The following is a 55,971-nucleotide window of genomic DNA, read 5'->3' on the forward strand; positions in this document are numbered from 1 at the left end:
CGGCTCTGGGCCTGGCGGGCCTTGGTGGCCTGGGCCTTGAACCGGGCGATGTAGCTTTCCATGTGCGCACGCTGCGCCTGCTGCTTCTCGAACGCCTGCTGCTGCTGGGCCAGGCGCTCGGCACGCGCACGTTCGAACGCGGTGTAGCCGCCACGGTAGAGGGTGATTTTCTTCTGTTCGACGTGGGCGATGTTGTCGACCACGGCGTCAAGGAAATCCCGGTCGTGGGAAATCAGCAGCAAGGTGCCCTGATAGCTCTTGAGGAAGTCTTCCAGCCACAGGATCGCATCGAGGTCCAAGTGGTTGGTCGGTTCGTCGAGCAGCAACAGGTCCGAGGGGCACATCAGCGCCTGGGCCAAATTAAGGCGCATGCGCCAGCCACCGGAGAAGTCGGCGACCGGGCGGTCCATCTGTTCGTTGGTGAAGCCAAGGCCGGCGAGCATCTTGCGGGCGCGGGCGTCGGCGGTGTAGCCGTCGGCACTGTCGAGTTCCGCATGCAGGCGGGCCTGGGCGGCGCCGTCCTGGGCTTTCTCGGCTTCGGCCAGGTCGTGTTGCACCTGGCGCAGACGCAGGTCGCCATCGAGGACGTAGTCGATCGCGATGCGGTCCAGGGTGTCGATCTCCTGGCGCATATGGGCGATGCGCCAGTCGGCCGGCAGCAAGCAGTCCCCGGAATCAGGGGTCAGCTCACCCAGCAGCAGGGCGAACAACGTGGATTTGCCGGCGCCGTTGGCACCGATCAGGCCGGCTTTGTGACCGGCGTGCAGGGTCAGCTCGGCGTCTTCGAGAAGACGTTGCGGGCCACGCTGTAATGTTAGGCTTTGAAGTCGGATCATAATGGCGGCGGAGTCTACCAGCTTCGTTGGCCGCTGGCTTGGGTGTGAATATGTGCGCTGACCTGTGGAGCTTTGCCCTCTCGACTTACGCCCGGCCGGGCGTCGAAACCGTCTGCCTGCGCTTGCAAGAGCAAGGGGCGGACGTGTGCCTGTTGCTTTGCGGCGCGTGGCTGGAACAGCGGGGTGCGGCATTTGAGCCTGAACGTATGCGAACGCTTCAACAGCTGGCCCGTCCGTGGCAGGCACAGGTGATCGAACCGTTGCGGCAGTTGCGTGTGCAATGGCGCGCCATGGCGCAACAGGATGAGCCCCTGGCGGCGTTACGCGAGCGGGTCAAAGCCCTGGAACTGGATGCCGAACGGCAATTGCTGACGCGCCTGGAAGCGTTGGCGCAGGCATGGCCGAAAGGGGAGACGACTCAACAGAGGTGGTTGGAAGGACTGGCGGCTGAGGATGCCGCCAACCTTGACCATGACGCACTGCAGCAGCTGCGCGTCATGATCACCGGCACTTAGGAAGCGCTGGTTGGGGTGGTGCCTGGCGCTACCGGTGCAGGAGTGCTGCTGGCCGATGCGGTTGGAGCGGTGGACGCTGCGGGGGTTGCAGCAGGTGCAGCTGGCTTGGCCGGTGCTGGTTTTGCAGCAGCAGGCTTTGCAACTGGCTTGGCGGCTGGCTTGACAGCAGCAGGTTTGGCAGCCGGCTTGGCGGCTGGTTTTGCAGCAGCGGTTTTGGCAGCTGGCTTCGCGGCTGGTTTTGCAGCGGCGGTTTTGGCAACTGGCTTCGCGGCCGGTTTTGCAGCAGCAGTTTTGGCAGCTGGCTTCGCGGCTGGTTTTGCTGCAGCGGTTTTAGCAACTGGCTTCGCGGCTGGTTTTGCAGCAGCAGTTTTGGCAGCTGGCTTCGCGGCTGGTTTTGCAGCAGCAGTTTTGGCAGCTGGCTTCGCGGCTGGTTTTGCAGCAGCGGTTTTAGCAACTGGCTTCGCGGCTGGTTTTGCAGCAGCGGTTTTAGCAACTGGCTTCGCGGCTGGTTTTGCAGCAGCGGTTTTGGCAACTGGCTTCGCGGCTGGTTTTGCAGCAGCAGTTTTGGCAGCTGGCTTGGCGGCTGGTTTTGCAGCAGCGGTTTTGGCAGTTGGCTTGGCGGCTGTTTTTGCAGCAGCAGTTTTGGCAACTGGCTTGGCGGCAGCTTTAGCCGGTGCACGAGCACCCAGCACTTTCGCTACGGCTTCCTTCACACGACCAACGCCCTGGGCCAATTTCAGGCTTTCTTGAGCATCTTTTTTGAGTTGGGAAATGTAGGTGCGGGTTTCAGCTTGACGATCCTTGAGAGCATCCAGCAGGTCTTCGAGTTCTTTTACCGCGTCTTTGGCTTTGGCTTGTGCCTTGGCCTTGCCGGCAGTAGCAGCGTCTTGCAGTTTGGTGCGGGATTTATGCAGCTTTTCTTGCGCTTTACCGCGTTGTTTTTCCAGCTTGGCGAGCAGTTTTTCTGCATCGGCCAACGCTTGGGAACATGCGCTTTCCAGATGTTCGAGCAAGCTGCCCGAAAGTTGTTGGAGTAAATGCAACGGGGTATTTACAGGCTTCTGTTTGGCCGACATGGTTTACCTCCTGGCTGACGTGGGTGCGGCTCATACTAGCCCTCTGCTCTTACCGCCGCTAGGGCATGTTGACAGTATCGTTTGCGTTGCGTTGCAACGTGCGAAAATTCTTATCGATATAACGAAAACAAGCGGCACTTTTTACGCACCGGCACTGGCATAATCCGTCGCACTTTCGGCAGGAGAATGCCCATGTCGCGTTACCTTTTTCTTGTGCTGGGCCTGGCGATTTCTGCGGCCAATGCGAGCGAGCAATCACCGTCAAAAACCACGCCCCAAGACCAGCACGACCTCGCCTACAGCCTGGGCGCCAGCCTCGGTGAGCGTCTGCGCCAGGAAGTCCCGGGCCTGCAGATCCAGGCCTTGATCGACGGCCTCAAACAAGCCTATCAAGGCAAGCCGCTGGTGTTGGATAACGCGCGCATCGAACAGATTCTTGCCCAGCATGAGGCACAGGCCGAAGCCGACGTCCAAACCCCAAAAAGTGAACAGGCGCTCGCCGCCGAGCAGCAGTTTTTAACCAAGGAAAAAGCCGCGAAAGGGGTACGCGAGTTGGCCGATGGAATCCTGCTCACGGAACTGACACCCGGCAGTGGTAACAAGCCTGGCGCGAATGATCAGGTTCAAGTGAACTACGTTGGGCGATTGCCCGATGGCACGGTCTTCGATCAGAGCACACAACCCCAGTGGTTTCGCCTGGACAGTGTGATCAGTGGTTGGAGCAGCGCGTTGCAGCAGATGCCGGTCGGGGCCAAATGGCGCCTGGTGATCCCATCGACCCAAGCCTATGGTGCCGACGGTGCCGGTGAGTTGATCCCGCCCTATACGCCTCTGATATTCGAGATCGAATTGCTCGACACCCGTCACTGACCCAATAAAAAAACGGCGCGCCATGCGCACCGTTTTTTATCTCGCCAGCAATGATCAAGCCTGAGTGGCAGCTTCTTCCTTATGAGCGTTGTGGAGCACTTCGATCAGGCAATCTTCCAGTTCGAAACGCTCATGGAGCAGGCCACCCAACTCCTTGAATTTCTCAGCAACGCACTGGCCGGCATCACACAGGTCGGTGAACGCCAGCAGTTTCTCGGTAATGACATCGATGCGCGGATAAATAGTCTCGGCCAAGTCAAGACCACGCTTATCATCGAAGGCTTCCGCCTCTTTGGTCAGCTGCTCGTAGACACCGAAATGGCCAGCAGACACATAGTCCACCAACACTTCACAGAACTCCTGCAACGGCTTGCGATTCTCAGCCAGCGCCTCGGGCTTGGCGCCAAGAGCATCAAAGGCCCGAACCAGTTCGTGACGTGCCTTCAACCAGCTGTCGATCAGCTTGTGCACCCCACCCCAGCGTTCCTGAGCATTCTGACAACTTTCCAGCATGATGATCTCTCTTCCCTATAGGGGCGCTGCCGCCTGATGCCCACGCAACACTTCAAGGATAAAACAGCAGCGGGACAAGGCCGCGTCTGACAAACGGTTTCGATAACGCGTGCGGGCCAGATTATGCCCCCACGACTATGGCTTCAAGGTACGCAGGAGAGAAAGTTCATACAAGTGTTTAATCCCTTCCTACAAACTGCGGCCTCCGCTCAGCGCCTTGCTGAGCGCAACGGACGACTCAAAAACAGTCGGGAAAACTGCATGACACCGAGGATCAACATGCCCAGGAAGAACAGCAGGCTCCACTCGGGAAGACTCAGGTCAAACAGCGTCCAGCTTATTTCCATGCAATCGACAGTGCCTTTGACCGTCAATTGCAACGCCTGCCACAGCGACAGGTTTTCGATCATGTGACTGAGACTGGGCCAACAATCGGCGGCTTGATCCGGTGCGGCATTTTGCAGCAGCACCTGCCGTACGGCGGTGATGGCACCCAACAACGCACATGCCATGCTCGTAAACCCATACAGGTAAAAAGTGGAGCGCCTGGGGTTGTGGAGGGCGGCGACCAGATTGATCAGCGTGAAGGCAGCCAGAAAGGCCCGCTGCATCTGACACAGGAAACAAGGGCGTAACGAGGCACCGAACTCAAGATAGAAGGACGCACCCAACGTCAGCGCACCCGCCATGAACGCAAGGAAAAACAAGGAGCGTGAAGGGGCCAAAGACATGCTTTATCCGCATCGCGAGAGGTAGGTCGTTACGTTAGAGGAAAGGCCTGACCCCTTTCAATACGCGCCAGAGCAGACGATTCCGTGAGAACGTAGGGACATCCCGTCAGAGGATGGAAGACTTGAAGCGCATTAGCGTAGGAGTATGCTTCAAAGCCTCTCAGGGCCGGCATATGCGCAGCATTGAAGGGCTGGCTGTCAGACGGATCTGAGCCAGCCCTCGACTTCTTTCCTACATCAAACTCGGGCAGGAGCTGGCAGCGGAGACGCCAACAAGCGGTTATCCAATAAGCCCAGGCCTTCCTGGAACAGTTGGTTACTGCGCTCAGTGTCGCCCAACTGGGCCAACAGCCGCGCCAATTCGGCACAGGCCTCGGGATTACGCTGTACCTGCAGGCTGCTTTCCAGGTAATCCCGCGCCTTGCCCCACAGGCTGTTTTGCAGGCACAGACGACCCAACGTCAACAGCAGGCTGGCATCGCCCGGATGGTCCTTGAGCCAGCCTTCGGCAAATTTCAATTGCCGGGCCGGGTCACTGCCGCGCAGCAGGCCGTAGAGACGAATCAGGTGGCTGTCGTAGCCGCGCTTGATAGCACCGCGCAACGCCTCCTCCGCCTTGGTATCGGCGCCCAATTGACGCAGTTGTTCGGCATAGGCCAAGACCAGTTGCGGCTCCTGGCGCTGGGCGGAAGTGAGTTGTTGCCAAGCCCGCTCAAGAGATTGCAAGCCGGCTTCGCCCTGCTCTTCGCGCTGGGCCGCCAGGCTCAGGTTCTCCCCCCAGGCACGACGCTCCAGTTCGGCCAATTCGCCGGCAGGCAACACCTTGTCCTTGCGCAGCTCCGGCAACAGGCGGATCACCGACGACCAGTCGCCACGCTGCTGGTGCAGGCGCTGCAATTGGCGCAGCACTTGGCCGTTGTGGGGATGACGCTCGTGCATGGCCTGCAAGGTGGTGAGCGCGCCGTCAGTGTCGCCACGGTCCAACTGCAACTGCGCATGGCTCAAGGCAACCGCCAGCTCGGCTTGGGGCTGACGCTCCAGAGCGCGCTCAAGCAAACCGTCCGACTCTTCATAACGGCCCTGCTCATTCGCCGCCCGGGCCGCGCCCAGGTAGTACAGCAATGGCTGGCGCTCGGCTTCGGCGGCACGGTGCAGGTGACGTTCCGCACTGGCCCAACGGCCTTCGGCGAGGTCCATCTGGCCCTGTTCGATGGCAATCTGCACGCGGCGACTGCGGTTACGTCGCGACCACGGGTTAACCACGCCACCCGAGGTGGTGACCAGGCTCAACAATACGCGGATCAAGTAGATGGCCAGGCCGAAGACAAACACAGCAACCACGGTAGCCCACAGGCTCGACTCGTAGTGCAGCACATGAGGGTAGGTAATCAGCACGTAGCCGGTGTGTTTCGAAATGCCCACAGCCAGTGCCAGGGCGATTGCAATCGCCAGCACCAGGATCACATAGAAACGCTTCATCGGTTCTACTCCTGCTTCGCCGACGTGGCCGCCGGCGTGGACGCTGCCTTGGCTTCGTCAGCAGACAAATGACGACGCTCGAGGTACGCCTGCACTGCGGCCAGGCTCGCCGCCAAATCGGGTGTCACTACCGAGACAGCTTTGGGCTCAAGCTCGGCGATACGCGCCAGCATCGCCTTGCTCTGCGGGTTGTCCTGGTTGAAGTTGTCCTGCAACACGCTGCGTGCTTCACCCAGCGAACGGCTGTACACCGCCGACTCACCATTGAGCGCCGCCCATTGCGCTTGTTCCAGGGCCAGGCTCAGGGCCAGGCGCACTTGGTTCAAGCCCTGGCCGGCAAGCAGCGGCCGGATGTTGTCATCAGGGTTGAAGTCGATGCGGAAGTAGCGGGAGATCTGTTCCCACCACTGGCTCCATCGGTTGTCGGTATCGGTGCTCGGGCGCCCCTGGGATGCGGGCTCGGTCAGTTGATACTCGGGGGCAATGGCCGCCAGTTGCACGACCTGATCACGCAAGGCCGCCAATTGCAGATACAGCCCGGTGCGGTCCGGCTGCTCAGTACTGCGCAACGCGGCAAGGCTCTTGGCCAACTGTTCGCGGGCAGCGTAGGAGCCTGGATCGCTTTGCTCGCGAAGAATCTCGTCGGCACCCTGGACCAGCGCCTGGGCGCTGTTGATGTCCTGCAAGGCAGACAAGCGCAAACTCGCCAGGCGAATCAAGTGTTCGGCCTCAGCCAAGCGCCAATCCTTGCGGCTGGCACCCAGCACGGTTTCCAGGCGCTGGCTCAAGCGCTGCTGGTCACCCTGCAACTGGGCCACCAGGCGACGGCGCTCCTCCAGCTCATCCGCGCCCGGCAACTGCGCCAAGCGCGCCGCCAACTGCTGCTGACTCTGCTTGAGGGACTGGGATTGGTCATCGAGGGTCTGTACCTGGCCCAACTGCTGCTGGCTGCTGGCTTGCAGGGCACGGACCTGCCAGATCCCCCAACCGCCGGCGGCAACACCCGCAGCGCCAAGCAGCAGGGCGACAACTGCCAGGCCATTGCCGCGGCGCGGCGCGGTGACCGGTGACTCAACCGGCGCATCAAGTGCGGGTTGGGTTTCATCTTTAGGCAAGGCTGTTTCGCTCACGTATCCGTCCTTTGCGTATCAGAGAGTGGGAACGGCATGACTCCGTAACGCCACTAACAAAGCCGCGGCGCTCGCGCCGCGACAATCCACAACTTTTTCTGCGCCAGCGGCCCGCGCCATCTCGGCGACTCGGGGGCTGGGCACGAACAACGGCAGCTGTGCCACCTGTGGCCAATCGGGTCCGGCCAAGGCTTGCAGGTGCAAAAAACCCTGCCCACTGCTGACCACCAGGCCGTTCAAGCGTTCCAACTGGATGCGCCGGGTCAGTACACCCGTGTCGTAAGTCGGCAGGAAACGGCGATACAACTCCAGGTAGTCGACACTAGCACCTTGCTCGCGCAAACGCTCAGCCAGCAGCTCCCGCCCCCCCTCGCCGCGCAGGATCAAAACCCGCGCACCGGGCCGTGCGATAGCCTCGCGCAACGCAGGCAATTGAAGCAAGGCCTCGCTGTCGTCGCCGGTTTGGGGATAGTGAACGCAGAGGCCGTGATCAGCCAGGACCTGCGCGGTGGCCGCACCGACGCTGAACCACGACAGTTGCGGCCAGGCTTGATCCAACTGTTGCACGGCAAGCCGCGCGGCCGGTTTGCTCACCACGATCACCGCACAATAGCGGCCAAGATCGCCGAAGATGGCCTGTTGTTCGGGGGTAACGGGTAACGGCTCGATGTCCAGCAAAGGCAGGCTGCTGCTGAAGATACCGGCTTCGGACAACGCCGCCGCCAGGGCCGCCGATTCCTCGGCAGGCCGTGTCAGCAGCACTCGCCAGTCGGTCACTGCGGGCCGGCCTCGCCGTAGACCTTTTGCAGAATGGCGCCAGCCCCCTTGTCCAACAGCTCTTCAGCCACCTGGACACCCAGGGCGACGGCATCACGTTGCGGACCACGGACTTCGGCAGTCAGCAGAGTGCCCCCTTCCGGATCCCCAACCAGGCCACGCAGCCACAGGTTTTCACCTTCGAGCACGGCGTAACAGGCGATCGGCACCTGACAGCCACCGTTGAGGTGCTTGTTCAGGGCGCGTTCGGCCGTGACGCGCACTTCAGTATCGTGGTGATCCAGGGGTTTGAGCAGAGCGTGGATTTCACTGTCGGCGGTGCGGCATTCAATGCCCACGGCGCCTTGCCCACCAGCAGGCAGACTGTCTTCGACGCTGATGGCCGAGGTGATGCGGTCTTCGAAGCCCAAACGGATCAGGCCGGCGGCAGCGAGGATGATCGCGTCATACTCACCGGCATCGAGCTTGGCCAGGCGGGTGTTGACGTTGCCACGCAGGAAGCGAATCTGCAGGTCCGGACGACGGGTCAACAATTGTGCCTGGCGACGCAGGCTGGAGGTGCCGACAATGCTGCCCAGAGGCAAGTCATCCAAGGACGCGAAGGTGTTGGAAACGAAGGCATCACGCGGGTCTTCACGTTCACAGATGCAAAACAGGCCCAGGCCTTCGGGGAAGTCCATGGGCACGTCTTTCATTGAATGCACAGCGATGTCGGCTTCGTTTTCCAGCAGCGCTGTTTCCAGTTCCTTGACGAACAGGCCCTTGCCGCCGATCTTCGACAGCGGCGAGTCCAGCAGCTTGTCGCCGCGACTGACCATGGGCACCAGGGTCACCTTGAGGCCGGGATGGGCCTGCTCAAGGCGTGCTTTGACGTATTCGGCCTGCCACAAGGCCAGGGCGCTTTTACGGGTGGCGATGCGGATTTCGCGAGAGGACATGGATCAATCCGTACTGAATAGATACGGCAGATAATAACAGCTCAGGCAAATACGCTTTGATTTGAATCAGCAAGTGCGGGGCCTCCCTGGCCACGTCGCACCGGGATAATGAATACAGTCTCGCCAAAACCCCCGGGCTAAAGCTGCTGCATCATCTTGCGCACGCCGGCGACATGGCGTCGGCTGACAATTAACGCATCCCCGTTAAGCCCTTTGAGGAACAACTGAAAGTGCCCGAGGGGCGTGCGCTGCAGGCGCTCGATCCGCTCGCGGGCCACTAGCGCGTTACGGTGAATACGCACGAAGCGGTCACCGAACTCATCCTCAAGGGCCTTGAGCGGCTCATCTAGCAACACTTCACCGGCCTCATGTCGCAAGGTCACGTACTTGTGATCGGCAATGAAGTAGACCACCTGGTTCAAAGGGATCAGCTCGATGCCTTTGCGTGTGCGGGCACTGATATGGCTGCGCGGCCCGTTACCACTTTGGGCGGCCGGCTGGGTCAGGGCAGCAAGCTGGGTGCGGTTGGGGCGTTCAGCTTTCTTCAGGGCCCTGAGCAAGGCTTCGGCAGTCACCGGCTTGACCACGAAGCTGACACCACTGGCCTCCAGTGTCTGCGCGGCAAACTCTTCCTGCGCCGCAAATAACACCACGGCGGGTGGCGATTCGCGCTCACTCAGTCGGGCGGCAACTTGCAGGCCATCAAGGCCCGGCATGCGGATATCGAGCAACACCACGTCCGGCTTGAGGCTGTCGATCAACGTCAACGCCTCCTCTCCGCTGGTGGCACTCGGTTCAAGGACTGTATAACCCTCGAGATCACTGACCAAACGGCTCAGTCGCTCGCGGGCTTGGGGTTCGTCATCAACGATCAGGACATTCATATAGCGCTGGATTCCTGCGTGAGTCTCGCACAAGGATAGCGTAGACAGGTGCGGTGACTTGCGTCACAGCGATCCACGCTAAGACTAGCGCGAGCGGCAAAAAGTGCCCTGACAGCGGCACCCATATTTACCCGGACCTGTTCAATAGCGCCCAAGACCTGCTGCCTTCGGGCATCGTCGTAGGGTTTGCTGATGCACAATCCGAATACCCCCCTTTTAAATGGATAGTCAGGCTCTGACCGCATTACCCGACTTTGGTGCATTCACACACTATCAGTCCAACTGTAGACGCTCGCCGAGACGATATTGCTCAATCGTCAAATATCGTATCAATAAGCAGCTGCCTCCAGTCTCGTCCTGGACGCGGTCGGCGGCAAGGCACTTAGCCATCCTTTGCACAAATAAAAATGCCGACGACCCGCAGCACCGCCTCCAAGGGCAACCCTGTTATTATCGCCGCCACACTTTCATGCCTCTTAATAAGCAGACCACGAGCGAATCCATGAGCACCGACAAGACCAACCAGTCCTGGGGCGGCCGCTTCAGTGAACCCGTCGACGCCTTCGTCGCCCGCTTCACCGCCTCCGTCACCTTTGACCAGCGCCTGTACCGCCACGACATCATGGGCTCCATCGCCCATGCGACGATGCTGGCCAAGGTCGGCGTGCTGACCGACGCCGAGCGCGACAGCATCATCGATGGCCTGACCACCATCCGCGGTGAGATCGAAGCCGGTACGTTCGACTGGCGTGTCGACCTGGAAGACGTGCACATGAACATCGAGGCCCGCCTCACCGACCGTATCGGTGTGACCGGCAAGAAACTGCACACCGGTCGTAGCCGTAACGATCAGGTGGCCACCGACATCCGCCTGTGGCTGCGCGACGAAATCGACCTGATCCTGGCCGAAATCACCCGCTTGCAGAAAGGTTTGCTGGAGCAGGCTGAGCGTGAGGCGGACACCATCATGCCCGGCTTCACCCACCTGCAAACCGCACAACCGGTGACCTTCGGTCACCACCTGCTGGCCTGGTTCGAAATGCTCAGCCGCGACTACGAGCGCCTGGTGGATTGCCGCAAGCGCGCCAATCGCATGCCGCTCGGCAGCGCCGCCCTGGCCGGCACCACGTACCCGATCGACCGTGAGTACACCGCACAACTGCTGGGCTTCGACGCCGTCGGCGGCAACTCTCTGGACGGCGTATCGGACCGCGATTTCGCCATCGAATTCTGCGCCGCCGCCAGCATTGCGATGATGCATCTGTCGCGTTTCTCCGAAGAGCTGGTGCTGTGGACCAGTGCGCAATTCCAGTTCATCGACCTGCCGGACCGCTTCTGCACCGGCAGCTCGATCATGCCGCAAAAGAAAAACCCCGACGTGCCCGAGCTGGTGCGTGGCAAGAGCGGCCGTGTATTCGGCGCACTGATGGGCCTGCTGACCCTGATGAAAGGCCAGCCTTTGGCCTACAACAAGGACAACCAGGAAGACAAGGAACCGCTGTTCGACGCCGCCGACACCCTGCGCGATTCGCTGCGCGCGTTTGCCGACATGATCCCGGCGATCAAGCCCAAGCATGCGATCATGCGTGAAGCGGCCCTGCGCGGTTTCTCCACGGCGACTGACCTGGCGGACTACCTGGTACGCCGTGGCCTGCCGTTCCGCGACTGCCACGAGATCGTTGGCCATGCGGTGAAGTACGGCGTGGACACCGGCAAGGACCTGGCGGAAATGAGCCTGGAAGAACTGCGCCAGTTCAGTGACCAGATCGAACAGGACGTGTTTGCCGTGTTGACCCTGGAAGGCTCGGTGAATGCCCGTAACCACGTGGGCGGTACCGCGCCGGCGCAGGTGAAGGCAGCCGTCTTGCGCGGCCAGGCCCTGCTCGCCAGTCGCTAAAAAAATGTGTGAGGGGGGCAAGCCCCCCTCACACACTTGATCACTTTTTGGCCGCATTCATCGCCATGAACGCCGGCATCGCTGCTTCCCTGTCCGCCGCCACCTTCTGCGCATTGGGCATGGCAGGCAGCCTCTCCAGAAACAGCTTCTCGCCCACCGCACAGGCGAGGTTCACGCTGAACATGAAGCCGCTGCAAGCGTTATAGCCCGCCTGGCCAGCAGCATCACCTGCCTGAATGGGGGTAGACTGGCGCCCTTTCCTTGAGGAGCCTGCCATGAGCGAGCCGACCGATATCGACAGCGACGAAGAAGAGTTCACCGAAAACACCTTGATCGAAGCGATCGAAAACCAGATCGAAAGCGACAACCCACCTGCCGCCAAGGCCACTTTCAACAAACTGACTCTGGTGGGTTATGAGCGTGAGGAGATCCTGAATCTCATGGCTCATGTGTTGGCTTTCGAGATCGACGCGATGCTGGATGATGACCGCGCATTCAATACCGAATGGTATGAAACAGCGCTGCGGGCACTGCCTGAGCTGCCTCCCGAAAAGGAATAATCCCGGCACACCGCAACACGCTGGACAGTTCGGCAAAGTGCGTTCACCTTATGGTCTGCTAGCCTCTAATAAATTTTAGAAAGTCTGGAGTCCTTATGTCGTATACCCCTGAGTTGGTTGCCGAACTGGAAATCCTTGCACTCTTCAACCTGGGTAGCTCCCAGGAAGGTCTGAAAGTCCACCAGACCGCCGCTCCCACTGCCATCGCTGCTGCCCGGCGCCTGTATGACAAAGACTTGATCGACCAGCCAGATGGCGGTTATCTGACCAGCCTTGGCCGGGATGCTGCCGAGCACGCACAAAGCCTGCTGACTATTCTGACGACCGCCGCGACCAAAGAAGCCGCCTGATACTTGATACCGCCCATGGAGTCCGCCCCGTGCGGATTCCGAGGGCGTTGCTGTGGGAACGAGAAAATTCTGACGTCAAAAACCATTTCCCTCTAAACCTCCTGCACTACTGAATGTAAACTCCTACATGGCCGCCCATGTCGGGCCCTGCGAGCCACCGAGTTCGACATGACCCGCACCCATGAAATCCGCCCTGACCTGGACGAAGGCATCGACCGCAAGGTGCTGGCCCAATTGCGCGCGCGCTTCATGGCCCTCAATGAAGGTCGCATGGCTCGTGCCGTCGAAGGGCTGACGCCGCGCCAGCAAAGCGTGCTGACCCTGCTGCCGCTGTTTTTTCACGTCAATCATCCGCTGTTGCCAGGTTACGTATCGGGCAGCACGCCAGCCGGGCTGTCGAACTTCGAGCCCGACGCCCAGGCCCTGACCGAAGCCCAGCGCTTGACCCGCTCGTTCTCTTACAAGCCGCGTCCGGTTAATCAACCCAAACCGATCCATGGCCTGTTCCTGATGGGCAGCCTCGGCACCCTGGCCCAGGCCGATCAGAGTGACATGGATGTGTGGGTGTGCCACGCCCCCGACCTGGGTGAAAACGAGCTCGCGGAGCTGCGCAAAAAATGCCAACTGCTGGAAGCCTGGGCCCTCACGATGGGCGCCGAGGCACACTTCTTCCTGATCGAGCCGACGCGCTTCGTACTCGGCGAGCGCGATACGCAGCTGAGCTCCGACGACTGCGGCACGACCCAGCACTACCTGTTGTTGGACGAGTTCTACCGCACAGCCATCTGGCTGGCCGGGCGCACGCCGATCTGGTGGCTGGTGCCGGTGTATGAAGAAACCCGCTATGCGGAATTCACCCACACACTGATCTCAAAACGTTTTATCCGCGCCGATGAAACCCTCGACCTCGGCCACCTGGCGCGCATCCCTCCCGGTGAATTCATTGGTGCCGGGCTGTGGCAACTATTCAAGGGCATCGAGTCGCCGTACAAATCGGTACTCAAGCTGCTGCTGACCGAGGTCTACGCCAGCGAGCACCCGAACGTGCATTGCCTGAGCCTGCGCTTCAAGCGCGCGGTGTTCGCCAACCAGATGGACCTGGATGAGCTGGACCCGTACATCGTGGTGTACCGCCGTATCGAGGAATACCTCAGGGCACGCAACGAGCCCGAGCGCCTGGAACTGGTGCGCCGCGCCTTGTACCTGAAGGTCAACCGCAAACTCAGCGCCGGCCAGCGCAATGCCAGCTGGCAACGGCTGTTGCTGGAACGCCTGGCCCATGAGTGGGGCTGGGACCAGCGCCAACTGGCGCTGCTGGACAGCCGCAGCCAGTGGAAAGTACGCCAGGTGGCCTCCGAGCGTCGGGCCCTGGTCAGCGAGCTGAACTACAGCTATCGCTTCCTGACCCAATTCGCCCGTACCGAACAGACCGTCAGCCTGATCAACAAGCGTGACCTCAATGTGCTCGGTCGGCGCCTGTACGCTGCCTTTGAACGCAAGGCGGGCAAAGTCGAATTCATCAACCCCGGCATCGCCCCGGACCTGGCCGAAGACACCCTGACCCTGGTGCAATCGCCCAACCGCAAGGAGCCCGGCCAGCACCACTGGGGCCTGTACAACGGCAACCTCACGGCCCTGGAGTGGGAGCACTTCGCGCCGATCAAGCGCAGCCGCGACCTGCTGGAAATGCTCACCTGGTGCCACCGCAACGGCGTCATCGACAGCAGCACCCGCCTGGCGCTGCACCCCGGCACCAGCGACATGACCGAATTCGAGCTGTTCAACCTGCTGGGCAGCCTGCAACAGACGATCGCCCTCCCCCTGGCCAGCGTTGATGAAGCGCGCCTGCTGCGCTCGGCGGTGCCCGAGGAAGTGTTGCTGCTGATCAACGTCGGCGTCGACCCACTCAAGCATCATCGCGACCTCAATATCCTGATGACGACGGAGCGCACCGACTCCCTGAGTTATGCCGGTGTGCGCGACAACCTCGTACTGACCCTGGACCAGGTCACCCTCAACAGTTGGAACGAGGTGATGGTCAGCCGCTACGACGGCCCGCACGCCCTGCTCGATTGCCTGCGCGACTACCTCAATCAACTGCCGTCAGATCACTTGCCACGCCTGCGGGTACGCTGTTTTTGCCATAACCGTGCGCAATTCATTGCCCAGCGCGTGGAAGAAGTCTTCGATACCGCGCAAAACCTGCTGCTGGGTCAAGGCAATCACCGCTACTTGCTCCAAGTGCAGCAGCACTATCACGTGATGGAGTTGATGCCGGGCCAGGCCACCCACGTATCGCTGGCGACCCAGGATGCACTGGTCGCCTATCTCAGTGAGGAGCTGGCCAGCTACAGCCCGCTGCATCTGGATGCCATGGCCCTGGAAGACCACGACCTGGCGCTGTTGCTGCCCATGGGCATGGCCGATTGCGTGCAGGTGTTCTACCGGGTCAATGAAGGCTTCGCCGAGCTGTATGTGCTGGATGAGTTCAACGCGCTCTGGCAGCAGAGCTTGCCGTTTCATGATGAGCAGAGCCTGTTGGCACCGCTGCAGCGCTTTTTGCAGTCGATCATCTATCGCCGGGAAGCGCTGTCGCCTTTGGATACGCAACAACCGTTGGGCGAGGTGCAAACCTTGTACTACCAACTGTTGCCGTCGGGAGGCACGCGCGCGCGCGGCGTCGAGCCGCGGCCGGCCCCGCAAAATCCCGCCAACAAACCGTTTTATGACGTGCAGGCGATTATCGGCAAGGCGGCGCAGGGCCAGGTGGGCATTACCCTGTACTGCAATCAGCGGGAGTTTTCAGAACTGGAATTCGGCGACCAGCTCTTTGCCGTGGTCGCCCAGGAGATCGTCGGTCAACGCCGGGAAGCCGAGCGCTACCGCTGCTACATCACCGACCTCGACCTGTCGGGGCTGCTCGGTGATGTGCAAAGCCCAAGCAATTTGTATCTGCGCTACAAGGCCGAGCTGGAGCTCGCGCTGAATGAAGCGCTGAGCCAGATTTAGAGAGGGAAGGCACCGCCATCTTTCGGCTGGCCTTCAACGCTGAGCAGTTCAAGCTTGAGGGTCTTGCCACCCGGTGCCGGCCAATCGATGTGCTGCCCTACCTGCAAGCCAAGCAAGGCACTGCCCACCGGGGCCAGGACCGAAATCTTGCCCTCATCTGCATTCGCATCTTTCGGGTAGACCAGGGTCAGGTGGTAGTCCTTGCCGCTGCCTTGCTCACGGCAATGCACGCTGGAGTTCATGGTCACGACCGTTGCAGGCACTTCATCGTGGCCAACCACTTCTTCGGCGCGGTCGAGTTCGGCTTGCAGCGCAATAACGCCCGGCTGCGTCTCGTCCATACGGTCGATCAATTGCTCAAGACGCTGCACATCAAGACGGGTGAGGATGATGGAAGGTGCGGTCATGATTCAGGCAGACTCCTTTTTTCTGCACAAAAAAGCAAAACCCCGCCAGGAAAAGGCGGGGTTCTCACGGGCCTCGATGAGTTGAGGCGTACCCGGACACTATCACAGCAGCGCAAATAAACAAGACGGGCTCAAGACGCCGCCTTGCGTTGCTCGGCCTGGGCCACGATCACTCGGCGCCGCTGATCATCGGCGGAGCGCCATTCACGGATGTCTTCCACATGGCGGAAGCAGCCGAGGCAGACTTTTTGCTCGTCCAGGCGACACAAACTGATACAAGGTGACGGCACCGCCGGGCTGACGTTACTGAACAGCGGCTTGGGCGGGCGTACGAGTGCAGGCTGGCTCACGATCAGATCTCGTCAAAGTCCAGCTCGGCGCCGGTATATTCGTGGACCAGGCGCGTGAGCATCTCGCCCAACAACTCTTCACTCTTGTCGCACTGCCATTTGCCGCTTTCTTCGTCGTAGTCGAAGTGAACGCCACCGGAGCGCGCCGCCAGCCACAGCTGACGCAGCGGTTCCTGGCGACTGAAGATCAGTTGCTGGCCACTCTCGAACTTGACGGTCAGCACGCCGGCCGAGTTTTCCAGGTCCACATCCAGGCCGCTATCGTCAAAAATATCTTCCAGCGCCTGCTGGGTCGCATCCACCAGGTCGTGAAAACGGGCTTCGGTCAAACTCATTGTGGCAACCTCAAAAGTGTCTGGTTTTGCTCAAGCGCCGCACGATACGGGCGAGCCTCCCCGATTGCAAAGGATACCGATTTCAGCACGATTGACGGCGTGAAATATCCTCAACCAGCGTAGTCCGCTTCCCGACCATCTCGGCAAACCCCCGCCGGACGGGTATTTCAGCGCATAGGCAAGCTGGCGGGTGGTCGGTATACTCGGGCGCAATTAATGCATATTCAAGGATTTCGCCATGAAGCGCCTGATCTCTTCCCTTGCTGCGCTCGTCGCGGTCGCTTGCCTCGTTAGTGCCTGTGGTCAAAAAGGCCCGCTGTACCTGCCCGATGACAGCAAAGACCCGAATGAACAGGCGCAATCGTCGCAAAAGCCATCCAAAGCGCATAAGCACGACACCTACGAATAAGGGAACTCCATGGACGCTTTTAACTACCGGGACGGCGAGCTGTTCGCGGAAGGCGTGGCGTTGTCCGCGATTGCCCAGCGCTTTGGTACCCCGACCTACGTGTACTCCCGTGCGCATATCGAAGCCCAATACCGCTCGTTCGCCGACCCTCTCGAGGGCGTACCGCACCTGGTGTGCTACGCAGTCAAGGCCAACTCCAACCTGGGTGTACTGAATGTCCTGGCGCGTCTGGGCGCCGGTTTCGACATCGTCTCCCGTGGCGAGCTGGAACGGGTCCTGGCCGCCGGCGGCCAGCCCGACAAGATCGTGTTCTCCGGCGTCGGCAAGAGCCGCGAGGACATGCGCCGGGCCCTGGAAGTCGGCGTGCATTGCTTCAATGTCGAATCCACCGACGAGCTGGAGCGCCTGCAAGTCGTCGCGGCCGAGATGGGCGTTCGTGCGCCGATCTCCCTGCGCGTCAACCCGGACGTCGATGCCGGCACCCACCCGTACATTTCCACCGGTCTCAAAGAGAACAAATTCGGCATCGCCATTGCCGACGCCGAAGACGTGTACATCCGCGCCGCCCAGCTGCCGAACCTGGAGGTGCTGGGTGTCGACTGCCATATCGGCTCGCAACTGACCACACTGCCACCGTTCCTGGATGCCCTCGACCGCCTGCTGGCATTGATCGACCGCCTGGGCGAATGCGGCATCTACCTGCACCACATCGACCTCGGCGGTGGCGTGGGCGTGCGTTATCGCGATGAAGAGCCCCCGGCGATCGCCGACTATATCCAGGCCGTGCGTGAGCGCATCGAAGGCCGCGACCTGACGCTGATGTTCGAGCCGGGCCGCTATATCGTCGCCAACGCCGGCGTGTTGCTGACCCAGGTCGAGTACCTCAAGCACACCGAGCACAAGGACTTTGCCATCGTCGACGCGGCGATGAACGACCTGATCCGCCCTGCGCTGTACCAGGCCTGGATGAATGTCACCGCGGTGACGCCTCGCAACAGCGAAGTGCGCGCCTATGACATCGTCGGCCCGATCTGCGAGACCGGTGACTTCCTGGCGAAGGATCGTCAACTGGCCCTGGAAGAAGGCGACCTGCTGGTCGTGCATTCGGCCGGTGCCTACGGGTTTGTCATGAGTTCCAACTACAACACCCGCGGGCGTACCGCCGAGGTGCTGGTGGACGGTGATCAAGCGTTTGAAGTGCGTCGCCGCGAGACGGTAGCCGAGTTGTATGCTGGCGAAAGCCTGCTGCCGGAGTAAGCCATGCTGCTGCGTTTTACCAAGATGCACGGGCTGGGCAACGATTTCATGGTCCTCGACCTGGTCAGCCAGCACGCGCACATCCTGCCCAAGCACGCTAAACAGTGGGGCGACCGGCATACCGGGATTGGTTTCGACCAATTGTTGATCGTCGAGGCGCCAAGCAACCCGGAGGTGGATTTCCGTTATCGGATCTTCAACTCCGACGGCTCCGAAGTGGAACAGTGCGGCAACGGTGCGCGCTGCTTTGCACGCTTTGTGCTGGACAAGCGCCTGACCGCCAAGCGGCAGATTCGCGTCGAGACCAAGAGCGGTGTGATCGAGCTGGATATCCGCAGCGACGGCCAGATCAGCGTTAACATGGGCGCGCCACGCCTGGTGCCGGCGGATATTCCGTTCCAGGCCAGCGAGCAGGCCACCAGCTATGCAGTGGATGTCGACGGCAAGATCGTCGACCTGGCGGCCGTCTCCATGGGCAACCCCCATGCCGTGCTGCGGGTCAACGACATCAACACTGCGCCCGTGCATGAACTGGGGCCGAAGATCGAACACCACCCGCGCTTTCCGGCGCGGGTCAATGTGGGCTTCCTGCAGGTGATCGACCGTTCCCGCGCGCAATTGCGTGTGTGGGAACGCGGCGCCGGCGAAACCCAGGCCTGCGGTACAGGTGCTTGCGCCGCTGCCGTGGCCGCGATCAGCCAGGGGTGGATGGATTCGCCGCTGTTGATCGACCTGCCCGGTGGACGCTTGTCCATCGAATGGGCAGGCCCTGGCCACCCGGTGATGATGACCGGGCCGGCCTCGCGCGTATACGAAGGACAGGTCCGTCTATGAGTGAGCCAAGCCAATGACCGATAAGCCTCAAGTGCCCGCACAAGCAACCCCGAGCGAAAGTCTGGAGGCCGCTGCCGTCGCGGCGTACCTTGAGGCTAATCCGGACTTCTTCGTCGAACACGAAGAACTGCTGCCGGCCCTGCGCATCCCCCACCAGCGTGGCGATACCGTATCGCTGGTGGAGCGACAGATGAAGATCCTGCGCGAGCGCAATATCGAAATGCGCCACAAGCTCTCGCACCTGATGGATGTCGCCCGCGACAACGACCGTCTGTTCGAGAAAACCCGCCGCCTGATTCTTACCCTGATGGACGCCGGCAGCCTGGAAGAAACGGTGATTGCCGTGGAAGACAGCCTGCGCCAGGACTTCCAGGTGCCTTTTGTCAGCCTGATCCTGTTCAGCGACAACCCGATGCCGGTAGGTCGCTGGGTCAGCGGCAACGACGCACAAACCGCGATCGGCGGCCTGCTTTCCGAAGGCAAGACCATCAGCGGCACCTTGCGCGAGCATGAACTGGACTTCCTGTTCGGCGCCGAACAGCGCAAGCAGATCGGCTCTACCGCTGTAGTCGCCCTCAGCCATCAAGGCCTGCACGGCGTACTGGCCATTGCCAGCCGCGATCCCGCGCACTACAAAAGCTCGGTGGGCACGCTGTTCCTGACCTACATCGCCGAAGTGCTGGGCCGCGTATTGCCGCGCTTCACCACCGCCCTTCGCGCGGTGCGCTAGCATGGAACGGCAACTGGACGCTTATTGCGCTCACCTGCGCAACGAGCGCCAGGTGTCGCCCCATACGCTGGAAGCTTACCGACGGGACTTGAACAAGGTCCTGGCCTACTGCGAAAAACAGCAGATCGCCAGTTGGAAGGCCCTGGATATCCAGAGCCTGCGCAGCCTGATCGCAAGGTTGCACCAGGCGGGCCAGTCCTCACGCAGCCTGTCGCGCCTGCTGTCGGCGGTGCGTGGCCTCTATCACTACCTCAATCGCGAAGGCCTCTGCGACCACGACCCGGCCAATGGCCTGGCTCCGCCGAAAGGCGAGCGACGCCTGCCCAAGACCCTGGATACCGACCGCGCCTTGCAATTGCTCGATGGCGCCGTGGAGGACAACTTCCTCGCCCACCGCGACCAGGCGATCCTCGAACTGTTCTACTCTTCAGGCCTGCGCCTGTCGGAGCTGACGGGGCTGAACCTCGATCAACTGGACCTGGCCGACGGCCTGGTGCAGGTGCTCGGCAAGGGCAGCAAGACCCGGGTGCTGCCGGTGGGCAGGAAAGCCCGCGAAGCCCTGCAAACCTGGCTGCCGCTGCGCGCCCTGGCCAACCCGGTGGACGACGCGGTGTTTATCAGCCAGCAAGGCCGGCGCCTGGGGCCACGGGCCATCCAGGTTCGGGTCAAGGCCGCGGGCGAGCGCGAGCTGGGGCAGAACCTGCACCCGCATATGCTGCGGCACTCCTTTGCCAGCCATATGCTGGAATCGTCCCAGGATCTGCGCGCCGTGCAGGAACTGCTCGGCCATTCCGACATCAAGACCACGCAGATCTACACCCATCTGGACTTCCAACACCTGGCAACGGTCTACGACAGCGCCCATCCACGGGCCAAACGCATCAAGGGCGGCGACTCATGAGTATCAAGCTGATCACCTTCGACCTGGACGACACGCTCTGGGACAACGTACCCGTCATCATCGGTGCCGAAGCGTCGATGCGCGAATGGCTGGCCACCCACGCCGCCAAAGTTGGCGACCTGCCCCTGGAGCATTTTGCCAGCCTTCGCCAGCAGGTACTGCAACGTCATCCCGAACTCAAACACCGCATCAGCGTCCTGCGCCACCGAGTCTTGATGCATGCGTTTGAAGAGGCCGGTTACCCACAGCCTGAGGCCACGGAAATGGCCGATGTGTGTTTCGAAGCGTTCATTCACGCCCGCCATCAGCTCACGCCATTCCCAGAAGCCGAGCCGATGCTGCAAGCACTGCGCCAGCACTTTCTGCTGGGTGTGATCACCAATGGCAATGCCGATGTGCAGCGTGTTGGCCTGGCGGACTATTTTCACTTTGCGCTGCGCGCTGAAGATATTGGCATCGCCAAGCCGGATGCGCGGCTGTTCCAGGAAGCGCTGCAGCGCGGCGGAGTAGATGCCAGTGCGGCGGTGCATGTTGGCGACCACCCCGGGGACGACATTGCTGGGGCGCAGCAGGCGGGGCTGCGGGCGGTGTGGTTTAACCCGTCGGACAAGGTGTGGGAAGGGGATAAACTCCCGGACGCACAGATTCGCAGCCTGACGGAGTTGCCGGCGTTACTTCGTAGCTGGCAGTAATACGGGTGAGAAAAATGTGGGAGGGGGCTTGCTCCCGATAGCGGTGTATCAGTCTCCCGATGTATTGACTGACCTACTGTAATCGGGAGCAAGCCCCCTCCCACACTTGATTGGGGGGTGACCTGTAGCCGGTTATTACAGGCATGAAAAAACCCGCAGCGACGGCGGGCTTTTTCTTGCAAGCAGGTGGCTGACCTTAGATAGGTCGGCTGCCGTACTTGTTATCCGGCTTCTTGGGCGGGTCTGCAACCACATTGGGCTCGACTTCAACCACTTTGCCGCCTTTGGCAAGAAACTCTTCCATCGCACGGGCCAGCGCATCGCGCTCTTTATTCTTGGCTTCAACGCTCGGCAATTCATCTACCGAAACAGCAGCCTTGGCTTTGCCCTTGGCTTTGGGAGCCGCGTCATCGCCACCACCGTCATCGGCCTCGTCAGCAACGTCGTCAACTGCTGCCGCATCAAGACTATCTTCGGCCTCGTCGTCGTCACCTACTTCGAGGTCGTCGTTTTCCAGATCATCGTCGCTCATGTTCTACCTCATGACTTGCGAAAAGCAGATTAGTTATAGCCCAGCTTCATCCTCTGTCGAGGTCACCGGGGAAAAATCAACATCCACCGGATAACCAGTGGCTTATGCCCCATCACCGTGCAAGGTGGCGAGGACTTTACGAGCACCGCCATGATCACGGTGCTCGCCCAGATAAACACCTTGCCAGGTCCCTATCGCCAAGCGGCCGGCCTTGACCGGCAAACTCAGCTGGCAGCCCAGGAGACTGGCCTTGAAGTGCGCCGGCAGGTCATCCGGACCTTCGTCGTTGTGTTCGAACCCGGCGCGGCCCTGCGGCACCAGCGAGTTGAAAAAACGCTCGAAGTCACGACGAACCGCCGGATCGGCATTCTCGTTGACGGTCAACGAGGCCGAGGTGTGCTGCAGCCACAGGTGCAACAGGCCCACGCGGCAGGCCTTCAGTTCAGGCAAACCGGCAAGCAACTCGTCAGTCACCAGGTGAAAGCCCCGGGGCTTGGCCCGCAGGGTAATCAGGGTCTGTTGCCACATACAGTTCTCCGCCCATCGGCGCGCATTCTAGCGCGCTCTGGGAAAAAACAAAGTGCCGAATACGCCTACATGCCTGTAAGACATTCGCACGGTGGAAAGTGCATGACAAACTCTGCGCAAAAACCGGCACAGCTTGTTATGACTGACAAACGCCAGGCAAAAAAATGCCCGGCAAGCCGGGCATCTTTTTTTCGCGTACTTACAGGTTGTAGCCGCGTTCGTTGTGTTGCGCCAGGTCGAGGCCGACAGCCTCTTCCTCTTCGGTGACACGCAGGCCCATGACCATGTCCAGCACCTTGAGGATGACGTAGGTGACGATGGCCGTGTAGATCACGGTGAAGCCGACACCTTTGCACTGGATCCAGACTTGAGCTGCAATGTCAGTCACGGTGCCGAAGCCGCCCAATGCAGGGGCTGCAAACACACCGGTGAGGATCGCACCGACGATACCGCCGATACCGTGCACGCCGAATGCGTCCAGGGAGTCGTCATAGCCCAGTTTGCGCTTGAGGCTGGTGGCGCAGAAGAAGCAGATCACACCGGCCACCAGGCCGATCACCAGAGCGCCCATCGGGCCAACAGTGCCCGCGGCCGGCGTAACGGCTACCAGACCAGCCACGACACCCGAGGCGATGCCCAGTGCGCTTGGCTTACCGTGAGTGATCCACTCGGCGAACATCCAGCCCAGTGCTGCAGCAGCGGTAGCAATCTGAGTCACCAGCATCGCCATACCGGCGGTGCCGTTGGCCGCAGCCGCAGAGCCGGCGTTGAAGCCGAACCAGCCAACCCACAGCATGGCAGCACCCACCAGGGTGTAGCCCAGGTTGTGAGGCGCCATTGGTGTGGTCGGGAAGCCTTTACGCTTGCCGAGCACGATGCACGCCACCAGGCCAGCAACACCGGCATTGATGTGCACCACGGTGCCGCCGGCGAAGTCCAGCACGCCCCAGTCCCATAGCAGGCCACCGTTGCCGCTCCACACCATGTGGGCGATTGGCGCATAGACCAGAGTGAACCAGATAGCCATGAAGATCAGCATGGCGGAGAACTTCATGCGTTCGGCGAACGCACCGACGATCAGTGCCGGTGTGATGATGGCGAAGGTCATCTGGAAGGTGATGAACACTGCTTCCGGGAACAGCGCAGCCGGCCCGGTGATGCTGGCCGGGGTCACACCCGCCAGGAACGCCTTGCCCATGCCGCCGAAGAAGGAGTTGAAGTTGACCACACCCTGTTCCATACCCGTGGTATCGAACGCGATGCTATAGCCGTAGACGACCCAAAGGATGCTGATCAGGCCCGTGATGGCGAAGCACTGCATCATTACCGAAAGAATGTTTTTGGAGCGCACCATGCCGCCGTAGAACAGCGCCAGGCCTGGAATGGTCATGAACAGCACCAGCGCAGTGGATGTGAGCATCCAGGCGGTGTCGCCGGAATTGAGGACTGGAGCAGCCACTTCGTCTGCCGCCATGGCCAGGCTTGGCATTACGATGGACAACAGGGCTCCGAGCCCTGCGAATTTACGCAGAGTCATATTGTTTTCTCCTGGGGCGTTGGGGTTTGGCGGCTTAGATTGCGTCGGTATCGGTTTCGCCGGTACGGATGCGAATAGCCTGTTCCAGATTGACCACGAAGATCTTGCCGTCACCGATCTTGCCGGTGTTGGCGGCCTTGGTTATCGCCTCGATAACCCGGTCAAGATCCTTGTCGTCAATAGCGACATCAATCTTCACCTTCGGCAGGAAATCGACTACATATTCCGCGCCGCGATACAGCTCGGTGTGACCCTTCTGCCGACCGAAGCCCTTGACCTCAGTAACGGTAATGCCCTGCACGCCGATCTCGGACAACGACTCGCGTACATCGTCCAACTTGAACGGCTTGATGATGGCAGTGACTAGCTTCATGAAAACTCTCTCCCGAATTGGTGGACTTGCCCCAGGAAAACAAACCCGTCTCAAGTCTAAGCGCAGTGCCTGGCTTTGTAACGCATCGTCGCAGGGCAGTTGCCATTGCGACGCCAGCGAACCACTGGTGACGAAACCTGTACCCCTGATCCGTCGGCGCACTGCATTCGTCACAGCGACTGCATCAGTGCATGGGTCATGATCGTCTAAGCAGAAACCTTGCCAGCTCCGTAAAAATCACTGAAATCAGTCCTTTGCCCACTCAAGCCCACCAGCGGGGCTATCTGGCGACGGCAATGCGCACTAAAACAGCGCATAGCCGCCCAGCCTGATGCGCGAAAAGCGTGCGACTCAGGCCGTAAAAAAGACTATAGACGCTGCGTGATACACTGCCCGCCAACAGTTTTCCGGAATATTCCCCATGCTCGCGCCCAAAGACCTCCTCGACGCCCTGAGCGGCCACGCCTCTCGTCTGTTCAGCGGCGACACCCCGCTGCCCCGCAATGAAATCGAAAGCCAGTTCAAGGCCTTGCTGCAAAGCGGTTTCAGCAAGCTCGACCTGGTGAGCCGGGAAGAGTTTGATAGCCAGATGGTGGTTCTTGCCCGCACCCGTGCGCGGTTGGAGAGCCTGGAGGCGAAAGTTGCAGAGCTGGAAGCGCGGTTGACCCCTCCTGCTGAATAAATGCGATCAGTGTGGGAGGGGGCTTGCTCCCGATGGCGGTGTATCAGCCGGTATCAATGCTGACTGAAACATTGCTATCGGGAGCAAGCCCCCTCCCACATTTGCTCAACCTTTTGTTCTGGATACGTTCTGTAAAACCTCCCCGCCTCGCTCTTCCCCACCTCGTCTACCCTTGAAAAACCGCAGGAAGCGGCCTCCCCTTTTCAAGGAACGAGCATGTCCCTCGCCATCGTCCACAGCCGCGCCCAGATCGGCGTCGAAGCCCCTGCCGTCACCGTCGAGGTGCATATGGCCAATGGTCTGCCGTCCCTGACGCTGGTGGGGCTGCCGGAAACCGCGGTCAAGGAAAGCAAGGACCGCGTACGCAGCGCCATTCTCAACTCCGCGTTGCAATACCCTGCCCGCCGGATCACCCTCAATCTAGCGCCCGCCGACCTGCCCAAGGACGGCGGCCGTTTTGACCTGGCGATTGCCCTGGGAATCCTGGCGGCCAGCGTGCAGGTGCCGGCGCTGATGCTCGATGACGTGGAATGCCTGGGGGAACTGGCGCTGTCCGGCGAGGTGCGCGCCGTGAAAGGGGTGTTGCCGGCGGCGTTGGCGGCACGCAAGGCCGGGCGCACCGTGATAGTGCCGCGGGCGAATGCCGAGGAGGCGTGCCTGGCGTCGGGGTTGAAGGTGATTGCGGTGGACCACCTGCTGCAAGTGGTGGCGCACCTGAATGGGCATGTGCCGATCGAGCCATACAAGTCCGATGGTTTGATGTACTTGAACAAGCCCTATCCGGACCTGAGTGAAGTCCAGGGCCAGCTCGCGGCCAAACGAGCGTTGCTGATTGCGGCAGCGGGCGCGCATAACCTTTTGTTCAGTGGGCCGCCCGGCACCGGCAAGACCTTGCTCGCCAGCCGCCTGCCAGGTTTATTACCGCCGTTGAGCGAACAGGAGGCGCTGGAGGTTGCCGCGATTCAATCGGTTGTAAGCCTGGCACCGCTGAGCCACTGGCCTCACCGGCCGTTTCGCCAACCGCACCATTCGGCATCAGGCCCGGCACTGGTGGGCGGCGGCTCAAAACCACAGCCAGGAGAAATTACCCTGGCTCATCATGGGGTGCTGTTTCTCGATGAGCTGCCGGAATTTGATCGAAAGGTGTTGGAAGTGCTGCGTGAACCGCTGGAGTCGGGGCATATCGTGATTTCCCGCGCTCGCGACCGAGTGAGTTTCCCGGCGCGCTTCCAACTGGTCGCGGCGATGAACCCCTGCCCTTGCGGCTATATGGGCGAACCCAGCGGGCGCTGTCGCTGTACGCCGGAGCAGATTCAGCGGTATCGCAACAAGCTCTCAGGACCGCTGCTGGACCGGATTGACTTGCACCTGACCGTGGCGAGGGAAACGACAGCGCTGAACCCGATCCAACAGATGGGCGAGGATACCGCCCATGCCTCAGCGCGGGTCGCCCAGGCTCGCGAGCATCAGCAAAAGCGCCAGGGCTGTGCGAATGCCTTTCTTGATCTGCCGGGGCTGCGCGAGCACTGCAAGCTCGCGAAGGTGGATGAAAGCTGGCTGGAAACGGCCTGTGAACGACTGACCCTATCGCTGCGCGCGGCCCATCGACTGCTCAAGGTGGCACGCACCCTGGCGGATCTGGATCAGGTAGATACCATTACCCGCGACCACCTGAAAGAGGCCCTGCAATACCGCCCGGCGGCGATCACTTAAGCTTGGCGCAGAGCCAAATGTGGGAGGGGGTAAGCCTCCCACATTTTGTACAGCGGTGGCTCAGCGAAACCGATCCACCTCATGGCGCAGGCTCGCCGCCAATGTCTCCAGTTCCTTGGCGGTAATCGCCAGGTTGGACACCACTTCCCGCTGCTCGCTGTTGGCAAGCGCGATGCTCTGCAGGTTGCTGCTGAGCAAGGTCGCGGTGCTGCTCTGCTCTTGGGTGGCGGTGGTAATCGCGGCGAATTGCTGGCCGGCCGAGCGACTTTGCTCGTCGATACGTGCCAGGGCCGAGGCCACGTCGGCGTTGCGCGACAGGCCTTCCTGCATCAGCGCGTTGCCTTGCTCCATGGTGCTGATAGCGTTGCCGGTTTCCTTCTGAATGCTCTGGATCATGCCGGAAATTTCATCGGTGGCTTCACGGGTACGCGACGCCAGGTTACGTACTTCGTCGGCCACCACAGCAAACCCACGGCCTTGCTCCCCTGCGCGGGCGGCTTCAATGGCGGCGTTGAGCGCCAGCAAGTTGGTCTGTTCGGCAATCGAGGTGATCACGCCGACGATCCCGCCGATTTCCTGGGAGCGCTGGCCGAGGGTGTTGATCACCGTGGCCGTGCTGTTCAGGGCGGTGGCGATGTGTTCCAGCGACGACGACGCTTCCTGCATCGAGGTGCGGCCAATGCGGGTCTGCTGGGCGTTTTCCTGGGCCAGGCGTTCGGTATTGCCCATGTTGTCGGCGATATTCAACGACGTGGCGCTGAACTCCTCTACCGCGCCGGCCATGCTGGTGATTTCGCCGGATTGCTGCTCCATGCCCTCATAGGCACCGCCGGACAAACCGGATAAGGCCTGGGCGCGGCTGTTGACCTCTTCGGCTGCGTTACGGATATGCGAGACCATGGTCGACAGCGCTTCGCCCATCTGGTTGAAGCTGCGCGCCAGTTGGCCGATTTCGTCATGGCTGGACACGTTCAAGCGCGCGCTCAGATCGCCCGCCCCCAGGGACTCGGCCTGACGCACCAGGTCACTCAGGGGCTGCAACTTGCTGCGCAGCAGCCAGACCGTGGCGCCCACCGCCAGCAACATCGCCAGCACGCTGCCGATCACCAGGCGAATACCCACCGCCCAGGTCACAGCGCGGATTTCAGCTTTCGGCATGCTCGCGACTACAGCCCACGGACCACCTTCGAATGGTACCGAAACGCTATAGAAATCTTCGTTCTTGTCGCTCCAGAAGCGGCCTTTTCCTGGGGTCTTGGCCAGGTCCAGCATCACCGGCACCGATTGATCCAGCGCCTGCACGCCGGCGGGTGGCACCAGCCAGTGCTTTTGCTCATCCAGCAGCGCAAGGGAACCGGTCTGGCCAATTCGGAAACGCTTGAGGTTTTCGAATTGGGCGTTCTGCGCATCGGTGTAGTCAAAACCGATGAACAGCACGGCGATGACCTTACCGCCGCTGTCACGCACCGGGCTGTACTGGGTCATGTAGGAGCGATCGAACAACACCGCCCTGCCGATGTAGGTCTGCCCACCCACAACGCGCTGATAGGCCGGGCCCTGACGGTCGAGGACGGTGCCGATGGCGCGGTTGCCATCCTGCTTGGTCAGGGACGTGCTGATCCGGATGAAGTCGTCGCCACTGCGCACAAATACGGTGGCCACGCCGCCGGACATTTGCTTGAACTCATCCACTTCATCAAAGTTGTTATTCAGCACCTCGCTGCCCAGGTACAGGCTGGGCGTCTGAACACCGGCTACGGTCACGGGTTGGTCCGCATGCACGCTCAACCCGGCGCCGAAGCGCTTTTCAAACAGCCCGCTCAAACGCTGAGTGCTCTCGCGCAAGGTGCCGTGGAAGGTATTGAGCTGGTCGGCGAGCAGACGCGCCTCACTGGCCAGGTGTTCCTCGCGGGTGTCGAGGTTGGCGGAGTCGAGGGAACGCAAGGCAAACACCGTACTGCCGCTGATAACGACAGCCAGAATCACGGCTAACGCGAGGCCTAACTGGGAGGCAATCCGGGCGCGAGGTTGAGACATGACAGCTCCTGGCCGAGGCCAGGATCATCCTGATCTCATAGCGCTGCTCGGCAAATTATCTGATGGGAAACGTTGGTGCACGATAGTTCCAACACACCTACTTCGGCTGGCCGCAGCAATACTTGAGCGATTCACAGGGGTATGACGCAAACGGTTGCGAACCAACGCTTCCACCTCTTCAGTCGAGGCGCTCTACCGCAGGCAACACCATCGCCTGCACCTCGCCTTGCAGAAAATCCGCCAACCGTCGCAAGCGCTCGCCGCCAGGGCGGGTTTTTGGCCACACAAGGTAGTAATTTTCCCCACTGGCCACCGCCGTCGGCCACGGCAGGCTCAATCGTCCCTGGGCGACGTCTTCAGCCACCATCAGCAAATCGCCCATGGACACGCCGTAGCCCCGCGCAGCAGCGATCATGCCCAGCTCCAGGGTGTCGAACACCTGCCCACCCTTGAGTGACACTTGGGACGACAGCTGCATGCGCTCCAGCCAATTGCGCCAATCTCGCCGGTCGGGCGTGGGGTGCAGCAATTCGGCGGTGGCCAGGCGCGCGGCATCCCAAGGTCCATCCTCCAGCAGGTTCGGCGCACCGACAGGAATCAACAGCTCCGGGAACAGGTAACGGGCCTCCCAATCCGCTGGAAAATGCCCATCGCTCAGCAGCACCGCACAGTCGAAAGGCTCCTGATTGAAGTCCACCTCGTCCACGCTCATCCAGGCGCTGGTCAGTTGCACCTCATTGCCCGGCTGCAGCGCCCGGAAGCGGCTGAGCCGCGCGAGCAGCCAGCGCATGGTCAATGTGGAGGGGGCCTTCATGCGCAGGATGTCATCTTCGGCATTCAAGGTATGGCAGGCCCGCTCCAGCGCCGCAAACCCTTCCCGCACGCCGGGCAACAACAGGCGCGCCGCCTCAGTGAGCTGCAAGGCGCGGCCGTTGCGCTGGAACAGGCGGCAGGCGAAATGCTCTTCGAGCGTGCGGATATGTCGGCTCACCGCACTTTGGGTAATCGACAGCTCCTCCGCAGCGCGGGTGAAGGAGCTGTGCCGGGAGGCCGCTTCAAAGGCACGCAACGCATAAAGAGGAGGAAGACGACGAGACATTGGGAAAGCTCCGACAGCACAGTGCTGAAACCCTACCAGAATCAATCAGACATGAGTTTTAATCATGCAAACGATCGCATTTATCCCTTTGTGCAATGGGCTGGAAGCGCCGAGAATCAAACCCTCCCCAACCCTCTGACTTTTTGAGCGTGATGATCATGCAGCATCCGGCACGTACCGAACTCTGGGCCATTCTGCGGCTGTCAGGGCCGTTGATTGCCTCACAGTTGGCACACATGCTGATGGTGTTGACCGACACCCTGATGATGGCGCGCCTGAGCCCCGAAGCCCTGGCCGGTGGCGGCCTGGGCGCGGCGAGTTATTCGTTCGTCGCGATTTTCTGCATCGGCGTGATTGCCGCCGTGGGCACCTTGGTTGCGATCCGCCACGGCGCGGGTGATATCGAAGGCGCCACCCGCCTGACCCAGGCCGGGCTGTGGCTGGCCTGGCTGATGGCCTTGGCGGCGGCCCTGCTGCTGTGGAACCTCAAGTCGGTGCTGCTGATGTTCGGCCAGACCGAAACCAACGTGCACTCGGCAGGGCAATTTCTGACCATGCTGCCGTTCGCCCTGCCTGGCTACCTGAGCTTCATGGCCCTGCGCGGTTTCACCAGCGCCATCGGCAAGGCCACTCCGGTGATGGTGATCAGCCTCGGCGGCACGGTGGTCAACTACCTGCTCAACCACGCGCTGATCGAAGGCATGTTCGGCCTGCCCAAGCTCGGCTTGATGGGCATTGGTTTAGTCACGGCCATTGTCGCCAACAGCATGGCGCTGGCATTGATGTGGTACATCCGCAGCAACCGGGCTTATGCAGCCTACCCGCTGGGCACCGGGCTGCTGCGCCTCAACACCCAGTACTTGCGCGAGCTGTGGCGCCTGGGCCTGCCGATTGGCGGTACCTATGCGGTGGAGGTCGGGCTGTTTGCCTTTGCTGCACTGTGCATGGGCACCATGGGCAGCACGCAGTTGGCAGCGCACCAGATCGCCCTGCAAATCGTGTCGGTGGCCTTTATGGTGCCCGCGGGGATGTCCTACGCGGTGACCATGCGCATCGGCCAGCACTACGGCGCCGGGCAATTGCTGCATGCGCGCATGGCCGGGCGCGTCGGCATAGGCTTTGGCGCGGCAATAATGCTGGGATTTGCCGCCGTGCTGTGGCTGTTTTCAGACCCGTTGATTGGACTGCTAATCGACCACGACAACCCGGCGTTCCACGATGTGATCGTCCTGGCCGTCAGCCTGCTCGCCGTCGCCGCCTGGTTTGAGCTGTTCGACGGCGTGCAAACCATCGCGATGGGTTGCATTCGCGGGCTCAAAGACGCCAAGACCACCTTCCTGATCGGTGCAGGCTGCTACTGGTTGATTGGCGCGCCTTCAGCCTGGTTGATGGCCTTCACGTTGGGCTGGGGTCCCACCGGCGTGTGGTGGGGCCTGGCGCTGGGCCTGGCCTGCGCCGCGATTAGCCTGACCTGGGCGTTTGAAGCGAAGATGAAGCGGATGATTCGCCGGGAAGGCCAGGAGCCCGAAGCCGACACCGGCTTTCAGGCTGCACAGGTCGACTAGAGCCCCTCGCTCACGCAGGTGCGCTGGCCATTGCCGAAGGTCAGGTATTCCACCAACTCCGGCAACGGCAGCGGCTTGCTGATCAGGTAACCCTGGGCCTGGTCGCAGCCGAACAACCGCAACAGTGCCAGTTGCTCGGGAGTCTCGACACCTTCGGCCACCACTTCCAGATTGAGGTTGTGCGCCAGGTTGATCATGGCGTGCACCAGCTTGCGGTTTTCCTCACGCTCTTCCATGCCGCCGACGAAGCTCTTGTCGATTTTCAGCAACGCAATCGGCAGGCTATTGAGGTGCACGAACGAAGAGAAACCGGTGCCGAAGTCATCCAGGGAAAACCGCACGCCCAAACGGCCAAGGGCGTCCATGGTCTGCTTGACCAGGTCACTGCGGCGCATCACGGCGGTTTCGGTCAGTTCGAATTCCAACCATTGCGCTTCCACGCCGCGCTCGCTGATCAGCCGGCTCAGCGTAGAAAGCAGTTGGCTGTCCTGGAACTGGCGAAACGACAGGTTTACCGCCATATGCAGCGGCGGCAGGCCGCGTTCGCGCAGGTCTTGCATGTCACGCAAGGCCCGGGAAATCACCCAGTAACCCAACGGTACAATCAGCCCACTCTGTTCGGCCAGTGGCACGAATTCACTCGGCGGCAACAGGCCACGCTCGCCGTGGCGCCAACGCACCAGGGCTTCCAGGCCAACGATATGCCCGTCGTCCAGGTCGAGGCGCGGCTGGTAATGCAGCTCCAGCTCATCGCGGCGCAAGGCACGGCGCAGCTCGCTTTCCAGGTCGGCCAGGCTGCGCGCGTTGCGGTTGATGCGTTCGTTGAAGATATGAAAGGTACAGCCCTGGGTGCTCTTGGCTTGCTGCATGGCGATATGGGCGTGCCACATCAGCGGGTCGGCGCCGGCACGCGCCCGGGCATGGGCCACGCCCAGGCTGCAGCCGATCAGCAGGCTTTCGCCATCCACCCAATAAGGCTCGGCCATGGCTTCGGTGATGCGCTCGGCCATCCACTCCGCACGCTGGGGCGCGCGACGCGTATCGATCAGCAGGGCGAATTCGTCGCTGCCCAGGCGCGCCAGTTGATCGCCGGCTTCGAGCTGGCTCTTAAGCCGCGAGACCACTTGCAGGATCAGGCGGTCGCCGGCCTGGTGGCCGAGGGCATCGTTAGCATGGCGGAAATTATCGAGGTCCAGGTGACCGAGGGCCAGGCCGCGACCTTCGTTCTCGGCCAACCGTGCGGCCAGCAGGGTCTGGAAGCCCTGGCGGTTGGCGATGCCGGTGAGCGGGTCCTGTTCGGCCAGGCGCTGCAGAGTGTTTTCCAGCACACCACGCTCACGCACATGGCGCAGGCAACGACGCAGGGTGTCAGCGTCCAACGCATTGCGGATCAGCCAATCACTGACGCCCAGCGGCGAAACCAGCGGTTCCTGCTCCAGCAACAACACGCACGGCAAGCTGCAACGGCCAGGGCCGGGTTGCAGGCTGGGCGTGGTCAACAGCACGGCGCTGTCGTCGTCGTCGAACAGACGACTCACCGAGTCCCAGTTTGGCGCGCTGATCAGCACAGCCCCATCGCCCATCGGCGCCAGGCACTCGCGCAACAACGCTGCCCACTCAGGCGTATCGGCCAGTAGCAGCAAACGCAAGGGTTCGACAGGCGTAGACAAGCTAGCTCCCTAGACTCTGCAAAAATTCGTTGGCGGCGGGCATTATGACGTGCGGCCTGATAATCACCAATGATAGGGGCTATCAAATACGCAGGCTGTAAGCAATTGTCTTAAAAACCCAGACATCCTGCGGCAAAGTATCAAAAGCGGCAAATTTAGATCGAGTGGTACGTCACACCGTCGATCCAGGGCAGCAGAATCTTGCCAGCCTGTTAAAATGCCCGCCCTTTTGAACAACGACTCCCTGAATTCCGTATGTCCCGACTCAATCCCCGGCAGCAAGAAGCCGTGAACTACGTCGGCGGCCCTCTATTGGTGCTCGCCGGTGCAGGCTCCGGCAAGACCAGCGTGATCACCCGCAAGATCGCGCACCTGATCCAGAACTGTGGCATCCGCGCCCAGTACATCGTCGCCATGACCTTTACCAACAAGGCGGCGCGGGAAATGAAAGAGCGCGTCGGCACCCTGCTCAAGGGGGGCGAAGGCCGTGGCCTCACGGTGTGTACCTTCCACAACCTGGGCCTGAACATCATCCGCAAGGAGCATGTGCGGCTGGGCTACAAGCCGGGCTTCTCGATCTTCGACGAGACCGACGTCAAGGCCCTGATGACCGACATCATGCAGAAGGAATACGCGGGCGACGACGGCGTCGACGAGATCAAGAACATGATCGGCGCCTGGAAAAACGACCTGATCCTGCCGCCCGAAGCCCTGGAAAATGCACGCAACCCCAAGGAACAGACCGCCGCCATCGTTTACACCCACTACCAGCGCACGCTCAAGGCGTTCAACGCGGTGGACTTCGACGACCTGATCCTGCTGCCGGTGAAGCTGTTCCAGGAACACGCCGACATCCTCGAAAAGTGGCAGAACAAGGTGCGCTACCTGCTGGTGGACGAATACCAGGACACCAACGCCAGCCAATATTTGCTGGTGAAGTTGCTGATCGGCACGCGCAACCAGTTCACCGTGGTGGGCGACGACGACCAGTCGATCTACGCCTGGCGCGGCGCCCGCCCGGAAAACCTGATGCTGCTCAAGGACGACTACCCGTCCCTGAAAGTGGTGATGCTGGAGCAGAACTACCGCTCCACCAGCCGCATCCTGCGTTGCGCCAACGTGCTGATCTCAAACAACCCCCACGAGTTTGAAAAACAACTGTGGAGCGAGATGGGCCACGGCGATGAGATCCGCGTGATCCGCTGCCGCAACGAAGACGCCGAAGCCGAGCGCGTGGCCGTGGAAATCCTCAGCCTGCACCTGCGCACCGACCGGCCCTACAGCGATTTCGCGATCCTCTATCGCGGCAACTACCAGGCCAAGCTGATCGAACTGAAGTTGCAGCACCACCAGGTGCCGTATCGCCTGTCAGGCGGCAACAGCTTTTTCGGACGCCAGGAAGTGAAAGACCTGATGGCCTACTTCCGCCTGATCGTGAACCCGGACGACGACAACGCCTTCCTGCGCGTGATCAACGTGCCGCGCCGCGAGATTGGTTCTACCACCCTGGAAAAGCTCGGCAACTACGCCACCGAACGCAAGATCTCGATGTACGCCGCCACCGACGAAATCGGCCTGGGCGAACACCTGGACACGCGCTTCACCGATCGCCTGTCGCGCTTCAAGCGCTTCATGGACAAGGTGCGCGAGCAGTGCGCCGGCGAAGACCCGATCAGCGCCCTGCGCAGCATGGTCATGGACATCGACTATGAAAACTGGCTGCGCACCAACAGTTCCAGCGACAAGGCCGCGGATTACCGCATGGGCAACGTCTGGTTCCTGATCGAAGCGTTGAAGAACACCCTGGAAAAAGACGAAGACGGCGAAATGACCGTCGAAGACGCCATCGGCAAGCTGGTGCTGCGCGACATGCTCGAGCGCCAGCAGGAAGAGGAAGACGGCGCCGAAGGTGTACAGATGATGACCTTGCATGCGTCCAAGGGCCTGGAATTTCCCTATGTGTTCATCATGGGCATGGAAGAGGAAATCCTCCCGCACCGCTCCAGCATCGAAGCCGACACCATCGAGGAAGAACGGCGTCTGGCCTACGTGGGCATTACCCGCGCACGTCAGACACTGGCCTTCACCTTTGCCGCCAAGCGCAAGCAATACGGCGAAATCATCGATTGTGCCCCCAGCCGGTTCCTGGACGAACTGCCGCCGGATGACCTGGCCTGGGAAGGCAATGACGACACCCCGACCGAGGTGAAGGCCGTTCGCGGCAACACCGCCCTGGCGGATATACGCGCGATGTTAAAGCGCTAGAATCGACTACTTTTTAATCTACTTTCGGCGCACAACCCGCCATTAGAGGAAGCTTTCCGTGGAAGCACTGCACAAGAAAATTCGCGAAGAAGGCATCGTGCTTTCCGATCAGGTACTCAAGGTCGACGCCTTTCTGAATCACCAGATCGACCCGGCGCTGATGAAACTGATCGGCGACGAATTCGCCGCGCGGTTCAAGGACGCGGGCATCACCAAGATCGTCACCATCGAAGCGTCGGGCATCGCGCCGGCAATCATGACCGGTCTTAACCTTGGCGTACCGGTGATTTTCGCACGCAAGCAGCAGTCCCTGACCCTGACCGAAAACCTGCTGTCGGCGACGGTGTATTCCTTCACCAAGAAAGTCGAAAGCACCGTGGCGATCTCGCCGCGTCACCTGACCAGCAGCGACCGCGTACTGGTGATCGATGACTTCCTGGCCAACGGCAAGGCATCCCAGGCGCTGATTTCGATCATCAAGCAGGCCGGTGCGACCGTTGCCGGTTTGGGGATTGTGATCGAGAAGTCGTTCCAGGGTGGCCGTGCGGAGTTGGATGCGCAGGGTTATCGGGTTGAGTCGCTGGCGCGGGTGAAGTCGCTGGCCGGTGGCGTCGTCACCTTCATCGAGTAATTTGCTACGAGGTGAACACGGATCAAAATGTGGGAGGGGGCTTGCCCCCGACAACAGTGGTTCGGCCAACACATTTGGGACTGATACGCCGCTATCGGGGGCAAGCCCCCTCCCACATTTGGCTTTGTGTTGGTTTTTAGTGTGCGGTTGCTTGTAAGCCAGCGAGCAATAGGCGCTGATAGAGATCCTCTTTCAGCCCCTCCGGTTTATCCAACCGCATCCGCCTCAAATGCGCTGGAAACGCCTCCGGCTCCGGTGCATCCAGTGCCGCCTTGCCCAACTCCAGAATCTCCGTCAGCTTGAATTTGCTCTTGAGCCAGTTCAAGGCGCGCAACAGATCCCGCTCTTCGTCCGTGAAATCGCTGCCCAGCGGATACTCCGGGAACAGCCGCCGATGCCGCGCTTGGATACCCTGGAGCCGCTCCGGGGTGTTGTCGCTGAAGCGAGGATCGAGCTGGAAATCCTTGGGCAACTTGCCAGCCTTTTGCGCTTGTTCGATCAAGTCGGCCTGGAAGCGTGAATCGGTGATGTTGAGCAACGCCTCGATCACCTTGACATCCGTCTGCCCACGCAGGTCGGCAATGCCGTACTCGGTGATGACGATGTCCCGCAGGTGGCGGGGAATGGTGCAATGCCCATACTCCCAGACGATGTTGGAACTGACCTCCCCCGCCGACTCACGCCAACTGCGCAGGATCAGGATTGAGCGCGCGCCCTCCAGCGCATGCCCCTGAGCCACAAAGTTGTATTGCCCACCTACGCCGCTGAGCACGCGACCGTCCTCCAACTGGTCGGCCACGCCTGCGCCCAGCAACGTCACCGTGATCGCGCTGTTGATAAACCGTGCATCCTGGCGCTGCAGGCGCTTGAGCGCTTCCTGGCCGTACAGCTCGTTGATGTAGCTGATGCGGGTCATGTTGAATTCCAGGCGCTTGGTGTGGGTCATCTCCTGCAAGCGCTGGTAAAAACTGCGCGGCCCCAGGAAGAAACCGCCGTGGATCGAAACGCCGTCGGGCTGCGCCGCATCGTCCAGCAAACCGGCGTTGGCTTGTTCCTGAGTGGCCACATCCGGGTAGACCTTGCGCCGGATAATCCCCGCATCCGCCAGCACCAGCAGGCCGTTGACGAACATTTCGCTGCAACCGTAGAGCCCACGAGCGAAGGGATCGACACCACCTTCACGACTGATCAGCGGGGCCCATTGGTACACATCCAGGTCAGTCAGTAGCAGGCGATAAGCTTCGTTATCGGCCTGGCGCGCCAGCAAAGCGGCGGTCAGTGCGTCGCCCATGGAGCCAATACCGATCTGCAAGGTGCCTCCATCGCGCACCAGGGTGCTGGCGTGCAAGCCGATGAAATGGTCCTGGAACCCCACCGGCATGTTCGGCGTGGAGAACAACGTGCTGCTGTCCTTTGCATCGATCAGGTAGTCGAACGCGTCCATGCCCAACTCGGAGTCGCCCGGCATGTACGGCAACTCGGTGTGGACCTGGCCAACGATCAAAACGGTTTCGCCCGCTTCACGGCGCTTGGCGATCATGGGCAGCAGGTCGAGGGTGATGTCGGGGTTGCAGCTCAGGCTCAGACGGTCCGGGTGTTCCGCGCTGCTCGCAACCAGTTGTGCCACCAGGTTCAGGCCAGCGGCGTTGATGTCGCGGGCGGCGTGGCTGTAGTTGCTGCTGACGTAATCCTGCTGGGCCGACGTGCTGTGCAGCAAACTGCCGGGCTGCATGAAGAACTGCTGCACATGGATATTCTTCGGGAGGCTGTCTGAGTGCAGCGCGGCCAGAAACTCCAACTCTGGGTAATCACCAAACACCCGCTCGATAAAGGGTTCGAGAAAGCGCTTCTGCAAGCCATCGCCCAAGGTCGGGCGGCCCAGGCTCAACGCGGTGTAAATCGTCAGCGCCCGCTCCGGCAGCTTGGCGATACGCCGGTACAACGCATTGGCGAACAGGTTGGGCTTGCCCAGCCCCAGGGGCATGCCCATGTGGATATGCGCCGGTAGCCGCGCGAGTACGTCGTCAACTGCTTGCTCGATTGAACACAACTGCACCATCCGACCCTCCTGAACATTCCATGATTAGGGGTTGGACAGAGAGTGGCGGGTCTTTGCTGCAAAGAACAGCCTCGAAACACAAATTACGGGCACAAAAAAGCCGCTCGTAAGCGGCGTTTTTGGCGAAGATCGACGGTTACAGGCCGGACATCTTCTTGATTGCACCTTTAAGCTCATCATCCGAGCAATCAGCACAGGTGCCTTTTGGCGGCATGGCGTTGAGACCGGTGATTGCCTTGGCCAGGATGCCATCGAGGCCGCCCTGGTGGTCGGCGCGCTCTTTCCAGGCCGCGGTGTCGCCAATTTTCGGCGCGTTCAACAGGCCGGTGCCGTGGCACGCGTTGCAGTGTTTGGCGATCACTTCATCTGGCGTTTTCGCTCCGCCGCCGCCGCCCGCTGCCACAGCGACTTCCATCCCCTTGCATTCCTGCCCCTGGACGCACACCTGGCCCACAGGCTCCAGGCGCTTGGCAATGTCGTCATTAGTCGCAGCTTGAGCGCTGACAGCCCATAGGGCCAGTACGGTTGCTGGTGCAGCCAGCATTTTCATAATTAGATTCACGCGTTCACCCTCAATGGTGGCTATTCACGCCTGCGGCCACGGTTTCGCAGGCGGCGAAAGTATAACGGTTAGCCCGTCCGGCCGAAACAACCCTATTAAACAAAGGGAGATTCAGTCTCGCGGAATGCTGCTCGGGTGTCTCTGCAACGCTGGCAGGACGCCTCTTTTGTTAAAAGTTCGCGGGTGTGGCTGCGCTGATTAGTCGCGCCGGCACATCGAACGGATTACGGAAACGATGGGGCTTGGTGCTTTCAAAGTAGTAGCTATCGCCGGCTTCGAGCACAAAAGTTTCAAGACCGACCACCAACTCCAAACGGCCTTCCACCAGAATCCCGGTTTCTTCGCCCTCGTGGGTGAGCATTTCTTCGCCCGTATCGGCGCCCGGCGGGTAGATTTCGTTGAGAAACGCGATCGCCCGGCTCGGGTGAGCACGACCCACCAGTTTCATGGTGACGGCGCCATCAGAGATGTCGATCAGCTCATTGGCTTTATAGACGATCTGCGTCGGTATTTCCTGGAGGATCTCCTCGGAAAAGAACTCGACCATGGACATGGGGATGCCGCCCAGCACCTTGCGCAAGGAACTGATCGAGGGGCTGACACTGTTTTTTTCGATCATCGAAATGGTGCTGTTGGTGACGCCCGCGCGCTTGGCGAGCTCACGCTGGGAAAGACCCTTCAGCTTACGGATGGATTGCAGTCGTTCGCCGACGTCCAATGCGGGAGCCTCCTAGGATTCTGGCTTTGTTGTAATTGAGCGTTATCATGGCGACAGCGTTCAGTATTTACAACACTTGGGCCTAAATCCCAGGGAGCGGTGTTCGTACCTGACGGTCAAGCGCCGGAATAGAGCCTTGGCACACGACGCAGGTTGCAGAAGATCTGGTACGGGATGGTCTCGGCAGCGACGGCGACGTCACTGGCGAGGATGGTTTTGCCCCACAGCTCCACGGTGGAACCAAGACCCGCCTCAGGGACGTCCGTCAGATCGATGCACAGCATGTCCATGGACACGCGACCCAGCAATTGGCTGCGCTGCCCCGCCACCAGCACCGGCGTGCCGGTGGGCGCATGGCGCGGGTAGCCGTCGGCATACCCCATGGCAACCACACCGATACGCATCGGTTTGGGCGTGATGAACCGGGCGCCGTAACCCACCGGCTCGCCGGCTGGCAGTTCACGCACGCAGATCACTTTCGATTCCAGGGTCATCACCGGCTGCAAACGCGCGGCCAAGGCCTGGTCCTCACCAAACGGTGTGGCGCCATAAAGCATGATGCCCGGACGCACCCAGTCGCTGGATACGCTCGGCCAGCCCAGCACCGACGGCGAGTTGCGCAGGCTGACCTCAGCCACCAGCCCTTGGCGCGCCGCATCAAACACCGCCACTTGCTCGTCGCTGCTGACGCAATCGAGCTCATCGGCGCGGGCAAAATGGCTCATCAACACAATCTTTGCGACTTTGCCGCTGGCCAGCAGGCGCTGGTAAGCCTCGTGGTAATCCTTGGGGTGCAGGCCAACGCGGTGCATTCCCGAATCCAGCTTGAGCCAGATGGTCAGCGGCTTGAGCAGGCTGGCCTTTTCGATGGCCTCCAGTTGCCACAGCGAATGCACCACGCACCAGAAATCATGCTCGACGATCAGCGGCAACTCGTCGGCTTCGAAAAAACCTTCCAGCAGCAGCACTGGCGCGCGAATACCGGCGGCGCGCAGCTCCAACGCCTCCTCGATACACGCCACGGCAAACCCATCGGCCTCGGCTTCCAGCGCCTGGGCGACGCGCACGGCACCATGGCCGTAGGCGTCGGCCTTGACCACCGCGAGGGCCTTGGCGCCCGTGACTTCACGGGCCAATTGGTAGTTGTGGCGCAGGGCTTGGAGGTCGATCAGGGCACGGGCAGGACGCATGGCGGCAGGCTTCTAGGCGGCAAAGTGAAGAAAAAACCGGCACCGATCAACAACCTCAGCACCGGAAGAGGGATCGTTGTTTAAGGCAGCGCGGCCACGACGGACAGCTCTACCAGAATTTCCGGTTCGCACAGCTTGGCCTCAACCGTGGCGCGGGCCGGGGCGACACCTTTGGGCAGCCACTTGTCCCACACCGCATTCATACCCGCGAAGTCGGCGTCGATGTCCTTCAGGTAGATCGTCACCGACAGCAGCTTGGTTTTGTCGGTGCCGGCCAGGTCCAGCAAACGCTCGATATTGGCCAGGGTTTCACGGGTCTGCTGTTCGATCCCGGCGTTCATGTCGTCACCGACTTGCCCGGCCAGATACACGGTACCGCTGTGAACAACGATCTGGCTCATGCGCTCATTGGTGAGCTGGCGCTGGATTGACATGCTTTGCGGACTCCTGGTGGTTGCCATAACGGGAAATATCGAGGCCTTCGGCGCTGATCTGCGGCGTTTTCTTCGCCATCAGGTCGGCCAGCAAGCGACCAGAGCCACACGCCATGGTCCAGCCGAGGGTGCCGTGACCAGTATTCAGGAACAGATTCTTGAACGGCGTGGCACCGACAATCGGCGTGCCGTCGGGTGTGGTCGGGCGCAGGCCGGTCCAGAAAGTGGCTTCGGTCAGATCGCCGCCCTGAGGATAAAGGTCGTTGACGATCATCTCCAGGGTTTCACGTCGCCGCGGGTTAAGCGACAGGTCAAAACCGGCTATTTCGGCCATGCCGCCGACGCGGATGCGGTTGTCGAAACGGGTGATCGCGACTTTGTAGGTCTCATCCAGAATGGTCGAGGTCGGGGCCATTGCCGGATTGGTGATAGGCACCGTCAGCGAGTAACCCTTGAGCGGGTACACCGGCGCCTTGATCCCCAGCGGCTTGAGCAGCTTCGGCGAATAACTGCCAAGGGCCAGTACGTAGCGGTCGGCGGTTTCCAGCTTGCCGTCGATCCACACACCGTTGACGCGCTCGCCCGCGTAGTCGAGGCGCTGGATATCCTGTTCGAAGCGGAATTCCACGCCCAGTTGCTTGCACATTTCTGCCAGGCGGGTGGTGAACATCTGGCAATCGCCGGTCTGGTCATTCGGCAGACGTAAAGCACCGGCAAGGATATCGGTGACGCTGGCCAGGGCAGGCTCAACGCGGGCGATACCGGCGCGATCGAGCAGTTCGAACGGCACGCCGGACTCTTTCAAAACGGCAATGTCTTTAGCGGCGCCATCAAGCTGGGCCTGGGTGCGGAACAGCTGCGTAGTCCCCAGGCTGCGGCCTTCGTACCCAATACCGGTTTCCGCACGCAGTTCGTCGAGGCAGTCACGACTGTACTCGGACAGGCGGACCATGCGCTCTTTGTTCACCGCATAACGGCTGGCGGTACAGTTGCGCAGCATCTGCGCCATCCACAGGTATTGGTCGATATCGGCGGTGGCCTTGATCGCCAGCGGCGCGTGGCGTTGCAACAACCACTTGATGGCCTTGAGCGGCACGCCCGGCGCGGCCCATGGCGAAGCGTAGCCTGGGGACACCTGGCCGGCGTTGGCGAAACTGGTTTCCATGGCAGCGGCGGGCTGACGGTCGACTACGACGACTTCAAAGCCGGCCCGCGCCAAATAGTAGGCACTGGTCACACCAATGACGCCGCTACCCAAGACCAGAACGCGCATTTTTATATCCTCATCGCGGGCTTGGCCGCTGACGTGTGTTATTCGAGCAATGATGGGCGCAGTATAAAAAGCAATCGCCAGTGCATTTCACTATATAAATGCCTATATTTGGCGACAATTCTCGGCAAAAACCCTTTTCACAGAGGCGTATCCCCTATGCGTACCAACACCCAGACCAAGCGGGAGCTGGACAAGATCGACCGCAACATCCTGCGCATCCTGCAAGCCGACGGGCGAATTTCGTTCACGGAACTGGGGGAAAAGGTCGGGCTGTCCACCACGCCGTGCACCGAGCGGGTGCGGCGGCTGGAGCGCGAGGGGATCATCATGGGTTACAACGCGCGGCTCAATCCGCAGCATTTGAAGGGGAGTTTGCTGGTATTTGTCGAGATCAGCCTCGATTACAAATCCGGTGACACCTTTGAAGAGTTCCGCCGCGCCGTGCTGAAACTGCCCCATGTGCTGGAGTGCCACCTGGTCTCGGGGGACTTCGACTACCTGGTGAAAGCGCGCATTTCCGAGATGGCCTCGTACCGCAAATTACTCGGCGACATCCTGCTCAAGTTGCCCCATGTGCGGGAATCGAAGAGCTACATCGTGATGGAAGAGGTGAAAGAGAGCCTTAACCTGCCTATTCCTGATTAAACCAGCACCTGTCGGGTACTCGCCATGTACTCATGGATCTGCTTCTCCACCCGAGGGTGAATCAACTCTACGGGCCCCCGCCCATTGGGGCATGGCAAGGTCTTCGTGGTGCCGAACAGCCGACAGATCAGCGGCCGTTCGTCATATACGGTGCAGCCGTTGGGGCCCAGGTGTACGCAGTTCAGCTCGTCCATCGCCGCGTCCTGCTCGGCGGCGGTCTTGCGTGGCAGGCGCGACATTTCCTCCGGCGAAGTGGTGACCGGCCCACAGCAGTCGTGGCAGCCGGGGACGCACTCGAACGAAGGAATCTGACGGCGCAGCGCGCTGATTTTCTGACTATTGCAACTCATCGAAACACGTACCGAACGGCGAATAGAGGTGGATTCTGAAGCAAAACGCCCTGCGCAGACAGCTTCGTCCGACCGCTGTATCCTGCGTCAAATTTTCCAAACAGGGATGCTCCCCATGACTGCCAGCGCCCGGCACACCGCTTCCTACTACGCCGCCAGCAGCGTACCGCAACCCGATTACCCAGCGTTGACGGGCGAAGTGAGCGCCGATGTGTGCGTGATCGGCGGCGGTTTCTCCGGGCTCAACACGGCCCTGGAGCTGGCGGAGCGCGGCTTCAGCGTGGCGCTGCTGGAGGCGCGCAAGATCGCCTGGGGCGCCAGCGGGCGCAATGGCGGCCAGTTGATTCGCGGTGTCGGTCATGGCCTGGAGCAGTTCACCAACGTGATCGGCACCGATGGCGTGCGCCAGATGAAGCTCATGGGTCTGGAGGCCGTGGAAATCGTGCGTGAACGCGTCGAACGCTACCAGATCCCCTGCGACCTGACCTGGGGCTACTGCGACCTGGCCAACAAGCCCCGCGACCTGCAAGGCCTGGCCGAAGACGCCGAAGAACTGCGCAGCCTGGGCTATCGCCACGAAGTACGTCTGTTACAAGCGAGCGACATGGGCAGCGTCATCGGCTCCGACCGCTATGTGGGTGGCATGATCGACATGGGTTCCGGCCACCTGCACCCGTTGAACCTGGCTCTCGGCGAAGCCGCCGCCGCGCAGCAATGGGGTGTGCAGTTGTTCGAACAGTCGGAAGTCACGCGTATCGACTACGGCCCCGAGGTCAAGGTGCACACCACCCAAGGCACTGTGCGCGCCAAGACCCTGGTACTGGCTTGCAATGCCTATCTCAATGGACTGAATCCGCAATTGAGCGGCAAGGTGCTGCCCGCCGGCAGCTACATCATCGCCACCGAGCCCTTGAGCCAGGCACAAGCCGCCAACCTGCTACCGCAGAACATGGCGGTGTGTGACCAGCGCGTCACGGTAGATTACTTCCGGCTGTCCGCCGACCGCCGTCTGTTATTCGGCGGCGCCTGCCACTACTCCGGACGCGACCCCAAGGACATCGGCGCCTACATGCGGCCAAAGATGCTGCAGGTGTTCCCACAGCTGGCCGACGTGAACATCGACTACCAATGGGGCGGCATGATCGGCATCGGCGCCAACCGCCTGCCGCAAATCGGCCGCTTGGCGGACCAGCCCAACGTGTATTACGCCCAGGCCTACGCAGGCCATGGCCTCAACGCCACGCACCTGGCGGGCAAGCTGCTGGCCGAAGCCATCAGTGGCCAGCAGCAGGGACGTTTCGACCTGTTCGCCCAGGTGCCGCACATCACCTTCCCCGGCGGCAAGCACCTGCGCTCGCCGCTGCTGGCCTTGGGAATGCTCTGGCACCGCCTCAAAGAGCTGGTCTGATCAATCACGCCAGAAAGGCTTCAGGCCTTCCTGGCGGGCTTGCTCGGGGGTCAACCCGACATCGCGCAATTGCTCGCGGCTCAAGTGCAGCAAGGCCTTGCGCGTATGGCGGCGGTGCCAGAACAGACCCCAGCGGCTGATCTCGCGCGGCGACGTCGCCCGCTCTTGCCCAGCCTGCAATTCCTGACTGTGTAACATCAGCCGCACATCGCTCATGCCGTTCATTTTGCTGCCCCTCATTTGCTTGTTGCCATGAGTGACTAGAATGGGCGAGCAGGCAAAACCATTACAGATTCAACCCACCTTTATTAAATCCATACAGACACTGCCTGTACGCGGCTGAATCCTGTATTTTCCCCTTATCTGTACTGGTCCCCCGGGAGCGACCGCCATGACGCTTTACGTCAACCTCGCCGAATTGCTGGGCACGCGCATCGAACAGGGGTTCTATCGCCCCGGTGATCGACTGCCGTCCGTACGCGCCTTGAGCGTCGAGCACGGGGTCAGCTTGAGCACCGTGCAGCAGGCGTATCGATTGCTGGAAGACAATGGCCTGGCGATGCCCAAGCCCAAGTCCGGCTACTTTGTACCGGTTGGCCGGGAGTTGCCGGCGCTGCCCGAGGTCGGCCGCCCGGCCCAGCGCCCGGTGGAAATCTCACAGTGGGACTTGGTTCTGGAGCTGATTCGCGCCGTTCCGCGCAAGGACGTCATACAGCTGGGTCGCGGCATGCCGGATGTATTGTCACCCACCCTCAAGCCCTTGCTGCGCAGCCTGGCTCGCGTCAGCCGGCGCCAGGATCTGCCGGGGCTGTATTACGACAATATTCTCGGCTGTATGGAACTGCGCGAGCAAATCGCCCGACTGTCACTGGATTCCGGCTGCCAGCTGACTGCCGAGGACATCGTGATTACCACCGGCTGTCACGAGGCGCTATCCGCCAGCATCCACGCCATCTGCGAGCCTGGCGATATCGTCGCGGTGGACTCGCCCAGCTTCCACGGAGCCATGCAGACCCTCAAGGGCCTGGGCATGAAAGCCTTGGAAATCCCCACCGACCCGATCACCGGCATCAGCCTCGAAGCCTTGGAACTGGCGCTGGAACAGTGGCCGATCAAGGTCATCCAGTTGACCCCCAACTGCAATAACCCGCTGGGCTACATCATGCCGGAAGCGCGCAAACGCGCGTTGCTGACCCTGGCCCAGCGCTTTGACGTAGCGATCATCGAAGACGATGTGTATGGCGAACTGGCCTACAGCTACCCGCGCCCGCGCACCATCAAATCCTTCGACGAAGACGGTCGCGTGCTGTTGTGCAGCTCATTCTCCAAGACCCTGGCGCCGGGCCTGCGCATTGGCTGGGTCGCGCCCGGCCGGTACCTGGAGCGGGTACTGCACATGAAGTACATCAGCACCGGCTCCACCGCCACGCAGCCGCAGATCGCCATTGCCGAGTTCCTCAAAGGGGGCCATTTCGAACCCCATTTGCGACGGATGCGCACACAATACCAGCGTAATCGCGACCTGATGCTCGACTGGGTCAACCGCTACTTTCCTGCCGGCACACGCGCCAGCCGCCCACAAGGCAGCTTCATGCTGTGGATAGAACTGCCGGAAGGTTTCGACACCCTCAAGCTCAACCGCGTGCTGGTGGAACAAGGCGTACAGGTGGCGGTGGGAAGCATCTTTTCCGCGTCAGGCAAGTACCGTAACTGCCTGCGCATGAACTACGCTGCCAAGCCAACCGCCCAGATTGAAGAGGCCGTGCGCAAAGTCGGTGCTGCCGCGATCAAGATGCTGGCCGAAGTGGTGGACTGACCTTTCGCGAGAAATCGCCGTCATATGTCGACTACCGCCCTGACCTGGAAGCGACTCCCTTGATGATTCGACGGCTTTTACCGTTTTTCCTGTTGGGAGCCCTGGCCTTGAGCGGCTGCGCCACGGTGAGTACGCCGCGCATATCCAGCGATGCCCTGCCGGCCGCCCAGTCGTCGTTCGGCCGCTCGATCCAGGCCCAGGCCGCGCCGTATCAAGGACGCTCGGGCTTTCGCCTGCTACCCAACAGCAGCGAAGCCTTTATGGCCCGCGCCGAGTTGATCCGCAACGCCCAGACCAGCCTCGACCTGCAGTACTACATCGTGCACGACGGCATCAGCACACGGATGCTGGTGGATGAACTGCTCAAGGCCGCCGACCGAGGCGTGCGCGTGCGCATCCTGCTGGACGACACCACCAGCGACGGCCTTGACCAGATCATCGCCACCCTCGCCGCCCACCCCAAGATCGAGATTCGCCTGTTCAACCCTCTGCATCTGGGGCGCAGCACCGGTGTGACACGGTCAATGGGCCGTCTTTTCAATCTGTCGCTGCAACACCGGCGCATGCACAACAAGCTGTGGCTGGCGGACAACAGCGTGGCCATCGTCGGCGGGCGCAACCTGGGGGATGAGTATTTCGACGCCGAGCCCAACCTGAACTTCACCGATATCGACATGCTCAGCGTCGGGCCGGTGGCAGAACAACTCGGGCACAGTTTCGATCAGTACTGGAACAGCGCCCTGAGCAAACCCATTGATGACTTTGTCTCCAATATGCCCTCCAAAGGTGACCTGGCCGCCGCGCGCCTGGGCCTGGAAGCATCGCTGGCCGAGTCGCGCCAGCAGAAGCACGCGCTGTATGCACGCTTGCGCACCTACCAGACCCAGCCACGCATGGACACCTGGCGCCGCGAACTGATCTGGGCCTGGAACCAGGCACTGTGGGACGCGCCGAGCAAGGTCCTGTCCAAGGCCGACCCGGACCCGCACCTGCTGCTGACCACCCAACTGGCCCCGGAGCTGGAAGGCGTCAACCATGAGCTGATCATGATCTCGGCGTACTTTGTGCCAGGGCAACCTGGGCTGGTGTACCTCACCGGCCGCGCCGATGCGGGTGTGTCGGTAAGCTTGTTGACCAACTCCCTTGAGGCTACCGACGTTCCGGCGGTACATGGCGGCTATGCACCGTACCGCAAGGCGTTGCTGGAGCACGGCGTGAAACTCTACGAATTGCGCCGCCAACCGGGCGATCCGAGCGCAGGCAGCGGGCCGCACCTGTTTCGTCGCGGCACGTTCCGTGGCTCGGACTCGAGCCTGCACAGCAAGGCGATGATCTTTGATCGGACGAAGTCGTTTGTGGGCTCTTTCAATTTCGACCCTCGCTCCGTGCTGTGGAACACCGAAGTCGGCGTGCTGGTGGACAGCCCGGAGCTGGCGGAACACGTGCGCAACCTGGCGCTGCAAGGCATGGCGCCGGCCTTGAGCTACGAGGCGAAGTTGCAGGACGGCAACGTGGTGTGGGTGACCGAGGACAACGGCCAACTGCATACCCTGACCCGTGAGCCGGGCAGTTGGTGGCGGCGGTTCAATGCCTGGTTCGCCACCTCGGTCGGCCTGGAGCGCATGCTCTAGGAACAGCGAGGATCAAGCCGGCTGAGCGGCACCAAATGCACCTTGGCGCAGCAACAGCACCACCAAACCCAAGGCCCCGACCGCCATCAGCAACGGCAGCGCGTGCCCGCTGATCCATTGGCTGCCGGCGCCGGCCACCAGCGGACCGATCAGGCAGCCGATTCCCCATAACTGCGCGATGTGGGCATTGGCACGCACCAGCGCATCGTCACGATAACGCTCGCCGATCAGAATCAGCGATAACGTGAACAACCCGCCAGCACTGGCGCCGAACAGCACCCATAGTGGCCAGATGAGCAGCGTGTGCATCAGCAATGGAATCGCCAGGCTCGATGCCAGCAACAGCAGTGCGCAACTCAAAAACAGCGTGCGTCGTGGCAGATAATCCGCCAGCGCACCGATGGGCAGTTGCAGCAGGGCGTCACCGACCACCACCGTGCTGACCATCGCCAAGGCAATTTCGGCAGTGAACCCCTGTTGCAGGCAATACACCGGCAGCAGCGTCAGGATCATCGCCTCAAACGCGGCGAACAGCGCCACCGCCCAGGCAATCGCCGGCAGGCTCAGGCAGAAGCGCCACAAATCCGCGAAGGTCACGCTGAACGATTCGGCACTGGGCGCACCGGAGCGACCCAGCAATGCCAGCGGAGCCACCACCAGCAGGCCAACGCCGACCCAGAAACCATAGTCATGGCCGGTACCGATCACGCCCAGCAGCAACGGACCCGAGAGCTGGCTCAAGGCATAACTGCAGCCATACAGTGCCACCAGCCGGCCACGCCACTGCTCCACCACCAACTGGTTGATCCAGCTTTCACCAAGGATAAACACGATGGTCAGGATCACCCCGATCATCAGGCGCAGCACCAGCCATATCGGGTAGCTGGGCAGAATGGCCAGCAAACCGATGGACACCGCACCGGCCCAAAGGCACAGACGCATGAGGTTCGCGGTGCCGAGCCAGGCGGCCAGGCGGCTGGAGACCTTGGCGCCAAGCAATACGCCAAAGGCCGGCATGGCGGCCATTACGCCAATAGCGAAACTGCCGTAGCCCCAGCCCTCAAGGCGCAGGGAGACCAGAGGCATGCTGACACCCAGGGCCAGGCCGACACTGAGCACCGAGGCCAGGACGGCGAAATAGGTCGCCCAACGCATTGCCACGCTCCTGTGGATAATCATGGGTTCACACAAAACAGTGTGGGAGGGGGCTTGCTCCCGATTGCGGTGGATCATTGAGCACTGTTAGTGCCTGACACACTGCTATCGGGGGCAAGCCCCCTCCCACATTTGCCTGCGGTGTTGCTTACAGCTTGATCCAGGTCGCCTTCAGCTCGGTGTACTTGTCGAACGCATGCAGCGACTTGTCGCGACCATTACCCGACTGCTTGAAGCCGCCAAACGGTGCGGTCATGTCGCCGCCATCGTATTGGTTGACCCACACGCTACCGGCGCGCAGGGCCTTGGCGGTGAGGTGCGCCTTGGAAATGTCCGATGTCCACACCGCAGCGGCGAGGCCGTATTGGGTGTCGTTGGCGATCTTGATCGCTTCTTCGGCACCGTCAAAGGTGATCACCGACAGCACCGGGCCGAAGATCTCTTCCTGGGCGATTCTCATGGCGTTGGTCACACCGTCGAAAATCGTCGGCTCGACGTAGGTGCCGCCCGTCTCTTCCAGGATGCGCTTGCCACCCGCCACCAACTTGGCGCCGTCGGCGTGACCCGCTTCGATATACGAGAGCACGGTGTTCATCTGCTGGGTGTCCACCAGCGCACCAACGGTGGTCGCCGGATCCAGCGGGTTGCCGGGTTTCCAGCCCTTGAGGGCCTCGATCACCAGCGGCAGGAAGGTGTCCTTGATCGAACGCTCCACCAGCAGGCGCGAACCGGCAGTGCAGACTTCGCCCTGGTTGAAGGCGATGGCGCTGGCAGCGGATTCGGCGGCAGCCTGCAGGTTCGGAGCATCGGCGAACACGATGTTCGGGCTCTTGCCGCCGGCTTCCAGCCATACACGCTTCATGTTCGATTCGCCGGAGCGGATCAACAGTTGCTTGGCGATCTTGGTCGAACCGGTGAACACCAGGGTGTCGACGTCCATGTGCAGCGCCAGCGCATTGCCGACGGTGTGGCCGTAGCCCGGCAGCACGTTGAACACGCCTTTCGGAATACCGGCCTCAACAGCCAGGGCCGCGATGCGAATGGCGGTGAGTGGGGATTTTTCGGACGGTTTGAGGATCACCGAGTTACCGGTGGACAGCGCCGGGCCGAGCTTCCAGCAGGCCATCATCAGCGGGAAGTTCCACGGCACGATGGCCCCCACAACGCCGACCGGCTCGCGGGTCACCAGACCCAACTGATCATGCGGGGTGGCAGCGACTTCGTCGTAGATCTTGTCGATTGCCTCACCGCTCCAGCTCAGGGCATTTGCCGCGCCGGGTACGTCAATGTTCAGGGAATCGCTGATCGGCTTGCCCATGTCCAGGGTTTCGAGCAGCGCCAGCTCTTCGGCATTGGCCTTGAGCAGCGCGGCGAAACGGATCATGGTGGCTTTGCGTTTGGCCGGCGCCAGGCGCGACCACACACCGGAATTGAAGGTGGCGCGGGCGTTTTCTACGGCGCGCTGGGCATCGGCGGCGTCACAACTGGCCACGCTGGCCAGCAGGCGACCATCGACCGGGCTGATGCATTCGAAGGTGTCACCGGAAACAGCAGCGGTGTATTCGCCATTGATGTAGGCGCGGCCTTCGATTTTCAGATCCTTGGCACGTTGTTCCCAGTCGGCACGGGTCAGGGTGGTCATGCGAGTGTCCTCCTCTTATTGAATATAAGGGCCAGGCGATGTCCCCCGGCAGCCTCAAAGAATGCTTGCCCGCCAGCCAGCTGTTCGGCTCAAAGGCAGCTGCCACCCTAAACCAGCGGCCGGGGATGTTTCAATATATTTGACATAACACCGGTAAACGCCCTTGCGATGTTCATTTTAATAAACATAGACTTTGGGCTCTCCAACCCCAGGCCAGACGGGACACGCACATGAGCATCCAGGACATCGTCGACTTCAGCCAAGCCAACACCGCCCCAGACCGCTACCGCCCTGCCGCCGAAAAAATCCTCAAGGGCGATCCCGAACAAACGGTGTACAACCATTACAACAGCCCGTGCGGCCAGATGAACGCCGGAGTCTGGGAAGGTGAAGTTGGGCAATGGAAGGTCAACTATACCGAGCATGAGTATTGCGAGATCGTGCAGGGCGTCTCTGTATTGCGCGACACCGAGGGCAATGCGAAGACCTTGCGTGCTGGCGACCGTTTTGTAATCCCCGCCGGCTTCAGCGGCACCTGGGAAGTGCTGGAGCCGTGCCGTAAGATCTACGTGGTGTTCGAGCAGAAAGCCTGATCAGTAAATCCGACGCAAAAAAAAGCCCGTATCGTGAGATACGGGCTTTTTCACAAGGAGGAAAATCAATTACTTGATTTTGCCTTCTTTGTAGATCACGTGCTTGCGAACGCGCGGGTCGAACATTTTCTTTTCGAGCTTGTCCGGGGTAGTACGCTTGTTCTTGTCGGTAGTGTAGAAGTGACCAGTACCGGCGCTAGAGATCATTCGAATCAATTCACGCATGATAGAGCTCCTTAGATCTTGCCAGCGGCGCGGATTTCGGCCAGCACGACAGTGATGCCACGCTTGTCGATAATACGCATGCCTTTGGCAGATACACGCAGGCGAACAAAACGTTTCTCTTCTTCAACCCAGAAGCGGTGATGCTGCAGGTTCGGCAGGAAACGACGACGGGTTTTGTTATTTGCGTGGGAAATGTTATTCCCAGTCACCGGACCCTTACCGGTAACTTGACAGACTCTCGACATGCCTCAGCCCTCTAAAACCACATGCCCAACCCGGCATGGGTTGGCCGCTTAATCTCTCAGTCATTTGGCGCCAGGCGCCGCGTTTCTTTAGGGTCTTACCGGCTACACCTACAAGCGAAGGAACCGGGCCCCTAGAAAAGAGCGCTGCTTTATACCAGAAAGACCCATGTGCAACAACAGCCCGTGTATTTTTACCGGCGTAAATCTCGGCGACAGACGTCCGAACCGTTGCCAGGAGGGGCCGCTGTAACAGCCGACCGCTCGTCGCACAGATTGATTTACAGCGCTCGCGCACGCAGTTAAGCGCACGGCGAAACGCGCTGAGGCGCCATCAAAACAGCATTTAGGGCAAAAGCACAGGCAAAAATGGGCTAGTCATTTATCAATCAGACCACTACGGTAGGACTTTTCCAGACTGCACTCGCAGATGGGCCTTCGATCTGCAAAGGAAACCGAACATGCGCCTCGCTGCCCTACCGCTATTGCTAGCCCCTCTATTTATCGCGCCGCTGGCCTCTGCCGCCAGCAACTTGAGCGTCTGCACCGAGGCCAGCCCCGAAGGGTTCGATGTGGTGCAATACAACTCGCTGACCACCACCAACGCCTCGGCAGACGTGCTGATGAACCGCCTGGTGGACTACGACGCGGCCAGCGGCAAACTGGTGCCAAGCCTGGCGGACAGTTGGGACGTCTCGCCGGATGGCCTGACCTATACCTTCAAACTGCACCCGGACGTGAAATTCCATCGCACCGAGTATTTCACCCCAAGCCGCACCCTGACCGCCGAAGACGTGCGCTTCAGCTTTGAACGCATGCTCGACCCGGCCAACCCTTGGCACAAGATCGCTCAGAGCGGCTTCCCCCACGCCCAGTCCCTGCAATTGCCAATACTGGTCAAGAAGATCGATGCCCTCGACCCGCTGACCGTGCGCTTTACCCTCGATCACGCCGACTCCACCTTCCTTGCGGCCCTGAGCATGGGCTTCGCCTCGATCTACCCGGCGGAATACGCCGACAAACTGCTCAAGGCCGGCACGCCGGAGAAGCTCAACAGCCAGCCGATCGGCACCGGGCCGTTCATCTTCAGCCGTTTCCAGAAAGATGCCGTGGTGCGCTACAAGGCCAACCCGGACTACTTCGCCGGCAAACCGGCTGTGGATAACTTGATCTTCGCCATTACCCCGGACGCGAACGTGCGCCTGCAGAAACTGCACCGCAACGAATGCCAGATCGCCCTGTCGCCCAAGCCCCTGGATGTGAGCGAGGCTGAAAAGGACCCCGCACTCAAGGTAGAAAAAACCGCAGCATTCATGACCGCATTCGTGGCCATCAACAGCCAGCACCCTCCACTGGACAAGCCCGAGGTGCGCCAGGCCATTAACCTCGCCTTCGACAAGGGCAGCTACCTCAAGGCCGTGTTCGAAGGCACCGCCGAAGCGGCCAACGGCCCTTACCCGCCCAATACCTGGAGCTACGCCAAGGACTTGCCGGGTTATCCACAGGACCTCGCCAAGGCCAAGGCCTTGCTGGACCGCGCCGGCCTCAAGGACGGCTTCAAGACCACCCTCTGGACGCGCCCCACCGGCAGTCTGCTGAACCCTAACCCGAACCTCGGCGCACAACTGCTGCAGGCGGACCTGGCCAAGATTGGCATCCAGGCCGAGATCCGCGTGATCGAATGGGGCGAGCTGATTCGCCGGGCGAAAGCGGGTGAACACGACCTGCTGTTCATGGGCTGGGCCGGCGACAACGGCGACCCGGATAACTTCCTGACCCCGCAGTTTTCCTGTGCGGCGGTTAAATCCGGCACCAACTTCGCCCGCTACTGTGATCCGGCGCTGGACAAGCTGATCAGCGCCGGCAAGACCACCAGCGAACAAGGCGTACGCAGCAAGCTGTATCAGCAGGCCCAGGCGCAGATCCAACAGCAGGCGCTGTGGTTGCCGCTGGCGCACCCGACGGCGTTCGCCCTGGCGCGCAAGAACGTCGAGGGCTATCAGGTGAGCCCGTTCGGGCGCCAGGACTTCTCGAAGGTCAGCGTCAAGCCCTGAGAACCAGTCCCGCCCCCAGGGGGCGGGCTTACATCCAGCCATACTCCGCCATCGACAACGGATCACCGTCCCCCACGATGATGTGATCCAGTACCCGCACATCCACCACTTCCAGGGCCTTTTGCAGCAGCTTGGTCAATTTTCGATCAGCCGCGCTGGGCTCCGCGATCCCTGAAGGATGGTTGTGACACAAAATCAACGCCGCTGCGTTATAGGCCAGGGCGCGCTTGACCACTTGCCGGGGGTAGACCACGGCTGTGTCGATGGTCCCTTCGGACAACGCCTCGAACCCCAGCACACGGTGCTTTGAATCAAGAAACAGACAGCCGAAGATCTCGTGAGGCTCATGACGCAACAACGCCTTGAGGTAGTCGCGCACCGCCACCGGGTTTTCCAGCACCGAATCGCTGCGCAGGCGTTCGGCCAGATGGCGCCTGGACATTTCCAGCACCGCCTGCAACTGCGCGAACTTCGCCGGCCCCAAGCCCAATTGCTGGCTGAAAAGCGCCTGGCTGGCTTCCAGCAGCGGGCGCAAACCGCCAAATTGCGCCAGCAGATGGCGCGCCAGGTCCACCGCGCTCCTGCCGGTTACCCCGGTGCGTAGGAAGATCGCCAGCAATTCAGCATCGGACAGACTCGCCGCGCCCCACTCCAAAAGCTTCTCTCGCGGCCGCTCTGCCGCCGGCCAATCACGAATACTCATCCCACCTCCCTGTGCATGTGCGCCGCTGTTGCGGGGCGGACGCTGTGTTATCGTAGGCCCTCTTTTTTGCGTGCGATTTCACCTGGGGAGGGGGCATCGCAGGCGTCACTGAACTGGCTTCACTGAACTGGAAAGGCAAACCAATGCAGCGTCTGTATCGGAAACGCATCGTTCTCGGCGTCGGCGGCGGCATTGCCGCCTACAAGAGCGCAGAGCTGGTCCGCAGGCTTCTCGACCAGGGCGCCGAAGTGCGCGTGGTCATGACCCGCGGCGGCAGTGAGTTCATCACCCCGCTGACCATGCAGGCCTTGTCCGGACACCCGGTTCACCTGGACCTGCTGGACCCGGCAGCCGAAGCCGCCATGGGCCATATCGAACTGGCCAAGTGGGCCGACCTGGTGCTGATCGCTCCTGCCACCGCCGACCTGATCGCGCGCCTGGCGCAGGGCATTGCCGATGACCTGCTGACCACCTTGGTACTGGCCACCGACGCCACCGTCGCCATCGCCCCGGCCATGAACCAGGCCATGTGGCGTGACCCTGCGACCCAGGCCAACACCCAACTCCTGCAAAGCCGTGGCCTCAAGGTGTTCGGCCCGGCCTCCGGCAGCCAGGCCTGCGGTGACGTCGGCATGGGCCGCATGCTCGAAGCCACCGACCTGGCACTGTGCGCCGCCGAGTGCTTCCAGCACCTGGCCCTGACCGGCAGGCACGTGCTGATTACGGCAGGCCCGACCCAGGAAAACATCGACCCGGTGCGCTACATCACCAACCATAGTTCAGGAAAAATGGGCTTTGCCTTGGCCGAAGCAGCGGTCGAGGCAGGCGCACGCGTGACCCTGATCACCGGTCCGGTGCACTTGCCGACCCCCGATCGCGTCACGCGAATCGACGTAGTCAGCGCTCGGGACATGCTGGCCGCCTGTGAGGCCGCCATCCCCTGTGACCTGTTTATCGCTTCGGCAGCGGTTGCAGACTACCGCCCGGAAGTCGTCGCCCCGCAAAAGCTCAAGAAAGACCCCACAAGCGGTGACGGCCTGCTCCTGCAAATGGTGCGCAACCCGGATATCCTGGCCACCATCGCCACGCGTCCGGACCGCCCGTTCAGTGTCGGCTTTGCCGCCGAGACCGAGCACCTGCTGGACTACGCCGCACGCAA

At 61.2% G+C, this 55,971-nt stretch carries 57 protein-coding genes and 1 pseudogene (2 of these 58 running past the window's edge); 24 read left to right on the forward strand and 34 right to left on the reverse strand.

Annotated elements, in window-relative coordinates; genetic code table 11:
* A protein-coding gene (locus FBY10_RS07110) for an ATP-binding cassette domain-containing protein (RefSeq protein ID WP_131697607.1) crosses the window boundary here: on the reverse strand, positions 1-836 show its start. It extends 1,075 nt beyond the left edge of the window; only the first 836 of its 1,911 coding nucleotides appear in the window; its start codon is at positions 834-836; its stop codon lies beyond the left edge, outside the window.
* 50 nt (positions 837-886) lie between these two features.
* Here FBY10_RS07110 and FBY10_RS07115 point away from each other — a divergent pair, with 50 nt between their 5' ends.
* Complete coding sequence (locus tag FBY10_RS07115) at positions 887-1,351, forward strand: TIGR02444 family protein (RefSeq protein ID WP_145337435.1); 465 nt, start codon at positions 887-889, stop codon at positions 1,349-1,351.
* On the opposite strand, the gene FBY10_RS07120 is transcribed toward FBY10_RS07115, so the two are convergent.
* Positions 1,348-2,427 carry an AlgP family protein gene (locus FBY10_RS07120; protein WP_145337434.1) on the reverse strand — a complete coding sequence of 360 codons (1,080 nt, stop codon included), beginning with the start codon at positions 2,425-2,427 and terminating at the stop codon, positions 1,348-1,350. The two genes, FBY10_RS07115 and FBY10_RS07120, sit on opposite strands and share 4 nt — an antisense overlap.
* 192 nt (positions 2,428-2,619) lie before the next feature.
* Between FBY10_RS07120 and FBY10_RS07125 the strand changes: the two genes are divergently transcribed.
* Positions 2,620-3,297, forward strand: a complete 678-nt coding sequence (locus FBY10_RS07125) for an FKBP-type peptidyl-prolyl cis-trans isomerase (protein ID WP_145337433.1) — start codon at positions 2,620-2,622, stop codon at positions 3,295-3,297.
* Positions 3,298-3,351: 54 nt separating this feature from the next.
* Here FBY10_RS07125 and rsd read toward each other — a convergent pair whose 3' ends face one another.
* The 8 genes and pseudogenes from rsd to FBY10_RS32125 form a co-directional block, all read right to left on the reverse strand.
* Positions 3,352-3,810, reverse strand: coding sequence for a sigma D regulator (gene rsd, locus FBY10_RS07130; RefSeq protein WP_131697611.1), 459 nt, complete (start codon positions 3,808-3,810; stop codon positions 3,352-3,354).
* 209 nt (positions 3,811-4,019) lie between these two features.
* Entirely contained in the window at positions 4,020-4,541 is a 522-nt protein-coding gene (locus FBY10_RS07135; protein ID WP_131697612.1) for a disulfide bond formation protein B, read from the reverse strand.
* 237 nt (positions 4,542-4,778) lie between these two features.
* Entirely contained in the window at positions 4,779-6,020 is a 1,242-nt protein-coding gene (locus FBY10_RS07140; RefSeq protein WP_145337432.1) for a heme biosynthesis protein HemY, read from the reverse strand.
* 5 nt (positions 6,021-6,025) lie between these two features.
* Positions 6,026-7,150, reverse strand: a complete 1,125-nt coding sequence (locus FBY10_RS31670) for a uroporphyrinogen-III C-methyltransferase (RefSeq protein ID WP_145337431.1) — start codon at positions 7,148-7,150, stop codon at positions 6,026-6,028.
* Positions 7,151-7,168: 18 nt separating this feature from the next.
* Complete coding sequence (locus tag FBY10_RS31675; RefSeq protein ID WP_145337430.1) at positions 7,169-7,927, reverse strand: uroporphyrinogen-III synthase; 759 nt, start codon at positions 7,925-7,927, stop codon at positions 7,169-7,171.
* Positions 7,924-8,865, reverse strand: a complete 942-nt coding sequence (gene hemC, locus FBY10_RS07150; protein ID WP_131697614.1) for a hydroxymethylbilane synthase — start codon at positions 8,863-8,865, stop codon at positions 7,924-7,926. Before hemC ends, FBY10_RS31675 begins: the two co-directional genes overlap by 4 nt.
* 137 nt (positions 8,866-9,002) lie before the next feature.
* Positions 9,003-9,749: a LytTR family DNA-binding domain-containing protein gene (locus FBY10_RS07155; RefSeq protein ID WP_131697615.1), complete on the reverse strand. Its 747-nt coding sequence runs from the start codon at positions 9,747-9,749 to the stop codon at positions 9,003-9,005.
* Positions 9,746-9,862 (reverse strand): annotated as a pseudogene (locus FBY10_RS32125) (sensor histidine kinase); the annotation flags it as partial. The pseudogene FBY10_RS32125 and the gene FBY10_RS07155, both read right to left, overlap by 4 nt.
* 389 nt (positions 9,863-10,251) lie before the next feature.
* Between FBY10_RS32125 and argH the strand changes: the two are divergent.
* Complete coding sequence (gene argH, locus FBY10_RS07160) at positions 10,252-11,646, forward strand: argininosuccinate lyase (RefSeq protein ID WP_131697616.1); 1,395 nt, start codon at positions 10,252-10,254, stop codon at positions 11,644-11,646.
* Positions 11,647-11,686: 40 nt separating this feature from the next.
* Here the strand turns inward: argH and FBY10_RS07165 are convergent, their stop codons facing one another.
* Entirely contained in the window at positions 11,687-11,830 is a 144-nt protein-coding gene (locus FBY10_RS07165; protein ID WP_371920964.1) for a hypothetical protein, read from the reverse strand.
* A gap of 91 nt (positions 11,831-11,921) precedes the next feature.
* On the opposite strand from FBY10_RS07165, the gene FBY10_RS07170 reads away from it, so the two are divergent.
* The 3 genes from FBY10_RS07170 to FBY10_RS07180 all read left to right on the forward strand — a co-directional run bounded on the left by FBY10_RS07170 (position 11,922) and on the right by FBY10_RS07180 (position 15,565).
* A complete protein-coding gene (locus FBY10_RS07170) occupies positions 11,922-12,206 on the forward strand; it encodes a hypothetical protein (protein ID WP_065926681.1) in 285 nt (94 codons plus the stop codon).
* Positions 12,207-12,301: 95 nt separating this feature from the next.
* Positions 12,302-12,556, forward strand: a complete 255-nt coding sequence (locus tag FBY10_RS07175) for a TIGR02647 family protein (protein ID WP_145337429.1) — start codon at positions 12,302-12,304, stop codon at positions 12,554-12,556.
* Between the two features lie 168 nt (positions 12,557-12,724).
* Positions 12,725-15,565 carry a class I adenylate cyclase gene (locus FBY10_RS07180; RefSeq protein WP_145337428.1) on the forward strand — a complete coding sequence of 947 codons (2,841 nt, stop codon included), beginning with the start codon at positions 12,725-12,727 and terminating at the stop codon, positions 15,563-15,565.
* Here FBY10_RS07180 and rnk read toward each other — a convergent pair.
* The 3 genes from rnk to cyaY form a co-directional block, all read right to left on the reverse strand.
* Complete coding sequence (gene rnk / locus FBY10_RS07185) at positions 15,562-15,972, reverse strand: nucleoside diphosphate kinase regulator (RefSeq protein ID WP_065948746.1); 411 nt, start codon at positions 15,970-15,972, stop codon at positions 15,562-15,564. The genes FBY10_RS07180 and rnk overlap by 4 nt on opposite strands.
* 131 nt (positions 15,973-16,103) lie before the next feature.
* On the reverse strand, positions 16,104-16,322 hold the full coding sequence (locus FBY10_RS07190) for a DUF1289 domain-containing protein (RefSeq protein ID WP_131697620.1): 219 nt from the start codon (positions 16,320-16,322) through the stop codon (positions 16,104-16,106).
* A 2-nt stretch (positions 16,323-16,324) separates the two neighbouring features.
* Positions 16,325-16,657 carry an iron donor protein CyaY gene (cyaY, locus tag FBY10_RS07195; RefSeq protein ID WP_032884360.1) on the reverse strand — a complete coding sequence of 111 codons (333 nt, stop codon included), beginning with the start codon at positions 16,655-16,657 and terminating at the stop codon, positions 16,325-16,327.
* A gap of 238 nt (positions 16,658-16,895) precedes the next feature.
* Between cyaY and FBY10_RS07200 the strand changes: the two genes are divergently transcribed.
* Genes FBY10_RS07200 through FBY10_RS07225 form a run of 6 tightly spaced genes read left to right on the forward strand, consistent with a single transcriptional unit; the run spans position 16,896 to position 21,480 of the window.
* Positions 16,896-17,066, forward strand: a complete 171-nt coding sequence (locus tag FBY10_RS07200; RefSeq protein WP_010207449.1) for a lipoprotein — start codon at positions 16,896-16,898, stop codon at positions 17,064-17,066.
* Positions 17,067-17,075: 9 nt separating this feature from the next.
* Positions 17,076-18,323 (forward strand): diaminopimelate decarboxylase, encoded by a 1,248-nt coding sequence (gene lysA / locus FBY10_RS07205; protein WP_145337427.1) that lies wholly within the window; start codon positions 17,076-17,078, stop codon positions 18,321-18,323.
* 3 nt (positions 18,324-18,326) lie between these two features.
* On the forward strand, positions 18,327-19,157 hold the full coding sequence (dapF, locus tag FBY10_RS07210; protein WP_131697622.1) for a diaminopimelate epimerase: 831 nt from the start codon (positions 18,327-18,329) through the stop codon (positions 19,155-19,157).
* A gap of 13 nt (positions 19,158-19,170) precedes the next feature.
* Positions 19,171-19,887, forward strand: coding sequence for a DUF484 family protein (locus FBY10_RS07215; protein WP_131697623.1), 717 nt, complete (start codon positions 19,171-19,173; stop codon positions 19,885-19,887).
* Position 19,888: 1 nt separating this feature from the next.
* On the forward strand, positions 19,889-20,788 hold the full coding sequence (xerC, locus tag FBY10_RS07220; RefSeq protein ID WP_145337426.1) for a tyrosine recombinase XerC: 900 nt from the start codon (positions 19,889-19,891) through the stop codon (positions 20,786-20,788).
* Positions 20,785-21,480: an HAD family hydrolase gene (locus FBY10_RS07225; RefSeq protein WP_131697625.1), complete on the forward strand. Its 696-nt coding sequence runs from the start codon at positions 20,785-20,787 to the stop codon at positions 21,478-21,480. The genes xerC and FBY10_RS07225 overlap by 4 nt, the downstream gene beginning before the upstream one ends.
* 196 nt (positions 21,481-21,676) lie before the next feature.
* Here FBY10_RS07225 and sutA read toward each other — a convergent pair whose 3' ends face one another.
* The 4 genes from sutA to glnK all read right to left on the reverse strand — a co-directional run bounded on the left by sutA (position 21,677) and on the right by glnK (position 24,450).
* Positions 21,677-22,012 carry a transcriptional regulator SutA gene (gene sutA, locus FBY10_RS07230; protein WP_131697626.1) on the reverse strand — a complete coding sequence of 112 codons (336 nt, stop codon included), beginning with the start codon at positions 22,010-22,012 and terminating at the stop codon, positions 21,677-21,679.
* A 102-nt stretch (positions 22,013-22,114) separates the two neighbouring features.
* Positions 22,115-22,540 (reverse strand): secondary thiamine-phosphate synthase enzyme YjbQ, encoded by a 426-nt coding sequence (locus FBY10_RS07235; protein ID WP_065938004.1) that lies wholly within the window; start codon positions 22,538-22,540, stop codon positions 22,115-22,117.
* Positions 22,541-22,739: 199 nt separating this feature from the next.
* Entirely contained in the window at positions 22,740-24,077 is a 1,338-nt protein-coding gene (locus tag FBY10_RS07240) for an ammonium transporter (RefSeq protein WP_131697627.1), read from the reverse strand.
* Positions 24,078-24,111: 34 nt separating this feature from the next.
* Complete coding sequence (gene glnK / locus FBY10_RS07245) at positions 24,112-24,450, reverse strand: P-II family nitrogen regulator (protein WP_002555808.1); 339 nt, start codon at positions 24,448-24,450, stop codon at positions 24,112-24,114.
* Positions 24,451-24,871: 421 nt separating this feature from the next.
* On the opposite strand from glnK, the gene FBY10_RS07250 reads away from it, so the two are divergent.
* Both FBY10_RS07250 and FBY10_RS07255 read left to right on the forward strand, forming a co-directional pair.
* Positions 24,872-25,132, forward strand: a complete 261-nt coding sequence (locus tag FBY10_RS07250) for an accessory factor UbiK family protein (RefSeq protein WP_027608312.1) — start codon at positions 24,872-24,874, stop codon at positions 25,130-25,132.
* Positions 25,133-25,348: 216 nt separating this feature from the next.
* Entirely contained in the window at positions 25,349-26,845 is a 1,497-nt protein-coding gene (locus FBY10_RS07255) for a YifB family Mg chelatase-like AAA ATPase (protein WP_145337425.1), read from the forward strand.
* Positions 26,846-26,905: 60 nt separating this feature from the next.
* On the opposite strand, the gene FBY10_RS07260 is transcribed toward FBY10_RS07255, so the two are convergent.
* Both FBY10_RS07260 and FBY10_RS07265 read right to left on the reverse strand, forming a co-directional pair.
* Positions 26,906-28,882 carry a methyl-accepting chemotaxis protein gene (locus FBY10_RS07260; RefSeq protein ID WP_131697629.1) on the reverse strand — a complete coding sequence of 659 codons (1,977 nt, stop codon included), beginning with the start codon at positions 28,880-28,882 and terminating at the stop codon, positions 26,906-26,908.
* A 178-nt stretch (positions 28,883-29,060) separates the two neighbouring features.
* Complete coding sequence (locus FBY10_RS07265) at positions 29,061-29,981, reverse strand: LysR substrate-binding domain-containing protein (protein WP_131697630.1); 921 nt, start codon at positions 29,979-29,981, stop codon at positions 29,061-29,063.
* Between the two features lie 152 nt (positions 29,982-30,133).
* On the opposite strand from FBY10_RS07265, the gene FBY10_RS07270 reads away from it, so the two are divergent.
* Positions 30,134-31,546: a NorM family multidrug efflux MATE transporter gene (locus FBY10_RS07270; protein WP_145337424.1), complete on the forward strand. Its 1,413-nt coding sequence runs from the start codon at positions 30,134-30,136 to the stop codon at positions 31,544-31,546.
* Here FBY10_RS07270 and FBY10_RS07275 read toward each other — a convergent pair.
* A complete protein-coding gene (locus FBY10_RS07275; protein WP_131697632.1) occupies positions 31,543-33,216 on the reverse strand; it encodes a bifunctional diguanylate cyclase/phosphodiesterase in 1,674 nt (557 codons plus the stop codon). The two genes, FBY10_RS07270 and FBY10_RS07275, sit on opposite strands and share 4 nt — an antisense overlap.
* A 255-nt stretch (positions 33,217-33,471) precedes the next feature.
* Here FBY10_RS07275 and rep point away from each other — a divergent pair, with 255 nt between their 5' ends.
* Together rep and FBY10_RS07285 are read left to right on the forward strand one after the other, a co-directional pair.
* On the forward strand, positions 33,472-35,481 hold the full coding sequence (gene rep, locus FBY10_RS07280) for a DNA helicase Rep (RefSeq protein ID WP_027608306.1): 2,010 nt from the start codon (positions 33,472-33,474) through the stop codon (positions 35,479-35,481).
* 58 nt (positions 35,482-35,539) lie between these two features.
* Complete coding sequence (locus FBY10_RS07285; RefSeq protein ID WP_145337423.1) at positions 35,540-36,112, forward strand: xanthine phosphoribosyltransferase; 573 nt, start codon at positions 35,540-35,542, stop codon at positions 36,110-36,112.
* A 136-nt stretch (positions 36,113-36,248) separates the two neighbouring features.
* Here the strand turns inward: FBY10_RS07285 and FBY10_RS07290 are convergent, their stop codons facing one another.
* The 6 genes from FBY10_RS07290 to dadA all read right to left on the reverse strand — a co-directional run bounded on the left by FBY10_RS07290 (position 36,249) and on the right by dadA (position 42,348).
* Positions 36,249-38,171: an acetyl-CoA hydrolase/transferase C-terminal domain-containing protein gene (locus FBY10_RS07290; protein ID WP_145337422.1), complete on the reverse strand. Its 1,923-nt coding sequence runs from the start codon at positions 38,169-38,171 to the stop codon at positions 36,249-36,251.
* Positions 38,172-38,307: 136 nt separating this feature from the next.
* A complete protein-coding gene (locus tag FBY10_RS07295; protein ID WP_145337452.1) occupies positions 38,308-38,721 on the reverse strand; it encodes a cytochrome c5 family protein in 414 nt (137 codons plus the stop codon).
* 181 nt (positions 38,722-38,902) lie between these two features.
* Positions 38,903-39,451 carry a cupin domain-containing protein gene (locus FBY10_RS07300; RefSeq protein WP_003176893.1) on the reverse strand — a complete coding sequence of 183 codons (549 nt, stop codon included), beginning with the start codon at positions 39,449-39,451 and terminating at the stop codon, positions 38,903-38,905.
* A gap of 116 nt (positions 39,452-39,567) precedes the next feature.
* A complete protein-coding gene (alr, locus tag FBY10_RS07305) occupies positions 39,568-40,641 on the reverse strand; it encodes an alanine racemase (protein WP_145337421.1) in 1,074 nt (357 codons plus the stop codon).
* Positions 40,642-40,721: 80 nt separating this feature from the next.
* On the reverse strand, positions 40,722-41,075 hold the full coding sequence (locus FBY10_RS07310; RefSeq protein WP_017135862.1) for a RidA family protein: 354 nt from the start codon (positions 41,073-41,075) through the stop codon (positions 40,722-40,724).
* Positions 41,047-42,348, reverse strand: coding sequence for a D-amino acid dehydrogenase (gene dadA / locus FBY10_RS07315; protein ID WP_131697635.1), 1,302 nt, complete (start codon positions 42,346-42,348; stop codon positions 41,047-41,049). Before dadA ends, FBY10_RS07310 begins: the two co-directional genes overlap by 29 nt.
* Before the next feature lie 156 nt (positions 42,349-42,504).
* Between dadA and FBY10_RS07320 the strand changes: the two genes are divergently transcribed.
* On the forward strand, positions 42,505-42,993 hold the full coding sequence (locus tag FBY10_RS07320; RefSeq protein WP_003206849.1) for an Lrp/AsnC ligand binding domain-containing protein: 489 nt from the start codon (positions 42,505-42,507) through the stop codon (positions 42,991-42,993).
* Here FBY10_RS07320 and FBY10_RS07325 read toward each other — a convergent pair.
* On the reverse strand, positions 42,990-43,343 hold the full coding sequence (locus FBY10_RS07325) for a YkgJ family cysteine cluster protein (RefSeq protein WP_003176897.1): 354 nt from the start codon (positions 43,341-43,343) through the stop codon (positions 42,990-42,992). The two genes, FBY10_RS07320 and FBY10_RS07325, sit on opposite strands and share 4 nt — an antisense overlap.
* Positions 43,344-43,458: 115 nt before the next feature.
* On the opposite strand from FBY10_RS07325, the gene FBY10_RS07330 reads away from it, so the two are divergent.
* Entirely contained in the window at positions 43,459-44,751 is a 1,293-nt protein-coding gene (locus FBY10_RS07330; protein ID WP_145337420.1) for an FAD-binding oxidoreductase, read from the forward strand.
* Here the strand turns inward: FBY10_RS07330 and FBY10_RS07335 are convergent, their stop codons facing one another.
* Positions 44,752-44,976: a DUF1127 domain-containing protein gene (locus tag FBY10_RS07335; protein WP_131697743.1), complete on the reverse strand. Its 225-nt coding sequence runs from the start codon at positions 44,974-44,976 to the stop codon at positions 44,752-44,754.
* A gap of 166 nt (positions 44,977-45,142) precedes the next feature.
* On the opposite strand from FBY10_RS07335, the gene FBY10_RS07340 reads away from it, so the two are divergent.
* Together FBY10_RS07340 and FBY10_RS07345 are read left to right on the forward strand one after the other, a co-directional pair.
* Entirely contained in the window at positions 45,143-46,567 is a 1,425-nt protein-coding gene (locus FBY10_RS07340; RefSeq protein WP_145337419.1) for a PLP-dependent aminotransferase family protein, read from the forward strand.
* A 62-nt stretch (positions 46,568-46,629) separates the two neighbouring features.
* Positions 46,630-48,198, forward strand: coding sequence for a phospholipase D family protein (locus tag FBY10_RS07345; protein WP_131697638.1), 1,569 nt, complete (start codon positions 46,630-46,632; stop codon positions 48,196-48,198).
* A gap of 12 nt (positions 48,199-48,210) precedes the next feature.
* On the opposite strand, the gene FBY10_RS07350 is transcribed toward FBY10_RS07345, so the two are convergent.
* Together FBY10_RS07350 and FBY10_RS07355 are read right to left on the reverse strand one after the other, a co-directional pair.
* Complete coding sequence (locus FBY10_RS07350; RefSeq protein WP_145337418.1) at positions 48,211-49,353, reverse strand: MFS transporter; 1,143 nt, start codon at positions 49,351-49,353, stop codon at positions 48,211-48,213.
* Positions 49,354-49,501: 148 nt separating this feature from the next.
* Positions 49,502-50,995 carry an aldehyde dehydrogenase gene (locus FBY10_RS07355; protein WP_131697640.1) on the reverse strand — a complete coding sequence of 498 codons (1,494 nt, stop codon included), beginning with the start codon at positions 50,993-50,995 and terminating at the stop codon, positions 49,502-49,504.
* 230 nt (positions 50,996-51,225) lie between these two features.
* Between FBY10_RS07355 and FBY10_RS07360 the strand changes: the two genes are divergently transcribed.
* Complete coding sequence (locus FBY10_RS07360) at positions 51,226-51,588, forward strand: cupin domain-containing protein (RefSeq protein ID WP_131697641.1); 363 nt, start codon at positions 51,226-51,228, stop codon at positions 51,586-51,588.
* 69 nt (positions 51,589-51,657) lie between these two features.
* On the opposite strand, the gene rpmG is transcribed toward FBY10_RS07360, so the two are convergent.
* A complete protein-coding gene (rpmG, locus tag FBY10_RS07365; protein WP_003176906.1) occupies positions 51,658-51,813 on the reverse strand; it encodes a 50S ribosomal protein L33 in 156 nt (51 codons plus the stop codon).
* A gap of 11 nt (positions 51,814-51,824) precedes the next feature.
* Positions 51,825-52,058, reverse strand: coding sequence for a 50S ribosomal protein L28 (gene rpmB, locus FBY10_RS07370; protein WP_003176907.1), 234 nt, complete (start codon positions 52,056-52,058; stop codon positions 51,825-51,827).
* Positions 52,059-52,516: 458 nt separating this feature from the next.
* Here rpmB and FBY10_RS07375 point away from each other — a divergent pair, with 458 nt between their 5' ends.
* A complete protein-coding gene (locus FBY10_RS07375) occupies positions 52,517-54,109 on the forward strand; it encodes an ABC transporter substrate-binding protein (protein ID WP_145337417.1) in 1,593 nt (530 codons plus the stop codon).
* 28 nt (positions 54,110-54,137) lie between these two features.
* On the opposite strand, the gene radC is transcribed toward FBY10_RS07375, so the two are convergent.
* A complete protein-coding gene (gene radC, locus FBY10_RS07380; RefSeq protein ID WP_131697643.1) occupies positions 54,138-54,812 on the reverse strand; it encodes a DNA repair protein RadC in 675 nt (224 codons plus the stop codon).
* 143 nt (positions 54,813-54,955) lie between these two features.
* Between radC and coaBC the strand changes: the two genes are divergently transcribed.
* Positions 54,956-55,971, forward strand: partial view of a bifunctional phosphopantothenoylcysteine decarboxylase/phosphopantothenate--cysteine ligase CoaBC gene (coaBC, locus tag FBY10_RS07385; protein ID WP_027608291.1) — the 5' portion only. 193 nt of this gene lie beyond the right edge of the window; only the first 1,016 of its 1,209 coding nucleotides appear in the window; its start codon is at positions 54,956-54,958; its stop codon lies beyond the right edge, outside the window.

It is taken from the genome of Pseudomonas sp. SJZ103, from assembly GCF_007828335.1.
Lineage (GTDB): Bacteria > Pseudomonadota > Gammaproteobacteria > Pseudomonadales > Pseudomonadaceae > Aquipseudomonas.

Coding starts and splice junctions, on each gene's coding strand:
- FBY10_RS07125 (WP_145337433.1), top strand. CDS start 2,620: ATGTCGCGTTACCTTTTTCTTGTGCTGGGCCTGGCGATTTCTGCGGCC.
- xerC (WP_145337426.1), top strand. CDS start 19,889: ATGGAACGGCAACTGGACGCTTATTGCGCTCACCTGCGCAACGAGCGC.
- FBY10_RS07180 (WP_145337428.1), top strand. CDS start 12,725: ATGACCCGCACCCATGAAATCCGCCCTGACCTGGACGAAGGCATCGAC.
- FBY10_RS07325 (WP_003176897.1), bottom strand. CDS start 43,343: ATGAGTTGCAATAGTCAGAAAATCAGCGCGCTGCGCCGTCAGATTCCT.
- FBY10_RS07115 (WP_145337435.1), top strand. CDS start 887: ATGTGCGCTGACCTGTGGAGCTTTGCCCTCTCGACTTACGCCCGGCCG.
- FBY10_RS07200 (WP_010207449.1), top strand. CDS start 16,896: ATGAAGCGCCTGATCTCTTCCCTTGCTGCGCTCGTCGCGGTCGCTTGC.
- FBY10_RS07135 (WP_131697612.1), bottom strand. CDS start 4,541: ATGTCTTTGGCCCCTTCACGCTCCTTGTTTTTCCTTGCGTTCATGGCG.
- cyaY (WP_032884360.1), bottom strand. CDS start 16,657: ATGAGTTTGACCGAAGCCCGTTTTCACGACCTGGTGGATGCGACCCAG.
- dapF (WP_131697622.1), top strand. CDS start 18,327: ATGCTGCTGCGTTTTACCAAGATGCACGGGCTGGGCAACGATTTCATG.
- FBY10_RS07330 (WP_145337420.1), top strand. CDS start 43,459: ATGACTGCCAGCGCCCGGCACACCGCTTCCTACTACGCCGCCAGCAGC.
- rep (WP_027608306.1), top strand. CDS start 33,472: ATGTCCCGACTCAATCCCCGGCAGCAAGAAGCCGTGAACTACGTCGGC.
- FBY10_RS07360 (WP_131697641.1), top strand. CDS start 51,226: ATGAGCATCCAGGACATCGTCGACTTCAGCCAAGCCAACACCGCCCCA.
- FBY10_RS07345 (WP_131697638.1), top strand. CDS start 46,630: ATGATTCGACGGCTTTTACCGTTTTTCCTGTTGGGAGCCCTGGCCTTG.
- FBY10_RS07255 (WP_145337425.1), top strand. CDS start 25,349: ATGTCCCTCGCCATCGTCCACAGCCGCGCCCAGATCGGCGTCGAAGCC.
- FBY10_RS07265 (WP_131697630.1), bottom strand. CDS start 29,981: ATGTCTCGTCGTCTTCCTCCTCTTTATGCGTTGCGTGCCTTTGAAGCG.
- FBY10_RS07215 (WP_131697623.1), top strand. CDS start 19,171: ATGACCGATAAGCCTCAAGTGCCCGCACAAGCAACCCCGAGCGAAAGT.
- radC (WP_131697643.1), bottom strand. CDS start 54,812: ATGAGTATTCGTGATTGGCCGGCGGCAGAGCGGCCGCGAGAGAAGCTT.
- FBY10_RS07340 (WP_145337419.1), top strand. CDS start 45,143: ATGACGCTTTACGTCAACCTCGCCGAATTGCTGGGCACGCGCATCGAA.
- argH (WP_131697616.1), top strand. CDS start 10,252: ATGAGCACCGACAAGACCAACCAGTCCTGGGGCGGCCGCTTCAGTGAA.
- hemC (WP_131697614.1), bottom strand. CDS start 8,865: ATGTCCTCTCGCGAAATCCGCATCGCCACCCGTAAAAGCGCCCTGGCC.
- FBY10_RS07355 (WP_131697640.1), bottom strand. CDS start 50,995: ATGACCACCCTGACCCGTGCCGACTGGGAACAACGTGCCAAGGATCTG.
- FBY10_RS07310 (WP_017135862.1), bottom strand. CDS start 41,075: ATGTCAATCCAGCGCCAGCTCACCAATGAGCGCATGAGCCAGATCGTT.
- FBY10_RS07350 (WP_145337418.1), bottom strand. CDS start 49,353: ATGCGTTGGGCGACCTATTTCGCCGTCCTGGCCTCGGTGCTCAGTGTC.
- FBY10_RS07165 (WP_371920964.1), bottom strand. CDS start 11,830: ATGTTCAGCGTGAACCTCGCCTGTGCGGTGGGCGAGAAGCTGTTTCTG.
- FBY10_RS07320 (WP_003206849.1), top strand. CDS start 42,505: ATGCGTACCAACACCCAGACCAAGCGGGAGCTGGACAAGATCGACCGC.
- rsd (WP_131697611.1), bottom strand. CDS start 3,810: ATGCTGGAAAGTTGTCAGAATGCTCAGGAACGCTGGGGTGGGGTGCAC.
- rnk (WP_065948746.1), bottom strand. CDS start 15,972: ATGACCGCACCTTCCATCATCCTCACCCGTCTTGATGTGCAGCGTCTT.
- FBY10_RS07295 (WP_145337452.1), bottom strand. CDS start 38,721: ATGAAAATGCTGGCTGCACCAGCAACCGTACTGGCCCTATGGGCTGTC.
- FBY10_RS07235 (WP_065938004.1), bottom strand. CDS start 22,540: ATGTGGCAACAGACCCTGATTACCCTGCGGGCCAAGCCCCGGGGCTTT.
- sutA (WP_131697626.1), bottom strand. CDS start 22,012: ATGAGCGACGATGATCTGGAAAACGACGACCTCGAAGTAGGTGACGAC.
- dadA (WP_131697635.1), bottom strand. CDS start 42,348: ATGCGCGTTCTGGTCTTGGGTAGCGGCGTCATTGGTGTGACCAGTGCC.
- alr (WP_145337421.1), bottom strand. CDS start 40,641: ATGCGTCCTGCCCGTGCCCTGATCGACCTCCAAGCCCTGCGCCACAAC.
- rpmG (WP_003176906.1), bottom strand. CDS start 51,813: ATGCGTGAATTGATTCGAATGATCTCTAGCGCCGGTACTGGTCACTTC.
- rpmB (WP_003176907.1), bottom strand. CDS start 52,058: ATGTCGAGAGTCTGTCAAGTTACCGGTAAGGGTCCGGTGACTGGGAAT.
- FBY10_RS07270 (WP_145337424.1), top strand. CDS start 30,134: ATGATCATGCAGCATCCGGCACGTACCGAACTCTGGGCCATTCTGCGG.
- FBY10_RS07260 (WP_131697629.1), bottom strand. CDS start 28,882: ATGTCTCAACCTCGCGCCCGGATTGCCTCCCAGTTAGGCCTCGCGTTA.
- FBY10_RS07375 (WP_145337417.1), top strand. CDS start 52,517: ATGCGCCTCGCTGCCCTACCGCTATTGCTAGCCCCTCTATTTATCGCG.
- FBY10_RS07240 (WP_131697627.1), bottom strand. CDS start 24,077: ATGACTCTGCGTAAATTCGCAGGGCTCGGAGCCCTGTTGTCCATCGTA.
- FBY10_RS07225 (WP_131697625.1), top strand. CDS start 20,785: ATGAGTATCAAGCTGATCACCTTCGACCTGGACGACACGCTCTGGGAC.
- glnK (WP_002555808.1), bottom strand. CDS start 24,450: ATGAAGCTAGTCACTGCCATCATCAAGCCGTTCAAGTTGGACGATGTA.
- FBY10_RS07120 (WP_145337434.1), bottom strand. CDS start 2,427: ATGTCGGCCAAACAGAAGCCTGTAAATACCCCGTTGCATTTACTCCAA.
- lysA (WP_145337427.1), top strand. CDS start 17,076: ATGGACGCTTTTAACTACCGGGACGGCGAGCTGTTCGCGGAAGGCGTG.
- FBY10_RS07175 (WP_145337429.1), top strand. CDS start 12,302: ATGTCGTATACCCCTGAGTTGGTTGCCGAACTGGAAATCCTTGCACTC.
- FBY10_RS07170 (WP_065926681.1), top strand. CDS start 11,922: ATGAGCGAGCCGACCGATATCGACAGCGACGAAGAAGAGTTCACCGAA.
- FBY10_RS07155 (WP_131697615.1), bottom strand. CDS start 9,749: ATGAATGTCCTGATCGTTGATGACGAACCCCAAGCCCGCGAGCGACTG.
- FBY10_RS07290 (WP_145337422.1), bottom strand. CDS start 38,171: ATGGTGCAGTTGTGTTCAATCGAGCAAGCAGTTGACGACGTACTCGCG.
- FBY10_RS07140 (WP_145337432.1), bottom strand. CDS start 6,020: ATGAAGCGTTTCTATGTGATCCTGGTGCTGGCGATTGCAATCGCCCTG.
- FBY10_RS07335 (WP_131697743.1), bottom strand. CDS start 44,976: ATGAACGGCATGAGCGATGTGCGGCTGATGTTACACAGTCAGGAATTG.
- FBY10_RS07250 (WP_027608312.1), top strand. CDS start 24,872: ATGCTCGCGCCCAAAGACCTCCTCGACGCCCTGAGCGGCCACGCCTCT.